The following is a 56,846-nucleotide window of genomic DNA, read 5'->3' on the forward strand; positions in this document are numbered from 1 at the left end:
CGCTCACGGAGATCGTTTGAAAGCGCTCGCGTCATCAGATGCTGGCCTCCAATCCAGCCAGCATCTTGAATCACAAACCAGCTGCTTTGGGAATCCTACGATTCTCTCAAAACAGGAACCGCTCTAGTGCACGTCTGCGGTCCGCATCGCCTCGACGCGGATATCCTCGGTCAGCCGCGCCTTCAACGCCGAGAATTCCGGACTGGTCTTCAACGTGTAATAGCGCGGATGCGGCAGGTCGATGACGACATCCGACTTGATGCGGCCGGGCCGCGCCGTCATCACGATCACGCGCGAAGCCATGAAGATCGCCTCCTCGATGTCGTGGGTGACGAACAGCACCGTCTTCTTGCGCCGTTCCCAGATGCCGAGCAGCAATTCCTGCATCAGCCCACGCGTCTGGTTGTCCAGCGCCCCGAACGGCTCGTCCAGCAACAGGATTTCCGGATCGTTGGCCAGCGCCCGGGCGATCGCCGTGCGCTGCTGCATGCCGCCGGAAAGCTGCTTCGGCCAATGGTTCTCGAACCCTTTCAGGCCGACGAGATCGACATAGGAGGCGACGATCCCGTCCCGCTCCTCTTCGGCCATGCCGCGTTCGCGCAAGCCAAAGGCGATATTTTCGGCGACCGTGAGCCAAGGAAACAGCGTGTAGGACTGGAAGACCATGCCGCGGTCCGGTCCCGGTCTCGTCACCGCCTTGCCGTCGAGCAGAACGCGGCCTTCGCTTGGCGCCTCCAGACCGGCGACGATCCTCAACAGCGTCGACTTTCCGCAACCCGACGGCCCCAGGATGGTGATGAAGTCATTGGCCGCGACCGCCAGGTCGACCGGCATCAGCGCCCTGACAGGTTCTCCGCCCCGCACGCCGGCAAAGGTGCGCGAAACACCCTCGATGAGAAGCTTGCTCACGCCAGGCTCCACGGAAAGAGCCAGCGGTTGAACGCCTTGAAAGCGAAGTCGGACAACAGCCCTATCAGGCCGATGACGATGATGCCGAAGATGATCTGCCCGGTCGCCAGCCGCGACTGGCTGTTGATGATCATATAGCCGATGCCCGACGACGAGCCGATCAGTTCGGCAACGATGACGTAGGTCCAGGCCCAGCCGAGCACCAGCCGCAGCGTCTCGGCGATTTCAGGCGCGTTGGCCGGCATGATGACCCGCCTGACGATGCCATTGTTGGTCGAGCCCAGCGTATAGGCCGCCTCGACCAGGTCGCGCCGCGTTGATCCGACCTTGACGGCGATGATCAGGATGATCTGGAACACCGAGCCGACGAAAATGACGAGCAGCTTTTCCAATTCGCCAATGCCGGCCCACAGGATGAGCAGCGGAATGAAGGCCGATGCCGGCAGATAACGGGCGAAGGAGACGAACGGCTCCAGAAATGCTTCCACCGGCTTCCAGGCGCCCATGGCGATGCCGAGCGGCACGGCGACGACCGAGGCCAGCACAAAGCCGCCGAAGACGCGCCAGATGGTGATCAGTATGTCGAGCCAGAAACGGTCCTCGACCAGCAGCCGCCAGCCATCCCGTAGCATCGACAACGGATCGGCGAGGAAGATGCGGTTGACGTGGCCGCCAAGCGTGATCCAGGCCCAGAAGACCACGAACAGCACGAAGAAGGAAATGCCGAGCACTGTTCGCAGGCCCGGCGAGACAGGATGCAAGGGGCGCATCTTCGTCCTTTGTCAGCAGGAAGGCGGCGGCGCTCTGCGCCGCCGCACGGTATCCAGGGGTTGAGCCGTCAATTCGCCACGGCGCTGGTGTCGGCCAGCGTGGCGACGTCGGGCGCCTCCTTGATCAGCCCCATCTGCAGCAGCAGGTCGCCGGCGGTCTTGGAAAAGTCCTGGAATTCCTTGGTGAAGAACTGCTTGTTGTCGGCCTTGTCGGCCCATTTCAGGTACTTCGCCGAATCCTCGAATTCCTTGGCCGACTGTTTCACGTCGGCGCCCATGATCTCGTAGGATTTCTGCGGATCTTTCTTGATCAGGTCGAGCGCATCGAAATAGCTGTCGGCAAGCGCCTTGGCGGCGTCGGGATTGGCCTTGAGGAATTCGGGCGTGCAGCCGACCGTGTCGAGAACCATCGGATAGTCGAGCGTGGTCGCCAGGATATGGCCCTGGTCGGCCTTGTCGCGCACGGCCGAGATGAAAGGCTCATAGGTAACAGCCGCGTCATTCTGGCCGGCGAGGAAGGCTTGTGCCGCCGCGTCAGGCTCGAGATTGACGACCGTCACGTCCTTGGTCGACATGCCGTTCTTGTTCAGCACCCAGGCCAGCATGAAATAGGGCGACGTTCCCGGCGCGGAGGACGCTACGTTCTTGCCCTTGAGATCGGCGACGGTCTTGATGTCGTTGCGCACCACGATGCCGTCGGCACCATAGGATTTGTCGAGCTGGAAAATCTGTTTGGTGGTCACCCCGCTGGCGTTCCAGACCAGCCAGGTCTCGACCGTGGTGGCGGCGCATTGCAGGTCGCCGCTGGCGATGGCAAGCGGCCGGCTGGCCTGTGGCACCTTCTTCAAGGTCACGTCGAGGCCGTGTTTCTCGAACAGCCCTGCCTGCTTGGCGAGTGTCAGCGGCGCGAAGCCGGTCCAGCCGCTGATGCCGATGGTGAGTGACGTGGCGGCCATCACCGGTGCGGATAAGCCCGCGGCAAGCGTCAATGTCGCGGCAAATACGGTTATCCTGTTCATATCAGTTCCCCTTTGTTTTTCTGGGGGAAATTGTTCACAGAGGCCGATGGGCTTGTCAATCAACAGGAACGTGTTCGCGCGGAAAGCAGCCGACAACCCGGTTTGGGATTGCCCTACCGGCTGTCGGGCATCCAGTTGCGGTTGCGCCACATTTTCTCGCCGATCTGGCAGTCGGCGGCGGGCTTGTCCTGCGCCAGCACCACCGGCGGGTGATCCGCCTCCTCCGCCGCCCATTGCGGTGACGCCGGGCCGGCAAGCTCCAGCACCAGCTTGCGGCGGATGGCTTCGGGAAATTGCGTCCAGTCGTTGACCGGGATCATGAAGGCGCCGGCGCCGCCGATGACGCAGTCGCTGTAGTAGCGGTCGAGATCGTTGACGTCATAGACGCCGGAAAAGCCGCCTCGGGTCATCAGCGGCAGGCCGTTGATGACGATGCCTTGCCTGACCACCCCGTCGCGGACGAGATTGACCGGCGCGCCCTGGTTGTTTGGCCCGTCACCCGAAATGTCGATGACGCGCTTGGTTCCCTGGTAGCCGCTTTCGGCGAAAAGGTCGCTGCCGAACTCCAGCGCGCCGGAGATCGAGGTGCGCCGCGCGCTGTTGGGCGGCTGGGCCGACAATTGCGCCACCACCCGCTCCGCGTCGGCCCGGGTCGCGATCACCGTCCACGGCACGATGACGCGTTGCCAGCTGGTGCCGGCCCATTCGACATAGGTGACGGCGATCTTGCCATAGGCGCCATCGGCGATCGCCTGCAGCACATTGTCATGCGTCAGCGCCGCCGCGTAACCATGGCGCTGAATCTCCAGCTCCTCCGCCGACATCGACAGCGAAACGTCCACCGCCAGCACCAGCTCGACATCGACCGGCTCGTCCGCGCGGGACGTTGGCGCCAGCCAGAGCACCAACGCCAGTGCAGCAGAGGCGGAAAGCAGATGTCTTGCGCAGGGCAAACCAGACATTGCGCAAGGGTAAGCGAGAATCGTCCACCGAAAAAGAGAAAAGCCCGGCCGTGGCCGGGCTGATCCAATCTATGCGAGCCCTACCGCTGGGCGATCAGCTCCGCGGCTTCAGATTTTCCGGGTCGTAAAGCGGCCTGTAACCGACGCCGACGACTTCGACCGGATAGGTCTCGCCGAAATACTCGACCATGAGCTTGCGGCCCTCCTGCGCATAGGCCCAGGGCAGATAGGCGAGCGCGATGTTCTTGCCGATCGTCGGGCCGTAGGCGACCGATGTGGTGAAGGAGCGACGGCCGAGTTCGTCGACCAGCGTTTCTCCGCTCTCCGGGTCAATCACCGGCATGATGCCGACGGGATAACGGGCAACACCCCTGGAATCCGTATTCTCGGTCATCACCAGCGTGCACAGCATGGCCGGCTGATGCGCGCGTTCGCGGTATTCGACATGCTTGGCCTTGCCGCAGAAATCGTTCTCCTTGACCTTCGGACGGGCGAGATCGGCCTCCAGCAGATTGTACTCGGTCAAGAGGTCGGCATTCTGCAACCGCAGGCTCTTTTCCATGCGGCGGGTGTTGGCATAGGTCTCGACACCGAACGGCATGACGCCGGTCGAGCGCAGCGCGTCCCAGACGGCGAGGCCATCCTCGTAGCGCATATGCAGTTCCCAGCCTTGCTCGCCGACATAGGATATGCGGAACGCGGTGACATCCTTGCCACCGATGCGGACCGGCTTGATGGCCGCGAATGGAAAATTCTCCGGTGAAAGCCCATCCGGGTTCTCGACCACCTTTTGCAAGGTGGTGCGGGCGTTCGGCCCCCAGATGCCGATGGTGACGTACTTCTCGGTCACATCGGTGATGGTGACATCGAACCCTTTGTCCTGAGCCGTGCGGCGCATGTACTGGAAGTCGCGCGGCCCGGCATCGGCGCCGTCGATCAGCCGGCAGCGGTCGGCCATGCGGATCACGGTGAAGTCGGCGCGCACCATGCCTTCCTCATCGAGGAAGTGGGTGTAGATGCCCTTGCCGATGTTGTTGTCGCCGCCGATCTTGGCCGCGCACAGCCATTCCAGCAGTGCGACATGGTCGGGTCCCTCGATGTCATACATCGAGAAATGCGAGAGGTTGACGATGCCGCAATCCTCGCTCATCGCCAAATGCTCTGCGTTCGAGACGCGCCAGAAGTGGCGGTTGTCCCACTCGTTCTCGCGCACGGGCACCCGGTTGCCATACTTCTCGAGCAGATGCTCGTTGGCGGCGTAACCATGCGCGCGCTCCCAGCCGCCGAGCTCCATGAAATAGCCGCCGAGTTCCTTCTCGCGCTCCCAGAACGGCGAGCGCCTGATGTTGCGACCCTTGGAGAAGGGCTCGCGCGGATGCACCGCCGGATTGTAGACCTTCATCGCCGTCTCGGTGCAACGATCCCAGATGAACTGTTCCTTCGTCTGGTGCGGATAGAAGCGCGCATAGTCGATGGCGTGATGGTCGATCTCGGTGCGACCGTCGGTCATCCAGTCGGCAATCAGCTTGCCCATGCCGGGGCCATCCTTGACCCAGATGGCGACGGCGTACCAGAGACCCCTCACCTTCTGGCTCTCGCCCATCGACGGCCCGCCATCGGCAGTCACCTGCAACAGGCCGTTGAAGGAATGGCCTTCGTTGTAGCCGAGTTCGCCCAGAATCGGCGTCAGTTCCATGGCGCGTTCCAGCGGCGCCAGGATCTGCTCCATGTCGAGATCGCGCTGCGACGGCGACAGCCGTGCCTGGTCCTTCTCAAGGAGATCGCGCGGGTGGCAGAGGCGCGGATTGGTCTCTTCGTAATAGCCCCATTCGATCTGGCCGCCCTCGGCGGTCTTGGGGTCGCCGGTGTCGCGCATATAGGCCGAGTTGCCCTGGTCGCGCAGCAGTGGCCAGCCGATCTCCTTGCCGGTGCCGGCAAACTCGGTGTAGGGCCCGAAGAAGGTCAGCGGATGGTCGATCGGCATGACCGGCAGATCCTCGCCGACCATCTCGGCGATCAGCCGTCCCCAGATGCCGGCGCAGACGATGACATAGTCGGCCTCGATCGTGCCGCGGTCGGTCACCACGGCGCTGATGCGGCCGTCCTTGACGACAAGCGACTTCGCCGGCGTGTTGGCGAAGGATTTGAGCTTGCCGGACGCTTCCGCCTGGTCGACCAGCTTGCCGGCAACGGTCTGGGAGCGCGGGATGACGAGCCCGGCGTCCGGATCCCACAGGCCGCCCTGCACCAGATCCTCTTCGATCAGCGGGAATTTTTCCTTGATCTCGGCTGGTTCGATCAGCCGGGCGCGCGTGCCGAAGGCCTTGGCCGAAGCGATCTTGCGCTTAATCTCGTCCATGCGGCTGTCGTCGCCGACGCGGGCGACCTCGAGGCCGCCGACACGCGCGTAATGGCCCATCTTCTCGTAGAAATCGATCGAATAGAGCGTCGTCCAGCAGGACAGGAAATCGTGGCTGGTGGTGTAGCAGAAGTCCGACGCATGCGCGGTCGAGCCGATATCGGTCGGGATGCCCGACTTGTCGATGCCGACAATGTCGTCCCAGCCGCGTTCGATCAGATGATGAGCGATCGATGCACCGACAATGCCGCCGAGGCCAATGATGACGACCTTCGCCTTTTTCGGAAATTCTGCCATTGCCCGCGACTCCAAGTGCTGTTGCGGGCGGCGTCGGCGCCCGTTTGATCGGCGCACAATATGCAGGCGGCGGGCACTGCGCTACCGCCTGTTTGCGACACGCCACGGATGCGGCGCGACCCGTCGTGGCTCAGGAAAAACAGCTACCGTCAGGCAAACGCCCAGACGTCCTCGGCCTGGAAGCTGACCTGGTAGCCCGCCGTCTTCAGCTTGACCACGACCTGGCCGATTTCCGGGGCGGGCAGCGCACCGACCTCGATCTTGATCATGCCGGGACGGTAGCGTTTGAGGTCGAGTTGCTCGAACACGATCCAGTCGGCGCCTTCGCAATCGACGAGGAAGGCGTCGATATGGCTGACGCCGTTGCGGTCGAGCAATGTCTGCAAGGTCTCCGACGGCACCTCGATGTCTTTCAGATGCGGCGCGAACTTGTTGAAGTTGGCGTCGGCCTCGCCCCAGGCATTCTTGCCCGACATCAAATTGGTGTCGGTCACCGAGGAGCAACCGATGAACTCGATCGGCAGCGTGCCGGCCTCCAGGGCAGCGGCATCGAAAGTGCGGACGGTGATGGTGCCCTTGGTCTCGGTGACGGCAACCGGCTCGATGATGAAGCGGTCGGTATCGGGATAGTTGGCGCGTAGCCGCTTCTGATTGTACGGGATCGGCTCGACCAGCACGGCGCGGGCCCTTGGGATGCGGTGCAGCCAGGGCGTCACGTCATCGAACAGCGCGCCATCGCAGGCGCCGACATTGACCATCTGGAATGGCCGGCCGCCAACACCGAAATGCGCCCTCAGCGCCGCCTTGACCAGGAATTTGGTGCCGCGCAGTGACGGCCCGCGATCGAGCAGGCCGGCGGGAAGGCCAAGCGACAGGGCAATGCGCGCCAGGCTGGAAACCGAACTCATGATTTGTCTCCGGGAATGACGTGCAAGTCGGCGCGATGCTGGCCACGGGCGACCGCCGCCCACAGTTCCATGAAGAGCGGCGCCAGCAGCAGGAATGGCGGGATCAGATGCGGGAAATAAATGCGCGTATCGTGGATCGGAAAGACGGTGAATTTGGCTAGCGCGCCGAGCACCAGCGCCGCGAACAGGATACCGGCGCGGCGATCGAGCTTGAAGCCGGCACGGCTCGCCGCATACCAGCCGGCCAGCGCCAGCACCGAAACGCCGATCCAACTGTTCAGGTTGACGGCGCGCAGCAGCGACGTGGCGAACGCCCTGAGATAGGCGATGACCGAGAAGGCCGGCTCGAACCCGTCCATATTGTAATGCTGCTCGATGCTGGAGAACCACAGATGCGGCCACCAGCCGGGATGATGGGCCCAGTGTGAGATGGCGAAATAAGCGGCCAGCGAGGCGCCAAAGCCTGCCAATGCGCCCCATGCCCTCTGCCGGAACACGACCAGCAGCACTGCCAAAACGGCAAGGAAAACAATGTTGTCAGGCCGCACCATGAAGGCGAGGAAGAGCAGGATCGCCGTCGCCGCCTCGCGGCCTCTGACGTAGGCGTAGAGCCCGCCGAGCAGCAGCGCCGAGGTGAGCAGATCCGGCGTCGAGGCGCGCGCCGCATCGCCGAAATCGGCCATGATCAGCACCGCGCCGACCACCGGCGCCAGGGCCAATGCGTTTTGCGAACGCAGCCAGAGCAGCGTGATCGCGCCGAACAGCAGTGCCGAAAACACCTGCACCAGACGCATCGCCTCGACCGGTGACATCACCCCGCTCAGCGTCGACAGGATTTCGGCATAGAGGAACTTGATCCGGTACATGCCGAGCAGCGAATGGAAGTCGGCGGCGTTCTGCGCCATGTGGCTGCGGAAGCCGCCGCCATCGTCGGTCAGCGCCTTGTAGTCGCCGGCCGAGACACCCGATTTGACGGTGTCGTAGGTATAGTCATGCAGCGCTTGCGCATCGGGGTAGGTGCTCTCCTCCGATATGGCGAGATAGGGCAGCATGTCCCAGTTGGCGTCGGGCATCACCCAGGCCGTGAACGCCGTCAGAAGGATATAGAGCGCGAAAGCCGCGGCGCCGATCGGAGCCGCCAGCCGCGCATAAGTTCCCTCACCCCACGCCAGGCCGGCCTCGACGAGCCGGTCGAGTGGATTCTTTGCAGAGGGCGACTTGGTCAGCATGACAGTGTTCAGCGAACCTCGTTAACGGACTTGGCTTTTGACGAAATCCTTAACGATCGCCACGATGCCGCGCGACAAAAGGCTGTCGAAGGCGTCGACGAAGCGGTCGACATGCTCGCGCTGGCAGATCAGCGGCGGCTCCAGCCGGATGACGTTGCGGTTGTATTCGGTGAAGGCGACGAGCACGTCATAGTCGCGCAACAACAGCGCGCCGACGAAGCCGGACAGCGAGCCCTTCAGCTTGTCGTCGAGCACGCTGACGATGGGGCGCAGTACCATAGGCAAGGTCTGCGAGAAGTCGTGGAACTCCAGGCCAATCATGAAACCCTTGCCGCGCACGTCCTTGATGATCTTGGGGTATTTTTCCCTGAGCGCCTGCAGGCGCTGCAGCAGGTAATCGCCGGTAACGGCGGCATTGTCGATCAGCCCCTCGTCGTAGAGCACGTTGATGCCCTCGATCGCGGTGGCGCACGCCTCGCCCATGCCACCGAAGGTGGCCATGGCATGGATCATCGCCGTCTTCGGCGTGCCATAGGCCTTCATGTAGATTTCGCGGCGCGCAATCATCGCGCCGACCGCTGCCTTGCCGGCGCCAAGCGACTTGGCCAATGCCGTCACGTCAGGCACGACGCCGTAATGCTCGAAGGCATAGAAGCGGCCCGAGCGGCCATAGCCGCACTGGACTTCGTCGGCGACCCACAGCACGCCATACTGGTCGCACAGCGCCCGCAGCTTTTGCCAGTATTCAGTCGGCGCCTGGATGATGCCGCCGCCGCCCTGGATGGTTTCCAGCACGATGACGCCGACTTCCGGATCGGAGCGGAACAGGCGCTCCACGGCTTCGATATCGGCGAAGGGAATGCGCACCGTGTTGTCGGCCATCTTGAAGTCGGCGCGATAGAGCTGGCCGTCGGTGATGCCCAGCACACCCTTGGTCTTGCCGTGGAAGGAATTCTCGGCATAGACGATCTTCGGCCGCTTCGGACCGGCGGCGCGCTCGGCGAGCTTCACCGCCGCTTCCATCGCTTCCGAGCCGGACGAGCCGAGGAACACCATATCGAGATCGCCAGGCGAGCATTTGGCGATGTTGTGCGCCAACGCGGCCGCATATTGCGACATGAAGGCGATGGCGATTTCCTGCCGCTTTTCCTCCTGGAATTTTTTGCGGACTTCCAGAATGCGCGGATGGTTGTGGCCGAAGGCCAACGAACCGAAGCCGCCGAAGAAATCGAGGATCTTGCGGCCGTTCTGGTCGATGTAGAACATGCCCTCGGCACGCTCGATCTTGATCTTGTGGAAGCCGAGCAACTTCATGAAATGCAGCTGGCCCGGGTTGAGATGCGCCTTGAACAGGTCGGTCATCCCTGCGACATCCATCGCCTTGGCCTGCTCGACGCTGATCAGGTCGGGCTTGGCGATGGTGGCGGGCGACAGCGTCGGCGCGCTGACCAGGGTGCGCGTATTCGTCTGCTCCGGCTTGGCCATGACGGTCATTTCAATCTCCTGTCAGCGCTCCGACCAGCGTCGTGCGCAATAAGCTGTGTTGGCAGGCCGCTATTCGCCGGGCACATGTTTGGTGGCGACAGCGGGACCTGCCTTCTTGGCGCGGTATTCGCTGTAGGCGGCGATCAGCATGTCCTCGTCGCGGTATTGCGGCACCCAGCCGAGCTGGCGCTCGGCCTTGGATACGTCGAGCACGCATTCCTCGTCGGCGATCAGATATTGCTCGGGATCCATGATCGGCAGGTTGATGAGATCGAGCAGGTCGAGCGTGCGCTTGACCGCCCAGCCGGGCGTAGGCAGCAGGATCGACTTCGAGCCGGCATGCCGGATCAGGTCACCGAGCAATTTTCTCACCGGCGGCGGGTTGAGCGAGCCGAGATTATAGGCCTCGTTGGGCACACCGGCCTTCCAGGCCGCGCGTGCGGCCTCGGCGCAGTCGAACACCGAGATGAATTGATAAGGGTTGCGGCCCGAACCGATCATCGGCACCGGAAAACTCCAGTCGATCAGCTTGAACAGCTTTTCCAGGATGCCGAGCCGGCCGGGTCCGATGATCAGGCGCGGACGAAACAGCGAGATCGACATGCCGCGCCTGCGCCATTCGGCGGCCAGTTCCTCGGTCTTCTGCTTCGACCAGCCATATTCGCCGAGCGGCGCGACCGGATGCTCCTCGGTCATCGGCTGGGTGACCGTGTGGCCGTAGATCATGTCGGTCGTGTAGTGGACAAGCTTCGGCGCGCCAGCCTTGTCCATGGCCTGCATGATGTGCTCGGTACCGTGGACGTTGACCGGAAAGAAGAAATCGTGCCGCTTGGCACGCACCTGGATCGGCGACAGCATCTTGGCCGACAAATTGTAGACCATGTCGTCGGCTTTCAGCCCGACCGCGGCAACCGAGCCCGGGTCGGTGACGTCGCACTTGATGAAGCGGACATTGCGGTAATGCGCAAGGTCGCTCTTGGCGATGTCGACGACGACGACTTCCTCACCATCGGCCACAAGCTTCGGCGCAAGGTGGCGGCCGACGAAGCCGTCACCGCCGAAAATCACATGTCTCATCGAACGATCTCGTTTGCCTGTATCTTGTCGGAGGTGATGGACGCGCTCTGCTCCTCATGCCCTCGCCCACTTTGCGCGATCAGCACCGTGCCGACGCAGATGCAGGCGATGCCGGCGATGCGCCAGCCGTTGAGATCCTCGCGGAACACGAAATAGGCGAAGATCGCGACGGCGACGTAAGCCAGGCTGAGAAACGGATAGGCAAAGGAGAGTTCGACTTTGGAAAGCACATAGAGGTGCGAGACCATCGAAATGACGAAGGTGCACAGGCCAAGGAAGACCCAGGGGCTGAAGACGATCTGCAACAGCTTGATCAGCGGATTGGTGCCCTCGAACGAAATCGGTCCGAGCGACATCATGCCTTGCTTCAGCATAAGCTGCGCGGCGGCATTGGTCATGACCGTAAAGAGAATGAAGACGATATATTTCATTTCAACCCGCCACCCCCGCAATATCAGGTAATACAAACCTGAAAAGATTTCGTGAACTCACGAAACTGTTTTGAGTAAATCTTGCCGTTAAGCGCTCAGAAACCATGATTAATTCCAATTTTATCTATTCGGCCGCCTCGGCGCCGCGGCGCCTGTGGTCGATGCTCCCGGCCGTACGCGCCCAGAAATCGGACATGAAGGCGGGATCGCGCAACGCTTCCAGTCTCGGCCAGTCGGGGAACGAAGCGCTGAAGGTCGCAGCCGACATGCGTGCATCCTTGTAAGGGTTGACCGCCCCGCCGGCCGCGATGGTCATGCGGTCGAGCTCGCCGAGCAGGGCAAGCGTCGCCGCTCCCCTGTTGGGGAAGTCCAGCGTCAGCGTGTAGCCCGGCCTCGGGAACGACAGCAGTGCCGGCGAGCGGACTCCGCCGAAGCGCTTCAGGACGGTGAGGAAGGACCCCTGCCTGGCCTGCCGGGCAGCCGTCAGCAATGCCGGCACGATCGCGCGGGCGGCCTCTTCCGGGACCACGCTTTGATGCTGGAACAGCCCCTTCGGGCCATAGAGCCTGGCCCAGTCGCGCACACCGTCGAGCGGGAAGAAAAAGCTCTGGTATTCAACCTGGCGCGGCACAGTAGCCGGACCTTTTTTCCACCTGTAGGCGGCGTTGAACGCGGTCAGGAACGGCCGGCTGAGCACGTTGAAAGGCGGCTGGAACGGCACCGAGAATTTCCCGTTTGCACGCGCGGCCGCGTGCGAGCCATGCTCGGCGTGGTTGCCGGTAAACAGCAAGCCCCGTCCGCTGTCGCGGCCACCGGCAAGTTGGTCGATCCAGGCGACGGCATATTCATTGGCCTGGTCCGCAGCCTCGGCAAGGTCGAAATATTCGCCGAGATCGCGAAACCGCGCCGTCTTTTCGATGATGTCGAGCGAGGGAACCCGCATCAGCCGGATCGAGGCCGACAGGATCAGGCCGGTGAGGCCCATGCCGCCGATGGTCGCCCGAAACAGGCGCGGATTGTCAGTCGCCGAGCAGCGATAGCTGCGCCCGTCCGACCGCAGCAGGGTGAAGCTTTCCACATGGCAACCGAACGTGCCGCGCCGGTGATGGTTCTTGCCATGGACATCGTTGGCAATGGCGCCGCCGAGCGTGACGAATTGTGTGCCGGGGACCGCCGCCGGAAAGAAACCGTGAGGCGCGGCATGTGCAATGACATCCGCGAGCAGCACACCGGCATCCGCTTCGAGCAGACCGCTCTCGGCGTTGAAGCCGCGAATGCGGTTCAGGGGCCGCATGTCGATGACCGTACCGGCCTGGTTCTGGCAGGAATCGCCGTAGGACCGGCCATTGCCATAGGCAAGCAGCGATGCTTGCCTGGCCTGGCCGCCTTTCAGCAGTGCAATGGCGTCATCGGCATGGATCGCCCTTGCCGCAGGCGGCGTGGCAAGGCCAAAGCTCTGGAAGCGCTCGGCCATGCCTACCAGCCCCCGATGACCAGCAGCACGGCGCCGATCGCCACCACGATCTGGCTGCGCCAGTCGCGTATGATGAAGACGACCGGGTCGTCGTGCATTTCGTCGCGGCGCGCCAGGATCCAGACGCGCATGGTGAGGTAGAGCACGATCGGCGACAGCGGCCAGATCAGCCAGGGATGCGGATAAAGTTCGCGCACCGCGACGCTGTCCATGTAGAGCGCCAGCACCAGCGCCGAGGAGAAGGCCGAAGCCATGCCGGCCTGGGCGACGATCTCCTGGTCTTCGGTGCGATAGCCGCGGCCGGCAATGCGTTCGCCTGGCGGAATGGCGGTGGTGCGCAATTCGACGAAGCGCTTCACCAGCGCCAGCGACAGGAAGAAGAAGATCGAGAAGGCGAGCAGCCAGAACGAGACGTCGACGCCTGTGGCGGCCGCGCCCGCCAGCACACGGATCGTATAGAGCCCGGCAAGCGTCAGCACGTCGACCAGAAGCATGCGCTTGAACGACAGCGAATAGGCGGTCGTAACGACCATATAGCCACCGAGCACCCCGAGGAATTCGATCGGCAGAAGGCAGCCGGTGCCGACGCCGATCGCCAGCAGCACCGCGATCGCGCCAAGGCCGAACGGGATCGAGAGCGCGCCGCTGGCGAACGGCCTGTTGCGCTTGGTGACGTGCTTGCGGTCGAGCGCAAGGTCGAAGAAGTCGTTGAGGATATAGATCGCCGAGGCAACGGCGCTGAACGAGACGAACGCCAGCAGGCATTCCCAGATCATGTTGGAGTTGAAATATTCGTGCGACAGCATCATCGGCACGGCGATCAGCGAATTCTTCAGCCATTGGTGGACGCGCAGCATCTTGATGATGGTCGGCAATGTCGGCTTCGGAGCCGGCATCGTTTCGGCGCCATGCGCCGCCTGCCAGCGTGCGGCATGACGGTCCGGCGCCACCACGATCGCGCTGCGCGCCGCGTCGAAGACCTGGAGGTCATGGCGGCTGTTGCCGGCATAGTCGAAACCGGCATCGCCATAGGCTGCGAGGAGCGAGGCGCGCTTCTTGCCCGAAGTGAGATTGTCGAGGCCGTCGGTGGCCAGCACCCGGTCGAAGATGCCGAGATGGACGGCAATGGCATCGGCGAACTTGCGCGGCGTGCCGGTGGCCAGCACGAGCTTGCGGCCTTCGGCGTGCTCGGTGCGGAGCCGGTCGAGCAGCGGCGCCCGATAGGGCAGCGTGGCGGGGTCGATGTCCACGCGCTGGGCGATCGCCTGCTTCAGCCGCGCCGGTCCCCCGGCCGCCCAGAAAGGCACCAGGAAAAGATAGAGCGGGTTCTTCTTGAGGAGGATGAACAGTCCTTCCCACAACAGGTCGGTCGCGATCAGCGTGCCGTCGAGATCGACCGCAAGCGGTATTGCGTTCCTGTCCGACCGCGCGTCCATGCCCGTCCTGCCCTGCCAGCATATGATCCGGAAACCGGAACCCCTTGAGCGCCGTATTTCGGCGTCTTGGACAGTGGTATAGCGGGGGATCGCCTAGCGAACGTTAAAACGTACGGTTGCAGGCGGCTGCCGCGGCGGTATTTCAGGCGTCACTGTTAAGCAACAGCTACCGGAAACGATAAAAGGCCGGACAAATGCCCGGCCTTTCCAACCATGCCACGGAGATTACTTGATGCGGGCGACGCCGCCGGAAATCTCGATGGTTTCCGAACCGGTCAGGGCTTCGAGGTCACCGTTCGGCAAGGTGACGAAGCAGCCGTTCTGGCAGAACTCGACGGTTTCACCGCCGGCCAGGGCAAGCTCGGTCTTGCTGCCGCCCTCGGTCACGACCAGCGTGCGGGTCTCGGCGTCCTTGTTGACCGCGCTGGCGGCATGGGCCGAGCCGCTCACGGCGAGCAAAGCCACGGCAGCGACGAGAGACTTCCACATTTGCAGTATCGGTGTTCCCACCGCCTCTGTTGCATTTCACAAGGCATTTTCGCCGTTGCATGGGAGCTTATATGAGATGAAAGCTGAACCGCAACTGAATGCCGCATTCATGCCGCAATTGGCTTTGGCTTTTGCCCACCCCGTTAATCTGGCCGCCCGGCACGAAATGAGCCGAAAGGCAGCGACGGGCGCCGCCCGGCAGGCCGGATGCCGGGCCTAGTCCGGATCGGGCTTCTTGGACTTGCGCGGCTTCGGCAGCTTTTTCGACTCCGCCTCGGCTTGCGCCTTGGCCTCTTCCTGCTCCACGAAATCGGCCTCGATCTTGTCGTCATCGGTTGGCCAAGCCTGGTGCTTCTTGGCCTCGACGACCGCGCGCGGCGTGGAAGGGATTTCGATGTGCTGGTCGTCGAACTTCTCCAGCACGGTGAAGCGGACGTCGTTCTGCACGATGTTGCCGTTCATCACATCGGCCAGGAACACACGAATCTCGAATTCGAGCGCGGCGGGTCCGAAATTGGAAAACAGCACGAAAGGCTCGGGATTCTTCAACACCAGCGGATGGCTGCGCGCGATATCCAGCAGCACGGCGTGGACCTGCTTGACGTCGCTGCCATAGGCGACGCCGACCTTGATGTCGATGCGGCCGAGCTTGTTGCGGTGCGTCCAGTTGCCGACGGCGTTGTTGATCAGGTTGGAATTGGGCAGGATCACCGACTGCCGCTGGAAGGTCTCGATCTCCGTGGCGCGCACGCTGATCTTCTTGACCGTGCCGCTGACGTCGCCGGCCACGATCCAGTCGCCGACCTTGAACGGGCGCTCGGCCAAAAGGATCAGGCCGGAGACGAAATTAGACACCACATTCTGCAGGCCGAAACCGATACCGAGGGAGAGAGCACCGGCGACCAGCGCCAGGCTGGAGAGGTCGATGCCCGCGGCCGAGATGCCGACCAGTGCGGCGAGCGCTACGCCGGCATAGCCGACCGCCAGCCGGATCGAGTTGCGCACCCCGGTATCGACCTTGCCGCGCGCCATGACGGAGCCGTCGAGCCAGCCCTGGAACCAGCGCGTCAGGAAATAGCCGATGACGAAGACAACGATGCCCGACAGGATGCCGGTGACCGAAATCGTCACCGAACCGATATTGATGCCGGTAGCGAGCTTATATGCCCACGCCTCGATATCGCCGGGCTGGAAGCCCCACATCAAAAGGATCAGCGGCAGGAAAACCAGCACGATCATCAGGTTGATGGCGATGCTGACGACAAGGCCGAGCTGGTCGAGCGCGGTATCCTCGTAGCTGGAATTGGCCGACAGCCAGCGCCCGACCGAGGTGTTGGCGAAAGCGCCCTCCTCGCCGATCGCCTGCGCCGACAGGAAGCCGATATAGGCTGTTATCAGCGCGGTGCCGGTGACCACGACCTGCAGCGATACGAACAGCGCAAGGCCGATATAACCGAGCAGCGCCGCGATGATGGTGAAAAGCCCGAGCCCGAGCGAGGTGTAGCGCAGCCATGCCGGCCACGGGCGCCAGCTTCCGTCACGCGCCTTGAAGGGCCTCAGCATCGCCATCAGGATCAGGATGACGCCGACGATGATGGTGGCGACGAAACTGCGCGCGATGGTCAGCGACAGCGGCGACCCCATCTTGTCGTTCACGATCGACAGGAAGGTGTTGAAGCTGATGACCACGGCCATGGCGGTGGTCAGGCGGACCAGCCAGCGCGCCGGCCCGGTTTCGACGGGGATGAGACGCCAGTTGGGCAAACGCGGCTCGAGTGCCGCGTTGGTCAGCCGGTTGACGCAAAACACCACGCCGATGACGGTGGCCAACGCATTGAGGAAAAGCCCAATATCGCCGCGCAAGACGTTGTAATAGTTGAAAAAGAAGATAGTCGAGCCGAGAAACGCGGCAACCGCCAGCGTCGGCAGCAAGGTCGACCAGAAGGCCACCGAAAGACGGCTGAGATAGGATGGATCCTCATTGCTGGGGTCGGCCTCGAACACCCGCCCGAACAGGCGCCGCCCGCCGACCAGAAGCACCAGCGCCAGGCCGAGCGCCACGAAGGTTGCCGCCAGGATGGCCTGGAACTTGAACTTGATGGCGAAGCTCAGCCAGGACGACACAGCCTTGTAGAAATTGCCGAACTCGTCGCGCGCATCGGAAAACACCTGCGGACTCAAGGCGTCCGAGAGTACGTAGCGCTTGGTCAAAAGATTGCGGAACAGCGCGCTGCGCATGTTGCCGATCTTGTCGATCAGCCCGCTGATGCGGATCGACAGGTTCTGTGCGCTGGCGACGACCGCGTTGATCTCGGCCTTCTCCGACGCCAGCGCCTGGCGTTCGCCGGTCACTATGTCGGGCTCCTGCGGCTGGCCTGCCGCCGGCGGCGGGCCCAGCACCTCGATGCGATTGTTGATGTCGGTGAGGCGCGAACGGAATGCCAGCGCACTGGTGAGTGCCGACCGCGACAGATCCTCCAGTTGCAGACGGATATCCACGAGCGAGGCATCGTCCTCACCGTCCTGCTGTATTTTCTTCTCGAGATCATCGGTTTTGGCTGTCAGGCCCTGGATGACCTTCTGCTGATCGGTGACCAATCCGGCGGCGCCCTGGCCGAGCGCTTGCGCCATCGCCTCGAACGAAGGCGGCGCCGAAACGACAAGCGCGAGGATCAGGATGAGGCGAAGCAATCGAAAAAGCATGATCTGTTGGCGACTCACGGAGCGCAAAGGCAATTCAAAAAAGCCTGTCCTTGATAAAGACGGCCATATCATGGGGCAAGCCGTCGCATCGAGGCGTCGGCCAGTCGAAAGGCCATGGCGCAATATTGGCTTTGCCGATGCGGCCTGCTCTATAGTCTGCCGCATCGCCCGCAACGGACACCTTACACATGGCAGAGTACTCGGCCCTTTCGCTGCTCGCGAACGCGCTCAAGGGAAACAAGGACTGGAAGCCGGCCTGGCGCAAGCCGGATCCGAAGGCATCCTACGACGTCATCATCATCGGCGGCGGCGGTCACGGCCTGGCGACCGCTTACTATCTGGCCAAGGAACACGGCATCACCAATGTCGCGGTACTGGAGAAAGGCTGGCTGGGATCCGGCAATGTCGGCCGCAACACCACGGCCGTGCGCTCGAACTATCTGCTGCCGGCCAATACCCGCTTCTACGAGCATTCGATGAAGCTTTGGGAGGGCCTGTCGCACGAGCTCAATTACAACGTCATGTTCTCGCAGCGCGGCTGCCTGAACCTGGCGCACACGCCGGCTCAGTTCGACGACTACGCGAGGCGCGGCAACGCCATGCGCCATCTCGGCGTCGACGCGGAATTGATGACGCCAGCCGAGATCAAGCGCCTGATCCCGGCGCTCGATATCTCCAATGATGCACGCTTTCCCGTGGTTGGCGGCCTGATGCAGCGGCGCGCCGGCACCGCCCGGCACGATGCGGTTGCCTGGGGCTATGCGCGCGGCGCCGACCGCCGCGGCGTCGACATCATCGAGAATTGCGAGGTCACCGGCTTTCTGCGCGACGGCGACCGCATCACCGGCGTCACCACCTCGCGCGGCGATATCAGGGCCAAGAAAGTGGCGGTCGCGGTGGCCGGCAGCACCGGCCGCGTCATGCAACTGGCCGGCGTCGAGACGATGCCGATCGAAAGCCATGTGCTGCAGGCCTTCGTCACCGAATCGCTGAAACCTTTCATCGACACCGTCGTGACCTTCGGCATGGGCCATTTCTACATGTCGCAGTCCGACAAGGGCGGCCTTGTCTATGGCGGCGACATCGACGGCTACAACAGCTACGCCCAGCGCGGCAATCTGCCCATCGTCGACGAGGTGATGAGCGAGATGCTGGCGCTTTTCCCAGGCCTTGCCCGCGTGCGCATGCTGCGCTCCTGGGGCGGCGTCTGCGACATGTCGATGGATGGCTCGCCGATCATCACCATCGGCCCCCTGCCCGGCATGTATCTCAATTGCGGCTGGTGCTATGGCGGCTTTAAGGCGACGCCGGCTTCCGGCTGGTGCTTTGCCTGGACCATCGCCAAGGACCAGCCGCACGATTTCAACGCCCCTTTCACGCTCGACCGCTTTCATCGCGGCCTGGTGATCGACGACAAGGGTCAGGGCGCGAACCCGCGGCTTCATTAGGAACATTCCGTGCTGATCATTTGCCCCTACTGCGGCCCGCGCGACGTCATCGAGTTCACCTATCAGGGCGACGGCAACCGCGAACGCCCCGACCCCGCCTCGCAGAATTTCGAGGCCTGGAACGCCTATGTCTACGACCGGCTGAACCCGGCCGGCGACCACAACGAGATCTGGCAGCATTCCGGCGGCTGCCGGGCGCACCTGAGGGTTGTGCGCAACACGCTGACGCATGAGATTTCCAGTGTCGCCTTCGTGCGCGGCGATCACAGCTCGGCCGCGCGCCGCAAGGCGGAGGACAAGCCATGAGCCCGCGCCGCACCGACACCGGCGGCCGCATCGACCGGCTGAAGACGATCCGCTTCACTTTCGATGGCGTCGCCTATACCGGGCATGGCGGCGACACGCTGGCGTCCGCGCTGCTGGCCAATGGCGTCACACTGTTCGGACGTTCCTTCAAATACCATCGGCCGCGCGGCCTGCTGAGCGCAGGCGTCGAGGAGCCCAACGCGCTGGTAACGGTGCTGAAGGGCGAAGTGCGCGAGCCCAACATCCCGGCGACCATGGTCGAGATCCATGACGGGCTGATCGCCGTCAGCCAGAACCGTTTCCCCTCGCTCACCTGGGATATCCATGCCGTCAACCAGCTCGGCGGCAAGATCCTGTCGGCCGGCTTCTACTACAAGACCTTCATGGGTCCGGTTATCGGCCCGCTGAAAGGCACGCGCTTCTGGATGTTCTGCGAGCATTTCATCCGCCGCGCCGCCGGCCTTGGCAGCGCCGGATCGGCAAAGGACCCGGCCCGCTATGAACGCATGAACGCGTTTTGCGACGTGCTTGTGGTCGGCTCCGGCCCGGCCGGGCTGATGGCCGCCAAGGCTGCCGCCGATCAAGGCGCACGCGTTGTCCTGGCCGATCTCGAGCCGCGTTTCGGCGGTTCGGGCAACTGGTCGGGCGAAACCATCGATGGCGCACCGGCGGCTGAATGGGTGCGGCGCACCGTCGCCCAGCTCGAGGCCCGCGACAATGTCCGGCTTCTGCCGCGCACCACGGTCTGGGGTTACTACGACAACAACACGCTTGCCGCGCTCGAGCGGGTCAGCGACCACAAGGCGCAGCCCGCCAAGGGTGAGCCGCGCCATCGCTACTGGGCGATCCGCGCCCGTTCCGTGGTGCTGGCCACCGGCGCCTTCGAAAGGCCACTGGTGTTTCCCGGCAATGACCGGCCCGGCGTGATGCTGGCGCACGCGGCGCAGCGCTACGCCAGCGAATTCGGCGTGCTGCCGGGGCAGCGGGTCGTGGTGTTCACCAACAATGACAGCGCCTACCGGTCGGCGCTGGCGCTGAAGCAGGCTGGTGCTGCGATCGTTGCCATCGTCGACGTGCGCCCGCAACCGTCCGCCGAGATGAGCTCCCTGGCCGGCGAAGCCGAGGCGGAATTGCTATCCGGTCATGCGGTGGTCGCCACGGAAGGTGGCAAGGCCTTGTCCGGCCTCAAGGTCCAGCGGTTCGACATGGTCGCCGGTGCGCTGAGCGGCGATGCGCGCAGCGTCCATGCCGATTGCCTGCTGATGTCGGGCGGCTGGTCGCCGACCATCCATCTGGCCAGCCAGGCCGGCGCCAAAGCGGAATGGAACGCCGCCCGGCAGGCCTTCCTGCCGCCCAAGCCGACACAAAACTGGATTGGCGCCGGCGCCTTCACCGGCAGCTTTTCGACGGTCGAGGCGATCGCCGAAGGCCGCGCCGCAGGCCTTGCCGCGGCCGGAGGAACAGGCACGCCGGCTGCGCTGCCCACTGTCGAGGCAACTCCCGGAGATCCAGATCCCGCCCCTGTGTTCGAAATCAAGGGCAGCGGCAAGAGCTTTGTCGACTTCCAGCACGACGTCACGGCGGAGGATGTCCGCCTGGCGCATCGCGAAGGCTTCGTCTCTGTCGAGCACCTGAAGCGCTACACCACGCTCGGCATGGCCACCGACCAGGGCAAGAGCTCCAACATCCCCGGCCTTGCCATCATGGCGGAAGCGCTCGGCAAGCCGATCCCGGAAGTCGGCACGACCCGCTTCCGGCCGCCCTTCGCGCCGGTGTCGATCGGCTCGCTGGCAGCCGAACGTTTCGGTGACCTCAAGCCCGAGCGGCTTACGCCGATGCATGACTGGCACCTCGCCAATGGCGCGACCATGTATTCGGCCGGCCTCTGGTACCGGCCGATGATCTACGGGCTTTCAGGCGAGACTGTCGAACAGGCCTATGTGCGAGAAGCCAAGGCGACGCGCGAAAGTGCGGGCATGGTCGATGTCTCGACACTGGGCAAGATCGCCGTGCAAGGCCCCGACGCGGCCGCGTTCCTGGACCGCGTCTACACCAACATGTTCTCGACGCTCGCCGTCGGCAAGGCACGCTACGGGCTGATGCTGCGCGAGGACGGCTTTGCCTTCGACGACGGCACCACCTGGCGGCTGGGCGAACAGGATTTCCTGATGACCACCACCACGGCCAATGCCGGCAAGGTGATGCAGCATCTGGAATATTTCCTCGACGTGATCTGGCCGGAACTCAAGGTCCATGTCACCTCGGTGACCGACGAATGGGCGGGAGCCGCGATAGGCGGCCCCAAAGCGAGGCAGATTCTCGCGGCCTGTGTCACCGGCACGGCTGTCGACAATGCGACGCTGCCCTTCATGGGCATCGTGCACGGCGAGATATCAGGTGTGCCGGTAATGATTTGCCGGCTATCCTTCTCCGGCGAAATGGCCTTCGAAGTCTATTCCGGCGCCGGCCACGGCACCCATGTCTGGGAAGCCTTGGTCGAGGCCGGCAAGCCGTTCGGGCTGGTGACCTACGGGCTCGAGGCGCTGGGCACGATGCGCATCGAGAAGGGTCATGTCACCGGCGCCGAGATCGATGGCCGCACCACGGCGCGCGACCTGCATCTCGACTGGATGCTGTCGAAGAAGAAGCCGTTCATCGGCTCCGCGATGATGGACCGGGAAGGCCTCGTCGCGTCCGAGCGGCTGGAACTGGTCGGCCTGATCGCGCTCGACAACCGGCCGCTCAATGGCGGCGCGCATATTGTCGAGGAAGTCGACGAAGCCAATCCGCACGGCTCGATCGGGCACATCACCGCCTGCTGTTATTCGCCGGCGCTCGGCAAGCATATCGCGCTGGCGCTGGTCAAGGGCGGCAAGGCCAGGCATGGCACGCGTGCCCATGTCTCCGACCCCTTGCGCAACCGCTTCGGACCCGTGGAGATCGTCTCCAACCACTTCTACGATCCGGAAGGGACCCGCATGCATGGCTGAGCGTCAATCGCCCCTCGAACCGGAATTCCATGTCGGCTCGCACGGCAATTTCGAACATGGCGTCGAGATCCTGCTCACCGAAACCAGGCCGGGCTCGATCGTGCAACTCGCGGCATGGCCTGGCGAAGAGAAGAAACTGATGGCAGCGATCCGCGCCGTCAGCGGGCTCGCTCTGCCGGACGGCGCCGGCGGCGGCTTGAGCGACGGCGCGAAGTCGGTGTTCGGTTTCGCACCGGGAAAATTCACCGTGACCGATGAGGCCGAAGGATTGGCCGCGGCCTTCGCCAAGGCGGTGACGCCGGCCATCGGCACGGTGACGGACCTGTCGCATGGCCGCACCGCCATCCGCATTGCCGGGCCGAAAGCCGAATGGGTGCTGTCGAAATTCTTTGCCATCGACTTCGTTCTGCCCGCCTTTCCGGTCGGCGCCGGCCGCTCGACAACGCATCACGATGTCTTCGCCCAGATCCAGCGCACCGGCACCGACCAGTTCGACATCTATGTCTTCCGCTCTTTCGCCCGCTCGTTCTGGAAGGCGCTCTGCCATGCCAGCGAGGAAGTCGGCTACGAGGTGCAGTAGGCAGTGCGGCCGGATGTGCCCATTGCCGCTGCTTCTGGCCTCAATACCGGCCAGTTCTGCCGCTAGAGAATCCTGCCGCGGGCGCCCATGATGCAAAACATGGCCGCCCACGGTCCAAGGGATATGAAAATCCCGTCTCAAAGTCGGCATATTTGGTTCGAACATCCCCATGACTGCTGAACTATCCGCCGGCGCCACCGATCGCGCCGATGTGCCGGCCAGAGCCTTGCTCCTGCTGCCGCTGACGGTCGCCTGCGGCGTGTTCATGACCAGCCTCGACCAGAATGTCGTGGTGACGGCGCTGCCGGGCATCAGCGAAAGCCTTGGCCGTCCGCCGAGCCAGCTCGGCCTGCTGATCACCGTCTACGTCGCCAGCCTGATCATCTCCATGCCGCTCGGCGGCTGGGCGGCCGATCGTTTCGGCCTGCGCAACGTCTATTGCTTCGCCTTGCTGGTGTTTGCCGCTTCATCGGCTCTGTGCGGGCTCTCGAACGACATCTGGATGCTGGTCGGCGCCCGCGCGCTGCAGGGTTTCGGTGGCGCACTGATGGGCACGCTCGGCCAGGTCGTCATCCTGTCGACCTTCCCGCGCAGCCGGACCTTGAAGATCAACATGTATATCTCGCTGGCCGGCCAGTCCGGGCCGCTGGTCGGTCCGCTCGTCGGCGGCGCGCTGACCACCTACATCTCCTGGCGCTGGATTTTCTTCATCAACGTGCCGTTCGCGCTCGCCGCCGCAATCCTTGCCGCCTCACTGTTCCCGACAATGACCAAGCCCGTGCGCACGCGGTTCGATTTTCCAGGCTTTGTGCTGGTCGGCAGCGGCATGGTGCTGCTGGTCTTCGGCATGGACTCCCTTGCGGCGAAAGACGCCGCCAGCGGCATGATCGCGGCCGAGCTTGCGCTGGCGCTCATCATCCTGACGGCCGCCTCCTTCTATTGCCTGCGTGTGCGCAATCCCCTGCTCGATCTCAAGCTCCTGCGCATCCGCACCTTCCGCATCTCCTTCCTTACCGGAGGCGGCCTCGACACGATCGGTCTCAGCTCCGTCGTCTTCCTGCTGCCGCTGATGTTCCAGCTCGGCTTCGGCATGAGCGCGGTGCAGGCGGGATCGCTGACCTTCGTTGCGGCGGTCGGCTCGGTGGGTATGCGTTTCTTCATGCCACGCCTTCTCAACCGTTTCGGTTTTCGCCGCGTGCTGGTCTTCAACACGCCCGTGGTTGCCGCCATGGTCGCGGGCTTCGCCTTGATCCAAGCAACGACCCCGGTCTGGATCACGCTCACCTACATCTTCGTCTTTGGCGTCTTCCGCTCGGTGCAATGGGCTTCGACCGGCAATCTAGCCTATTCCGACATCGCGCCCGAGCAGCTCGCCCGCTTCAGCGCGCTCTATTACATCCTGTGGCAGCTGGCGATCGCCATCAGCGTCGGCCTCGCGGCCGCGATGCTGTCGTTTCTCGCCGGCGGCGGGCCGGCCGTCGCCAGCGATTTCCGGATCCTGTTCGTGATCGAGGGCATCATCACGCTCTGCGCGCTGCTTGCCTATCTCAAGCTGACGCCGCAGGACGGCGCCCATGTCAGCGGCCACGGCGCGCACATGAATACGGAATAGCGGCCCTGTCCCGGTTGGCGGCCGAGACCTATTCGCTGAACGTCACCCATTCCTCGAGCGGCTCACGATCGGTGCGGAAGGCGTTCTCGGGCTTGGAAGTGTCTTCATAGCCGAGCGCCATGCCGCAGACGACGATCTCCTCGTCGGGAATGCCGAGCACCGGCCGGATCTGCCGGTGATAGGGCGCGAAGGCCGCTTGCGGACAGGTATGCAGACCCCTGCCCCGCGCCGCGACCATGATGTTTTGCAGGAACATGCCGTAATCGATCCACGAACCCTGGTTGAGCCGGCGGTCGATGGTGAAGATCATGCCGACCGGCGCGTCGAAGAAGACGAAGTTGCGGTCGTGCTGGGCGCGCATCTTGTCGACCTCCCGGCGGCCTATGCCGAGTGCGCCATAAAGGCCGAACCCGTTGGCACGGCGGCGGGTGAGATAAGGCTCGAAGAACTGGGTGGGATAATAGCGATATTCGTCCCAGTCGGCTTTTTCCGCGCGGATGCCGGAATTCATGATGGCATCCGTGATCCGCCGCTTGGTCCCGCCCTTGGTAACGTAGACTCGCCACGGCTGCATATTGGTGCCGGAGGGAGCGCGCGCCGCAACAGTCAGTATGTCACGGATCGTCTCGTCATCGATCATGTCGGGCAGAAATGCACGCACCGAACGGCGCGACATGATCGCGTCGTCGACGATCTCGGCATCAACCGTGATTCGAGCCTTCTTTTCCAGCATGGGCCGTCCCTTAGCCGTTGTGTCGATCGGACGTCCCCACTCGCCGCTCGCGGCGGAGCCTTTGCATGAACCGTCAAAATCCTGCAAGCAAATCTTGAGCATTGGTGAAAATCTACTTGATTTTTTCATGAGCTTGATTTCTCATGAAATTCGGCTGAAAATTTTCATGAAGTGAGCGATTTGGTCTCCCCTAGCGCACGAACATTACAGGGACCTGACGAGCGCGTCCTGGCCGGCGATATCAGGGCCTTGCGCCGGGTGCGCGGACTGACGCTGGCCGAGATCGCGCTGAAGCTCGGCCGTTCGGTCGGCTGGGTCAGCCAGGTCGAGCGCGGCCTGTCGACGCCATCGCTCAGTGATCTCCGGGCCTTTGCCGACCTGTTCGGCGTGCCGATCAGCCTGTTCTTCAGCCATGACGTGCCCGTGGAGAGCGAGCGCGGCGTGGTGGTGCGCGCCGGCAAGCGCCGCACGCTTGGCACCAGCGAATCCGGTCTGGTGGAGGAGCTTCTGTCACCGGACCTCGGTGGTAGCTTCGAGATGGTGCGGTCGGTCTTCGCGCCGGGAGCGGAGTTGAAGAACGAGGCCCGCCGGCCGACCGAGGAGGCCGGATACATCGCGTCCGGCCAGTTCGACATCGAAATAGCCGGGGTCTGGCACCGGCTTGGCGAAGGCGACTCCTTCCGCTTCGAAGGCAAGCCTTACCGCTGGCGCAATCCGGGTAGCGAACCGGCTGTTGTCATCTGGGTGGTTTCGCCACCGGTCTATTGATTGATGAATGCATGTCGTCCGGAACCGTGCAGCGGTTTTGCGATAGCGACACGCATAGAAACAAAAAGAAAAGCGCGGCGCGCTTGAAGATTGGGAGAAGAACATGGCGGGTTTGCCGAGCACGGCGCGCGTGGTGATCATCGGAGGTGGCGTTGTCGGCACCTCCTCGCTCTATCATCTGGCCAAGGCCGGCTGGACCGACTGCGTGCTCCTGGAAAAGAACGAGCTGACCTCCGGCTCGACCTGGCATGCCGCCGGCAATGTGCCGACCTTCTCCTCCTCCTGGTCGCTGATGAACATGCAGCGCTATTCGACCGAGCTCTATCGTGGCCTCGCCGACGCGGTCGACTATCCCATGAACTACCATGTCACCGGTTCGCTCAGGCTCGCCCACACAAAGGAGCGCATGCAGGAGTTCCAGCGCGCCAAGGGCATGGGCCGCTATCAGGGCATGGACATCGACGTGGTCGGGCTCGACGAGATCAAGCGCCGCTATCCATTCCTCGAAACGCATGAATTGAAGGGCGCGCTCTACGATCCGAGCGACGGCGACATCGACCCGGCGCAGTTGACGCAGGCGCTGGCCAAGGGCGCGCGTGACATGGGCGCGAAAATCATCCGCTTCTGCCCTGTCACCGGCGTGCGCCGTGAGAAGGACGAATGGGTGGTCGAGACGCCGCAGGGCGAGATCCGCTGCGAGATCGTCGTCAATGCTGCCGGCTACCGTGCCGCCGAAGTCGGCAGGATGTTCGGCCGCGAAGTGCCGATGATGGTGATGAGCCACCAGTACATTCTATTCGAGGAAATCCCCGAACTCGCCGCATGGTCGAAGGAACAGGGCAAGAAGTTGCCGCTGCTGCGCGACGTCGACACTTCATATTATTTGCGCCAGGAAAAGGCCGGCATGAATCTCGGCCCCTATGAGCGTAATTGCCGCGCGCATTGGGCCACCCACAACGATCCCATGCCGGACGACTTTTCGTTCCAGCTCTTCCCCGACGATCTCGATCGGCTGGAGCATTATCTGGCCGACGCGGTCGCCCGCGTGCCGATCCTGGGCACCGCCGGCCTGTCCAAGGTCATCAACGGACCGATCCCCTATGCGCCCGACGGCAATCCGCTGATCGGGCCGATGCCGGGCGTTCCCAACGCCTTCGAGGCTTGCGTCTTCACCTTCGGCATCGCCCAGGGCGGCGGCGCCGGCAAGGTGTTGGCCGAATGGGTGACGCAGGGCCAGACCGAATGGGACATGTGGTCGTGCGATCCGCGCCGCTTCACCTCCTTTGCTTCCGCGCCGGACTATTGCGTGGCCAAGGGCATGGAAATCTACGGCAACGAATACGCCATCCAGTTCCCGCGTCACGCCTGGCCGGAAGGCCGCGACAGGAAACTGTCGCCGATCCACGATCGCATCAAGGCGCTGGGCGCCCGCTTCGATGCCTATAATGGCTGGGAACGCGCCACCTGGTACGCGCAGGACGGCGACGACATCTCCGAGGAAGCCACGCTGACCTTCCGCCGCGAGGGGCCCTGGCAGCAACGAGTCCGCGAAGAGTGTCTCGCGGTCCGCGACGCCGCCGGCATCCTCGACCTGCCCGGCTTCTCGCGCTTCAATCTCGAAGGCCCTGGCGCCGCCGAATGGCTGAGCCGGCAGGTAACCGGCCTGGTGCCGAAGCCCGGTCGCATCGGCCTGGTCTATTTCTCCGACGACAAGGGCCGCATCGTCACCGAAATGTCGGTGGTGCGCCATGGCGAGGAGTCCATGACGCTGATCACCGCGGCGGTGGCGCAGTGGCACGACTTCGAATGGCTGAAGTCGCACATGCCCAGGGATGCCGCGTTCAAGCTGATCGACCGGACAGAGGAATTCTCCACGCAGATCCTGGCCGGCCCCAATTCGCGAAAAATCCTTGCCGATGTCTGTGAGGCCGACCTGACCTTGCCATGGCTGACGCATCAGGAAACCAGGATCGCCGGCCGCTGGGCCAAGCTGGTTCGCGTCTCCTTCGCGGGCGAGCTCGGCTGGGAGATCCACACCAGGGTCGACGACACCGCCGCCATCTTCGATGCGATCTGTGCCGCCGGGCAGCACCACGGGCTGAAGCCGTTCGGCATGTACGCGCTGGATTCGCTGCGCCTGGAAAAGGGCTACCGCACTTGGAAGGGCGACCTGTCGACCGACTATTCGATCCTGCAGGGCGGGCTCGAGCGCTTCGTCAAATGGGAAAAGCCCGACTTCCGCGGCAAGGCGGCACTCCAGAACGAGAAACAGCAAGGCGTGAAGAAGCGCTTCGTCACGCTAGTGGTCGAAAACCCCGGCGACTGCGACGCGCCTTACATGTCGACGCTCTGGCATGACGGCCAGATCGTCGGTGAGACGACATCGGGCGGCTGGGGCCATCGTGTCGACAAATCGATCGCGCTCGGCATGCTGCGCGCCGATCTGAGCGAACCCGGCACCTCTGTCGAGGTCGAGATCTTCGGCGACCGTTTCAAGGCGGTCGTGCAGCAGGACGAGCCGTTGTGGGATCCGAAGAACGAAAGGCTGCGCGCATGAGGCCGGTTATCCTCACCGATGGCGGCATGGGCCAGGAGCTGGTGCGGCGCAGCAAGTCCGAGCCGACGCCGCTGTGGTCGGCCAGGGTGCTGATCGACGAACCGGACCTCGTGCGCGGCCTGCATGCCGAATTCATCCGCGCCGGCGCCCGGGTCATCACCATCAACACCTATTCGGCGACGCCCGAACGCCTGGCGCGCGAGGGCGCGGAAGACCTGTTCAAGCCGTTGCAGAAGCGTGGCATCGACCTCGCCAGGCAAGCCCGCGACGAGGCCGGCGACGCGGCGATCGCCGGCTGCCTGTCACCGCTTTTCGGCAGCTACGCGCCGGCGCTGACGATCTCCTACCGGGATACGCTCGACATCTACCGCCGCATCGTCGCCGAACAGGCTGATGGCGTCGACCTGTTCCTGTGCGAGACCATGGCCTCTGCCGAAGAGGCACGCGCGGCGGTCACCGCCGCATCGGAAAGCGGCAAGCCCGTCTGGGTGTCATGGACGCTGGCCGATCACGGCACGCCACGCTTGCGCAGCGGCGAGACGATTGCGTCGGCAGCGGACGCGCTCGGAAATCTGCCGGTGGCGGCGCGGCTGCTCAACTGCTGTCGCCCGGAAGCCATCGCGGCGGCCTTGCCGGAACTGGTCGAGCTCGGCGGCCCGGTCGGCGCCTATGCCAATGGCTTCACCTCCACCGAAGCACTCAAGCATGGCGGCACCGTGGACGTGCTGCATGCCCGCCACGACCTCGGTCCGGATGCTTACGCCGATCAGGCTGTCGGCTGGGTGGAAGCTGGAGCGGACATCGTCGGCGGTTGCTGCGAGGTCGGTCCCGCCCATATCGCCGCCTTGCGCGACCGGCTGCAACAGAACGGTTACGCGATCACGGGAGTCTTACATGCCTAAACCATCATCGCGCATTACCGGCATCGTGCCATCGGGCAAGGATGGCTGGGAGGTTCATTTCGCCGCCTGGAACCGCAAGGAGGCCGGCGAGGACATCATCATGCTGTCGGTCGGCGACCACGATTTCGACACGCCGTCGCAGACGATCGAAGCTTGTGTGGCAGCGGTCCGTGGCAGCAACCATCACTACACGCCGCTGCCCGGCCTGCCGCGCCTGCGCAAGGCCATGGCGGCGGCCTCCAGCGCCTGCACCGGCGTCGAGACGATGCCGGAAGAGGTCATCGCCACGCCGGGCGGCCAGGCGGCACTTTACGCTGCCGTGCAAGCCGTGCTCGATCAGGGCGACCACGCCATCGTGGTGGCGCCCTACTATGCCACCTACCCCAACACGTTCAGTGCCGCCGGCGCCAGTTTCACCGTGGTCGAGACACCGGCCGAGGATGGCTTCCAACCCCGTACGGACAAGATCCGTGCGGCAATCAAGCCCAACACGCGCGCCATCCTGATCAACACGCCGAACAATCCGACCGGTGCGGTCTACTCGCGCGAGCGGCTGGAACAACTGGCAAAGCTCTGCCGCGAGCACGACCTCTGGCTGCTTTCCGACGAGGTTTACTGGACGCTGGGCGGCGGCGAGCATGTCTCGCCGCGCTCGCTGCCCGGCATGGCCGAGCGCACGCTGGTCATCAATTCGATGTCCAAGAGCCACGGCATGACCGGCTGGCGCATGGGCTGGCTGACGGGTCCGGAGGAGATGATCACGCTGCTGACCAACCTCAACCTGGTGACAACCTACGGCCTGCCGGCCTTCATCTCGATCGCTTGCGCCGAGGCGCTGGAGCAGCACTATGGCGTCAAGGACATCGCCGAACGCTACGCCGCACGCCGCACCGTCCTGCTCGACGCGGTGCGCGGCATGAACGATGTCACCGTGCGCGGTTCCGAAGGCGGCATGTATGTCATGCTCGACATATCGGATGTCGAACCCGACGACGAGAAGTTCGCCTTCGCCTTTCTCGACAAGGAGAAGGTCGGCGTCATGCCCGGTTCCAGCTTCGGCGAAGCCGCGGCCGGCCATATCAGAATCAGCCTGTGCCAGCCCGAACCGGTACTGCGGGAAGCAGCCGCCCGGCTGCGCCGTTTTGTTTCCAGCTACCGTCGTGAGGCCGCATGACCGTCAAGACCATTCCCACCAAGGCGCGGGCCGTCATCATCGGCGGCGGCGTCTCCGGCTGCTCGGTCGCCTACCACCTAGCCAAGCTCGGCTGGACCGACATCGTGCTTTTGGAGCGCAAGCAGCTGACCTCGGGCACGACATGGCATGCCGCCGGCCTGATCGGACAGTTGCGCGGTTCGCAGAACATGACCCGGCTGGCGAAATATTCGGCCGACCTCTACGTGAAGCTGGAGGCCGAGACCGAGGTCGGCACCGGCATGCGCCAGGTCGGCTCGATCACCGTCGCGCTGACCGAGGAGCGCAAGCACGAGATCTACCGGCAGGCATCGCTCGCCCGCGCCTTCGATGTCGATGTGCGCGAGATTTCTCCCAATGAAGTCAAGCAGATGTATCCGCATCTCAACGTCTCCGACGTGGTCGGCGCCGTGCATCTGCCGCTCGACGGTCAATGCGACCCGGCCAACATCGCCATGGCGCTGGCCAAGGGCGCGCGCCAGCGCGGCGCCACCATTGTCGAGAATGTGAAGGTGACGAAGGTCCATACAAAAAATGGCCGCGTCACCGGCGTGTCCTGGGCGCAGGGCGAAGAGCAAGGCACCATCGAGGCCGACATCGTCGTCAACTGCGCCGGCATGTGGGCGCGCGAACTCGGTGCCCAGAACGGCGTTACCATCCCGCTGCATGCCTGCGAGCATTTCTATCTCGTCACCGAGCCCATCTCAGGCCTCGGCCGCCTACCGGTGCTGCGCGTGCCCGACGAATGCGCCTACTACAAGGAAGACGCCGGCAAGATGATGCTCGGCGCCTTCGAGCCGGTGGCCAAGCCATGGGGCATGGACGGCATCCGCGAGGACTTCTGCTTCGACCAGTTGCCCGAGGACATGGACCATTTCGAGCCTATCCTCGAAATGGGCGTCAACCGCATGCCGATGCTGGCCACCGCCGGCATCCACACATTCTTCAACGGCCCGGAAAGTTTCACCCCCGACGACCGCTACTATCTCGGCGAGGCGCCGGAACTGCGCGGTTATTGGATGGCGACCGGCTACAACTCGATCGGCATCGTCTCGTCCGGCGGCGCCGGCATGGCGCTGGCGCAGTGGATCAACGATGGCGAAGCGCCGTTCGACCTGTGGGAAGTCGACATCCGCCGCACCCAGCCGTTCCAGAAGAACCGCCGCTATCTCAAGGAGCGCGTCTCCGAAACGCTCGGCCTGCTCTATGCCGACCATTTTCCCTACCGGCAGATGGCGACATCGCGTGGCGTGCGCCGCTCGCCCTTGCATGAACATCTGAAGGCGCGTGGCGCCGTGTTCGGCGAGGTTGCCGGCTGGGAGCGCGCCAACTGGTTCGCGCGCGAAGGCCAGGAGCGCGAATATCGCTATTCCTGGAAGCGGCAGAACTGGTTCGACAACCAGCGCGAGGAACATCTGGCGGTCCGCAACAAGGTCGGCCTGTTCGACATGACCTCGTTCGGCAAAATCCGTGTCGAAGGTCGCGACGCTCAGCGTTTCCTGCAAAGGCTCTGCGCCAACGACATGGATGTGGCGCCGGGCAAGATCGTCTACACGCAAATGCTCAACCAGCGCGGCGGCATCGAGAGCGACCTCACCGTCTCTCGCCTCTCAGATACGGCCTATTTCCTCGTCGTGCCAGGGGCCACGCTGCAACGCGACCTCGCCTGGCTGCGCCGGCATGTCGGTGAGGCGTTCGTCGTCATCACCGATGTCACCGCGGCCGAAAGCGTGCTCTGCCTGATGGGTCCGGATGCGCGAAAACTGATCCAGAAGGTCAGCCCCAACGACTTCTCCAACGAGAACAATCCGTTCGGCACCTTCCAGGAGATCGAGATTGGCATGGGGCTCGCCCGGGCGCACCGCGTCACCTATGTCGGCGAACTCGGCTGGGAGCTCTATGTCTCTACCGAACAGGCTGCCCATGTCTTCGAGGCGGTCGACGAGGCCGGCGCGGATGTCGGCCTGAAACTCTGCGGCCTGCACACGCTGGATTCCTGCCGCATCGAAAAGGCTTTCCGCCATTTCGGTCACGATATCACCGATGAGGACAATGTGCTGGAAGCAGGCCTTGGCTTCGCAGTGAAGACAGCCAAGGGCGATTTCATCGGCCGCGACGCCGTGCTGAAGAAGAAGGAGGCCGGGTTGAACCGCCGGCTGGTCCAGTTCCGGCTGAAGGACCCGCAGCCGCTGCTCTTCCATAACGAGGCGATCCTGCGCGACGGCAAGATCGTCGGTCCGGTCACCTCCGGCAATTACGGCCATCATCTCGGCGGCGCCATCGGCCTTGGCTATGTGCCATGCCAGGGCGAAAGCGAGGCGGATGTGCTCGCTTCATCTTATGAGATCGAGATCGCCGGCGAACGGTTTGCCGCCGAATCATCGCTGAAGCCGATGTATGATCCGAGGTCGGAACGGGTGAGGATGTAGCGCGGCGCCTCTTCCTTCTCCCCTTGTGGGAGAAGGTGGATCGGCGCGCAGCGCCGAGACGGATGAGGGGTGTTCCAGCGGAGTGAGGCGTTGGCGTTCCCTGGAGCACCCCTCATCCGACCTCGCTTCGCGAGGCCACCTTCTCCCACAAGGGGAGAAGGCAAGTGCTGCTCTCAAAAACGCTCCAGCTTCGCCCGCACCTTGACCAGAAACGCCGCTCTCGTCGCCGGCGTCGAGGCATCCATCAAATAATGCGCCAGGAAAAACGTCTTGCAGCGTCTGGCGCACAGCGCCCGCATGCCGCGCAGCAAGGTCTTGCGTCCGGGCTGGCCGACGACGACGCTCCACCAGGTTGGCGCACCACAGGTGGTGATGACGCCGACCTTGGTGACATGCGTCATCAGCGACTTGATCCCGCCCTTGCCCGCCGGCAGCTTGAAGGCGATGTCGGTCGCCCACACCCGGTCGAGCCAGCCTTTCAGCATCGCCGGCAGCCCATACCACCAGGTCGGATAGACGAATAGGATCGCCTCGGCCCAATTGAGCAGTTCGAAATGCGGCTTCAGCGCCGGATCCTGCGGCGCATGGTCGTTGAAACTGCGCCGCTCCTCGCAGCTCATCACCGGATCGAATTTCTCGGCATAGAGGTCGAGCAGCCGCACGTCCCAGCCTCGACGCGTCAGCACGTCCACGGCGGTGTCGCGGATCGCGGCGCAAAAGCTCTCCGGCACCGGATGGCAATAGACGACAAGCGCACGCATCAGAATGCATCCATGCTGGCCGCGACCTTCGTCATGAAGGACTTGCGCGTTTCGTCGGTCGACAGGTTCATCGCATAATGGGCGAGATAGGAGACGGGAGCGCCGGGCTTGATCGTCGCGCGCAGCATGCGCTTCACGACCTTGCGCGGCGGATCGCCCATCACCATGGCGCGGAACCGGCTGCCGCCATAGGTGGTGACAGCCGCCAGTTTACGGATGTTGTGCAGCGTCGGCTGCACTTTGCCATCGACCAGCTTGAACGACACGCCGGGCAGGAAGACGCGGTCGAAAAATCCTTTCAGGATCGCCGGATAGCCGTAGTTCCAGACCGGAAATGACAGCACCAGGGCCTCGGCCGCCTGCAGCCTCTGAATGTAGCCGGCAACCGCATCCCCTGGTCCACGCGGGTCGTGATAGCCAAGCCGTTCCGCCCGCGTCAGGCGCGGGTCGAAATTCTCTGCGTAGAGGTCGCAGTTGTCGACTGTATGACCCGCCGCCGTCAGCCGCTCGACGATCATCCGGTGCAGGCCGGCATTGAAGCTGGTCTCGACCGGATGGGCGTAGAGCACGAGGATGTTCATCAGCCTGCCTTTTGCAGCCCCTTGAACAGAAAAGTCCGGCCCGAACGGTAGTCGTAGTCCGGGTTTTCCCAGGCGATCATCTTGCCGGGGTTGAGCAGGCCTTCCGGATCGGTCTCGCGCTTGAAGGCCAACTGCACGGCGTCGGTCTGCTTCATGCCGCCCTCTTCCAGCGTGTAGCGGTGCGGGTTGAAGATCGGGCAGCCATTGTCCTCATGCAGGCGGATGATTTCGTCGAGCCTCGCCTCGGTGGTGAACTTGACCAGCGGCAGGCCGAAGCAGGTGATGTTGCCGTCCAGCCGGACGAATTCGAGATGCGAGAACACCTCGCCAGGGAACATTGCATCCATCTTCTCGACCAGCGCCAACTGGTCGGGAAAGGGATAGAGCGATTGCAGATAGGTAATCGACGGATCGACCCGCAGTGCCCTGAGCGTGGTGTGGTTCCAGGCCAGCTCGTAGGCCGGCGGCAGGCCCTTTTTCTCCTCCGGCGCGACAAGGGCAGCGTTGAAGATCACGTCGCCCCCGGCGCGGCGCGTAAAGGCCAGGAAGGCGTCCAGCCCGTGCCGAGCCACCATGACGACGCAGATGCTTTGCCCTTCCCTGAAAAATTTCTGGTGCCGCTTGAAGTAGAGTTGCGGCACGGGTGCCGCGATCGGCGTGATCAGCTTGGTCAGGATGCCGTCCTGGCAGGCGAGCGCGTTTCCATAACGGGCTGCTTCCATGAAGGCGTCGAAACCGACGATGACATCGATCCAGTCATAGGCTGCCGTCAGCGGCATCTCGACCTCGGATATGATGCCATTGGTGCCATAGGCGTGGGTCACCTTGTGCAGGTTCTCGCCTGTCAGTTCGAGCACCTTCGGCTCGGCCTCCATCGTCACCACGCGCAGCCGCAGCACGTTGCCGAAGTCGCGCAATCCGCCGAAATTGATCGAGCCGACACCGCCAGAACCACCGGCGATGAAGCCGCCGATGGAGGCGGTGTTGTAGGTCGAGGGCGACAGCCTCAGTTCCTGGCCGGAATGCGCCCGCGTCGCCTTGTCGATGTCGGCCAGCACCGCGCCGGGTCCGGTCACCACGCGGCCTGGGCCGATCAACTTGATCTCGTTCATCTCGGCGAGGTTGAGTACCACCCCGCCCGACAGCGGCATTGCCTGGCCGTAATTGCCGGTGCCGCTGCCGCGCGGCGTCACCGGCACGCCATGGCGGTGACAGGCGGCAAGCACGCGGATCAGTTCGGCCTCGGTCTTCGGCGTCACGATGAGGTCGCCGGTGACGTGGTCGAGCTGCCGTTTCAGCACCGGGCTGTACCAGTAGAAGTCGCGGCTCTTCTGCTGGACGATCGCCGGATTGTCGTCGAGCTTTATCCCGTCGAGATCGCGTTTGAGCGCCGAAACATCCATCATTCCACCATCAGCTCGTCGAGTTCGGCATAGTCGGGCAATTGCCGGTCGATCGCGCGTCCGGCGCGCACGACGATGCGATCCGATTCGGGCCGCGACAGCAATTCCGTCCAGCTTCGACCTTTGAACAGGATGAAGTCGGCGTCGCCGCCGGCGGCAAGCATGCCGAAGCCATCGAGCCGCATCACCTTGGCCGGTGTCGCGGTCACCGCCTGCGGCCAGTCGGCGACCGGATGATCGAAATGCAGGATGCGCGTCGCCATGCGATAGACTTCCAGCATGTCGAGATCACCATAGGCGTAGAAGGGGTCGCGCGTGTTGTCGGAAGCGACGGCCACCGGAATGCCCCTCGCCTTCATCTCGTGCAGCAGAGTCACGCCACGCCAGCGCGGCGTGGTGCCGTCGCTCCGTCGATCCTGCAAATAAAGATTGCACATCGGCAGCGACACGATGGCGAGCCCGGCCTTCGCCACCTTGTCCAGCGTGTCCAGCACCTCGAGATCGGGCTGCCGCGCCAGTGAGCAGCAATGGCCGACGAGGATCTTGCCCTCGAATCCGTTCCACAGGGCTGCCTCGGCGATCTTTTTCAGCGAGATCGCGGCGACATCGTTGGTCTCGTCGGCGTGAAAATCGAGGTCGAGCCCGTGCTTGATCGCCTGCGCGAAGACGTGGTCGAGCAGTTCCTCCAGGTCCGGCACCATATAGGTCACCACACCCAGCACGCCCTTGGCGGCGGCCACTCGTTTGGCCAGCCTGTCGAACCATTTTCTGTCGCGCACGCCCTCGATGCCAAGCAGGCAGGCGCCCTGCAATTCGATGCGGCCGCGCCAGGCCTCGCGGATCGTCTCGAACTCCGGCCAGGAGATTTCCTCCTGCGGGGCGACGCTGTCGATATGGGTTCTGAGCGCCCTGGTGCCATGCGCGTAGGCCGAGCGCAGCGAAAAATTCATGCGCCGCGCCACGTCCTCGGCGCTCCAGCGCGCCGCGCGGTCGGCGCCGGTGGCGTTCAGCGCACCCATGAAACTGCCGTCGGGATTGGGCTTTCGCGACCAGATATGGCCCTTGTCGATATGCGTGTGGCAATCGACGAAACACGGCAGCACGATACGGCCGCCAAGATCGATGGCGCCGGCCGGCACTTTCGATGCGGCATGCGCCGCGATGCTGGAAATCTTGCCATCGGCGACGGTGATGTCGGCCAGCGCAAAACCATCTCTGTCGAAGACCGAGGCAAAGCCCGGCGTCAGCGACGCGTGAAGCCGGACATTGGTTAAGTGGTAGGGACCTGAGGCTGGTATCAAGGCACTAGCGCTCCTGCTTCAACGCGCTCTCGTGCCAGCGCCGCAATATAAGATGCGAAATCAGCGACAGCACGAGGAAGATCAGAATGCCGGTGAGCGAAATCAAAAACAGCGCCGCGAACAGCCTTGGCGCATTCAGCCGGTAGCCGGCTTCGATGATGCGCGAGGCGAGCCCCGACGACTGGCCGGTGGCGCCGGCGACGAACTCGGCCACCACCGCGCCGATCAGCGACAGGCCGCCGGCAATCTTCAGCCCGCCGAGAAAATACGGCATCGCCGCCGGCAGTCTGAGATAGCGCAGCTGCTGCCAACGCGTCGCGCCATTGAGCTTGAACAGGTCGCGCAGATTGCGGTCGACGGAGTTGAGGCCGAGCGTGGTGTTGGACAGGATCGGAAAAAAGGCGACGATCCAGGCGCAGAGCAGAAGCTTGGTCGTCTGGTTGTCGACATAGATGTTGATCAGCGGAAAGATCGCCACGATCGGCGTCACCTGCAGGACGATGGCGAACGGGAAGAACGACATCTCCACCCATTTCGACTGCGCGAACAAGACCGCCAGGCCGACGCCGCCGACAACCGCGAGGAGCAGGCTGAGGAAGGTGATGCGTAAGGTGACCAGCAGTGCGGAGAACAACAGGCCAGCATCGTTGTAGAGCGTCCACAGCACCACGCCCGGCCGCGGCAGGATGTACTGCGGAATCTCGTTCCAGACGCAGATGCGGTCCCAAAGCCAGATCGCCAGGATCATGATCGCCAGCGGCAGCACCCAGCGGCCGATCCGCTCGAGTCGCTCCTGGCGCACGCGCCGCGCTTCCTCGGGGTCGAGTTTCAACGTGCCGTCAATGACCGTCATGATGCGAGCCCGCCGTTGAATTGATGGCATTGACCAGAACGTCGGAGGCCTGCCGGCACAGCGCTGCATAATCCGGCGACGTGCGGAAAGCCTCGTCGCGCGGATAGGATGCCTCGATGGCGAGTTCGTCGAACACCCTGCCCGGCCGCGCCGCCATGACGACGACGCGGTTGGACAGAAACACGCTTTCGAACACACTGTGGGTGACGAAGATGACGGTGAAGCGCTCGTCCTGCCACAGTTCCAGCAGGTCGTTGTTGAGCTTGAAGCGAGTGATCTCGTCAAGCGCGGCGAACGGCTCGTCCATCAACAGCACGCGCGGCTTGGTCACCATGGCGCGTGCGATCGAGACACGCATCTTCATCCCGCCGGACAGCTCGCGCGGCACCGCGTCCTCGAACCCGGTGAGGTGAACCCGCGCCAGCATTTCCGTTATTGCCGGTGCGGCCTTGGCGCGAGAAATGCCTTTCAGCCTGAGCGGCAGCCAGACATTGTCGAAGACGCTGGCCCAGGGCAGCAGCGTCGGCTCCTGGAAGACGAAGCCGATATTGGCACGGTCGAGCGAGCCGCCGCCGCGCCAGTCGAGCACGCCTGACGTCGGCGTCGACAGGCCGGCGATCAGCCGCAGCGCCGTCGACTTGCCGCAACCGGACGGTCCGAGCAGGCTGAGGAAGTCGCCTTCCCGGATCGTCAGGTCGACATCGCTGAGCGCCGTCACGCCATTGGAAAACACCTTGCCGACGCCACGCAGCGCCAACAAGGTCGGAGCGACGTCCAAGGCCGGCGCTTGCGCCACCTTCTCCCTCTTCATGCCGGGACCGGCCTATTTCTTCAGCTCGAGCCCGACGCCCTTGTTGACGAAGGCCAGCGTGTAGGCCTTCGTGATGTCGATGCCTGCAGGCGTGACCTTGGCCTTGACCATCTTGTCGTAGAAACTCTTGATCCGCGCATCGGTCATGGCGCCGATGCCGAGCTTCTCGGTGTCGCCGGAATCGGCAAGGCCGAACTTCTTCATCTGCTCGATCGAGAAGGCGATCTGCTCGTCGCTCATGTCAGGATTATCTTTCTTGATCATGTCGTTGGCGGCCTTGTTGTCGCCGTAGAGGTATTTGTACCAGCCCTTGGCCGAGCCATCGACGAAGCACTGGACCACCTCGGGCTTCTTGTCGATCGTGTCCTGCATCACCTCGATCGTGGTCGAATAGGTGTCCCAGCCATAGTCGGCGAGCAGGAACTGGTTCGGCACGAAGCCGCCTTCCTTCTTGACCGCGAACGGCTCCGAGGTGACGTAGCCCTGCTGGATCGACTTCTTGTTGGCGAGGAAAGGAGCGGTGTTGTAGGTGTAGGGCGCGCGCTTTGAAGCATCGAAACCGAGCTCGATGACCATCCACTGGAAGAAGGTCTGCGCACCTTCATCGCCCAGAATGTACTGCTCGGCGTTCTTCAGGTCTTCCCATTTATCGAGCCCCTCGCCGGGGTGGGACATGATGACCTGTGGATCCTTCTGGAAATCCGCCGCCACCACGCGCATCGGAATGCCTTGCTGGACGGCATCGAAGGCCGACAGCAAATTGCCGCCCATGTAGAAATCGATCTTGCCGGCGAGCAGCATCGGCCGGCCGCTGACCTGCGGGCCGCCCTGCATGATCGTGACATCGAGGCCGCAGGCGGCATAGGTGCCATCCGCCACGGCCTGGTAATAGCCGCCATGCTCCGGCTCGGCGAGCCAGTTGGTGCCGAAAGTGACTTTTTCATTCGCCGCCGCGCCCAGCGTGCTGGCCGCAAGCAGAGCCACGACAGCCACCGAAATCTTCTGTTTCACGTACATTGACACCGCCCTTTATTTGCACCGGCGCGTTGCGCGCCGTGCTTGACACCAAAGATTCAAGAAGCAAGACACATGCCACCGGCGTCGCGCGCCGGGACCCGCCCGCCTGCACCACAGCCATCTGCGAAAGCCGGAAAGGTCGTGCTGCACCGAAGGGCATCGTGCCTATTTTTTGAACGCCTGTCCACAATCGCACGGGCGACATGCACCGCCATCTTGATGGTGCAATGCATCCGGCCCTAGGCTGACGATATCCAGGAGATTGCCATGTTCAAGTTTCTCACCCCGAAGTCGATCAAGCCGCCCTTTGCCCGTTACAGCCACGGCGTCCAGGTGCCGGCCGGCAAGCGGCTGGTGCTGTGCTCGGGCCAGGTCGCCATCACGGCGGACGACCAGATACCGGAAGACGCCGGCGCGCAGGCCGAACTCTGCTTCAAGAACATCGCGGCGATCCTGGGCGAAGCCGGGCTGGGGTTGCCTGATATCGTTCGCATCAACGCTTACGTCACCGACCGTGCGCATCTGCGGCCCTATATGGGGGTCCGTGACCATATGTTCTCCAGCCCGGCGCCGGCCTCGACGCTGATGATCGTTTCCGGCTTTGCCAGGCCCGAATTCAAGGTCGAGGTCGAGGTCATCGCGGCCGGGTAAGAAGCGCCAGTGAAACCCTACGAATCGACAGTCCAATCGTCTAAAGTCACGCGAAGTTGGCGCTGCCCCTCATCCGCCTGCCGGCACCTTCTCCCCGTATAGAGACGGGGAGAAGGGAAGCGCTCCGAGGCTGGCGATCCCCTCTCCCCGTCCTTACGGGGAGAGGGTAAGGGTGAGGGGCAGCGCCGACGCCAAATCAGTTCCGTTGAGGCACAAAATGAACGAGACAAAAAAACGCGTCTGGTGGGGCGACTACCGGACATCAGAATATGCCTCGATCGATCCCGAGGCGACTATAGCGGTGTTGCCGCTGGCGGCGATCGAGCAGCATGGGCCGCATCTTCCTGTGTCGACCGACACCTCGATCATGAACGGCATGCTCGACACGGTGATCGCACGCCTGCCCGAGGACCTCGACATCCGTATCCTGCCGGTCCAGGCGGTGGGCAAGTCGAATGAGCATCTCCATGCGCCGGGCACATTGACCCTGCCGGCAACGACGCTGATCGAGGCGTGGACCGAGCTTGGGCTGTCGATCGCGCGCGCCGGCGTGCGCAAGCTCATCGTCGTCAATTCGCATGGCGGCAATGAGGAGATCATGGGCATCGTCACGCGCGAACTGCGCGTGCGCGAAAAGATGTTGGCGGTGAAGACCAGTTGGCAGCGCTTTGGCCGCCCGGCCGGCATGTACACCGAGCTCGAGGACCGTCACGGCATCCATGGCGGCGATGTCGAGACCTCTTTGATGCTGCATTTCCGGCCGGATCTCGTCGACATGGGCAAGGCCGACAATTTCATTTCCAACGTTGCCAAGGCCGAGAAGGACTTCTCGCTGCTGCGCCACACCGGCACGCATGCCTTCGCCTGGATCGCTGGGGATCTCAACCCCAACGGCGTGGTCGGCGACGCCAGCATTGCAACGGCAGAGAAAGGCCGATTGACCGCGCAATATCAGGCCGACGGCTTCATCAACCTGCTGCGGGACATGCGCAAGGCAAAGCTCGCGGAGTGGCTGAAATAGCCGCCTAAATATCGATCTTGAGCGCGAACGGCGTGCCTTCGAAGGCGTCGGCCCCTCGCCCGATCGACTCGATCGCCTCAATCATGCGGCCCTTGCGCTCGAGCAGCGTGTCGGCCACCGCGATCAGTCGCGGATTGGGCGTCGCCGAAGGAGACAGCGCGCGCAACGTCTGCGCCAGTTCCAGCTCATTGCGCTTAGGCGCCAGCGCCGCGGTGATGATGTAGGCCGAAGCCGTCGAACGGCTGATGCCGGCATAGCAGTGAACCACCATCGGCCTTGCCCGGTCCCAGCGGCGCGCGAAATCGAGCAGACTGCGCACATGCTCCTCGCCAGGCATGGTCATGCCGTCCTGCGCCATCGCAATGTCATGCATGACCAGATGCAGGTGGTTTTCCCTAGGGATCGAGGCCGGACGCACCACATCCGTCCCGGCCGCAAGCAGCGATAGCATGCGGTCGGCGCCTGTCCTGGCCACCGTTTCCTCGATCTTCGCCAGCGAGCAGACATGGATCATTGTTTCTAACCTTTCGACCGATCCTCGCGCCGCGACGCCCAATCGGCAAGCGCGGATTCGAGCCTGCGCCATTCCACCTCGCTCCCCGGCAGGCCGGCGCGCAGGACATGCGGCCGGCCGGAGAAATGCCGGAGCAGAATGCCGCTCTCGCCAAGCGCGGAAAACAGGCCGCCGGCATCGGGGAGGCTGAGATAGCGGAACAATGTGGTGCCGCCAGCGACGCGAACGCCGAAACGGCCGAACAGCGCATCGAGGCGCGCCGACGCATCCACCAGCGACGCCCGCATCGCATCCTGCCACCCAAGATCGGCGAGCGCGCGGATGCCATATTCCAACGCCGGCCCGGCGACGGCCCAAGGTCCGAATTGTGTCTCCAGCCGCTCGACCGTCGGCGCATCGGCAAGCGCGAACCCAAGCCGCAGGCCGGCCAGACCAAAGAACTTGCCGAAGGAACGCAGCACAACGATGCCGCCCTGGCCGACATCGCCGGCGAGACTGTGCTCGCGCGGGCCGACATCCATGAACGCCTCGTCGACGACCAGCAACCCGCCCCTGGCGCGCAACCTGGCGGCCAGCGCCAGCAGCCGGTCGCGCTCGATGATGCGCCCATCCGGATTGTTCGGATTGACGATGATGGCGAGGTCGGCTTCGGCCAGCGCGGCGAAATCGCCGACCCCGGCCACCTCGTGCCCGGCGATTGCCGCCGCCCTGGCGTGTTCCGCATAGGTCGGCGCCAGCACCAATGCCTTGCCGGGCCGCACCAGCGATGCCACGCGCGGCAGCAGAATCTGCGTACCAGGCGCCGCCACGACGTTGCCCGCTGAAGGCGCGCCATAGGTTTGGGCCGCAATCTCTATCAGCTCGCACCCACGCGCGGCCTCCGGCAATCGCCACAGGGCGGTGGCGGGCAGGTCGAAAAGCGGGTAGGAGTGCGGATTGATACCGGTCGAGAGGTCGACGAACGGCAGCACGGCATTGGGGAAAAGCGCCCTTGCCCGGCCAAGACTTCCACCATGGTCCACCGCTCCTTCAAGAAGCTTCATGTCAGTCCTGATCGCTTTCCTGTCATTGGTTGTCGAATTCGCCCTCGGTTATCCCGACTGGCTGTTTCGCGCCATCGGCCATCCGGTGACGTGGTTCGGAAGGCTGATATCCTTTCTCGACTTGAGGCTCAACCGCGCCACTGATCCCGACGCGCTGCGTCGCCAACGTGGTGTCCAGGCGCTTCTCGTCATCGTGCTGGTGCCGGCGGCAGCAGGTCTTTGCGTGCAGCTTGTCCTGCTCTGGTTCGTCCCCTTGGGATTGATCATTGCCGTCCTTCTGGCGACATCGCTTCTGTCGCAGAAAAGCCTTTACGAACACGTCGAAGCCGTCGCCGACGCGCTCGACAGCGGAGGCCTCGACATGGGCCGAGCCGCCGTCTCGCGAATCGTTGGCCGCGATCCCGAAACGCTGGACCGCGCCGGCGTCTGCCGGGCGGCGATCGAGAGCCTGGCGGAGAATTTCTCCGACGGCATCGTCGCCCCCGCCTTCTGGACCGGTGTCGGCGGGCTGGCCGGCGGCGCCGCCTACAAGGCCGCCAACACCGCCGATTCGATGATCGGCCACCGCACCCCACGCCATGAGGCCTTCGGCTGGGCGGCGGCACGCTTCGACGATTGGATCAACCTGCCGGCATCACGGCTGACGGCGGTGCTGATTGTGCTGGCCGCTTTCCTGGTCAAGGGCACCGACCCCGGCAATGCCTGGCAGGCGGTACGGCGCGACGCGAAAAAACACCGCTCGCCCAATGCCGGCTGGCCGGAAGCGGCCATGGCCGGCGCACTTGGCCTCGCGCTCGCCGGGCCGCGCAGCTATGGCGGCGTCGTGGTCGACGACGTCTTCATGGGCGAAGACGGACGACGCGATGTCGACAGCGGCGACATCCGGCGGGCGCTCCAACTTTATCGTGTCGCCGACTATTTGCTGATTGGCCTGTTTGGGCTGATCGCGGTGATCGCAATCCTGGTGTTCTAGAACTCGATGCCCTGCTGCGCTTTTACGCCGGCGGAAAAATGGTGCTTCGTCAGCCCCATCTCGGTGACCAGGTCCGCCGCCTCGACCAGCGCCGGCTTCGCGTTGCGACCGGTGACGACAACGTGCAGGCCCTCGCGGCGAGCCTTGAGCGCGGCAACCACCTTGTCGAGATCGAGATAATCGTAGCGCAGCGCGATGTTGAGTTCATCGAGCACGACAAGGCTGATCGAGGGGTCGCCAATCAATTCCACGGCCTTGGCCCAGGCGGCTTCGGCGGCCGCGATGTCGCGCTTCAGATCCTGCGTTTCCCAGGTGAACCCCTCGCCCATCGCATGCCAGACGATCCGGTCGCCGAAGGCGGCGAAAGCGTCCTTCTCGCCGGTGTGCCATTTGCCCTTGATGAACTGGACGACGCCGACGCGCTTGCCGTAGCCGAGCATCCGCAGTGCGAGACCGAAGGCGGCCGTGGTCTTGCCCTTGCCGGGGCCGGTGTTGACGATCAGCAACCCCTTCTCGATCGTCTTGCCCGCGACCTCGGCGTCCTGCACCGCCTTGCGCTTGGCCATCTTGGCGCGATGGCGTTCTTCATCCCGGTCTTTGGAGCCCTTGTCTTCGGTCATTTCATTTCACCTTGAGCGGTAGCCCCGCCACCATCAGGAGCACCGTATCGGCGACCGCGGCGACCCGCTGGTTGAGCCGACCGGCGTCGTCGCGAAAACGCCGCCCCAGCGCATTGTCGGGCACGATGCCTTGCCCGACCTCGTTCGACACCACGAACCACGGCCCGCGCGGCCGCGACAGAACGTCCGCCAGCCGTCGGCACGCGGCCTCGACGTCGTGATCCGCCAGCATGTGATTGGTCAGCCACAGCGTCAGGCAGTCGACAAGCACCGGCTGATCATCCGGCAACGCCTCCAGGGCTTCGGCAAGGTCGAGTGGCGCGTCGATGGTCGACCAGCCCTCGCCGCGCCGCGAGCGGTGCAGCGCGATGCGTTCATGCATCTCGTCGTCATAGGCTTGCGCCGTGGCGATATAGGCCCATGGCGAGGGCAACGCCGCCACCAGGGTTTCTGCGTGCGCGCTCTTGCCGGAGCGCGCACCACCGATGATGAAGGTCAGCTTGCCCAGATCAGGCAAAGCTGTCGCGCAGGCTGGTCGCCGTGCCGGTGAAGCGCCCGCGAACCACGCCAACGACCGCGCCGAGCACCAGCCAGAACACCAGATTTGTCACCGTCACCGCCACCACGAACTGATGGTGCAGGCCTTCCGGGATCGGTGTCTCGAAGCTGTCGGGCTGCGGCGCGCCGACAATGTGCGGCGCGACGATCAGCAAGACCGCGAGGATGGTCAACGGCAGCGATCTGCGAAACACGATCAGGCCAAGGCCGATAGCGGTTGCCGCCACCGTTGCCGACCACCAGATCTGGCGCGGCAGGAGATCGGCCGCCGGCATTGCAGGCAGCTCCGGCTGCAGGCCGAGGCCAGGCGCCAGTGTGAACACGGCAAAGCCGGCCAGACCCCAGAAAACGCCCTGGCGCCAGTTGCCGACGCCGCCTGCGAATTCCGAAACCGCGACCAGGACCAATGCGAAGCCGATGCCGGTGACGATATTGGCAAGCACGCTGAAGGCGAAACGCTCTAAGCCGTCGGCCGGCGCCCAGCCTTCATCCTCCGCTACCGGAGCAGCTGCTTCCGCTGCCGGCGCGGCGGAACTCATGGCATTGCCTGCCGGAGCGGCCGTGCTCACGGCGCCGGTATCGGTTGCCGCGGGTGCCGCGCCATGGTCGTGATGATGGCCGCCGCCTGCCTTTTCGTAGACTTCCGCTTTCAGGATCAGCGGAACGGTCGCATAGGCCTGCATGCAGGCAAGAACGACACCGGCCACGAGCCCCGCGATCGCCGCGACGAACACGACGTTGCGAAAAAGGTTCATGATGTCAGATCCCAGTTAGTGGCAGGGAAACGCCATCGAGTGGCGATAATCGTGGGCGGCGTTGTGGACCGCATCGATGTGCGAGAAGCCGACAAAGCCGACAACGAAAATGCCGAGCAGCGCGGCGAGCGCGAGCTGCATGAAGCGCGACTGCGAGGAGACGGAGGCGCCGAGGGAGACGGTAGCAGTGGTCATTTCCAGTCCTTTCGCCCTCCACCCGAGGGCATAGAAGTCAGTCTTTTCGCCGCCGGCAGGTCTCCTGGCTCGCGGATAAGCGCCCTTCCCCACCTTCCCGAAGAAAAATCTTCAGTGGCATATGGAGAGGACTACCGCACACAGTTGCGGGGGCAGCCACGGCATTGGGCGAAACCTCGCCCGCACCGCATTCCCTCTTGGCTCCCAAAAAGGAACCGACGACGTTGGTGACTATAGGGAAATTCGCCGCGCGCGGCAAACCAAATTCCGACAGCCGCCAGCGCAGGAGCGTCGTATCGGCAAAGCCGCTCCCATCCCGTCCTGATTGACAAACTTCATGGCCGGGTGTCGGCTGGCAAGCCTCACAGGAAGCCAGCCATGCAGCCCAATGCCAGCGAGCGCGATCCTTATAACGGGCTGACCCGTACCGAGCCGACGCTGCCCTCATCGGCATATTGGGACCAGGAGAGCTATAAGCGTGATCTCGACGCCATCTGGTACAGAGACTGGCTGCTCGTCTGCCGCGAGGCCGATCTGGCGCAGCCGCTAGCCTTCCGCCGATTCCGCATCGGCACGCAGGACATCCTCGTGCTGCGCGACGACACAGGTGAGCTGCGCGCCTTCCACAACACCTGCCGCCATCGCGGCTCGCAGCTTTGCCAGGAGAGCGAGGGCCGCCTGAAAGCGCGGCTGATAACCTGCCCGTATCACGCCTGGTCCTACTCGCTGCGCGGCGAGCTGGTGCGCGTGCCGTCGAAATCGCTGCCTGACGGCTTCGACAAGGCCGATCACCCGCTTTATCGCGTCGCGCTCTCGGTGTGGCGCGGCTTCGTCTTCGTCAATCTTGCTGAAGATGCCGCCGGCTCGGCGCAATCCTCCTTCGATCCCGCGTCCGGCAACCTCGGCAACTGGCCGCTCGAAACGCTGGTCTCAGGCCATGTGCTGCGCAAGGTCATGAACTGCAACTGGAAGATCTTTTGGGAAAACTTCAACGAGTGCCTGCACTGTCCGGGCGTCCACAAGGACCTGTCGCGGCTGGTGCCGATCTATGGCCGCGGCCTGATGAGCCGGCATGACGATCCCGAATGGCTCCGCCACGCCGACAATGACGCGCCGGAATTTTCCGGCGGCTTGCGCGCAGGCGCCCAGACCTGGTCGCGCGACGGCCAGACGCACGGGCCGGTCTTCTCAGGGCTGAAGCCGGCGGAACGCAGCGCCGGCCAGACCTATGCCACCAGCCTGCCCTCGATGTTCATCGTCGGCCATGTCGACTATGTCAGGACCGTGCGCCTGGTGCCGCTCGGTCCCGAACAGACGGAGCTTGTCGCGGAGTGGCTGTTCGCGCCCGAGGCCCTCGCCGAGACCGATATCGACAACATCATCACCTTTGGCACACAGGTGCTGGAGGAGGACGCCGCCATCTGCGAGGTCAACCAGAAGGGCTTGCGCTCGATGCGCCACACAGCCGGCGTGCTGATGCCCGAGGAATATGATCTGCACCGCTTCCACAATTGGGTGCGCGAGCGCCATGCGGCGGTGACATGAGGGTATGTCGAGATTCAGGTCAGGCCGGCATCACCTGAATATCGACATACCTACAGGGACTTCGGCAGGTAGCGCCAGGTCATGAAGCCGCAAAACGCCGCCAGCAGGCTGAGGGTGACGAACACCGATCCCAGGCCGAAGAACGCCAGCACCACCGAATAGACCAGCGGCGGCGTCAGTTCGGAAAAATCGAGATAGGTGCGGTAGACCGCCGCCATCTGCGCCCGCTCATAGGAGCGTACCGAGCGCATGAAGGCGGTCGAACCCAGGGCGTCGAGCGCGATGGTGAAGAAGGCGCCGCACAACAGGAAGGCGCCGGTCAGCAACGGTGCTGTCGCTCCGATCGTGCCGGCGGCCAGCAGCGATGCCGACATGGCGAAATAGGCAAACGTCATGGTGCGCCGGCCGCCAAAGCGCTTTCCTGCCTTGCCCCAGAAGATAGCCATGAACAAAAGCGCGTTGCCGGCCGAGACCAGCAGGCCGCCAGCGATATCGCCCTGCCCGGTGATGACCATGAACAGCGGCCCATAGACGAAGAATGTCGTCCAGAAGCAGGAGCGGCCGAAGGCGATCAGCCAGGCGAGTCTGAGCCTCGGCTGCGCCACGAAGCGGCCGATATTGGCGAGCGGATTGGCCGGCCGCGTCTTACCCGGGCGGATCGACGGGTTGTCACCCAGCCGGTAGGTCCAGAACAGCGCCAGCAAGGCCAGGGCGAACACCGCCACCGCACCATGCGCGGCATAGATGCCGAAATGCGCGTAAAGAAAGATGCCGAGCGTCGGCCCACAGGTCCAGGCAACCATCGACCACGCCATGCGCAGCGATTCGGCCTGCATGAAGTCGGTCTTGCGGATGTGGTCCATGATGTAGAGGTTGAGCGTGATCGACAGCGCGCTGGCGCCCATGACGCGGCACAGCATGCCGGCCAGTTGCCCGGCGAGCGTATGGGAAACGAAGAACAGCGAGCCTATGGCAAGCAGGCAGGCGCCGGCGGTGTACACCCACCGCCGCGCGAAGCGGCGGATCAGCATCGGCATGAACAGGGTCACCGACAGGCCGAGCAGCGACACGACGGTGTAGAGGATCGAGACGACCTGCTCGTTGTGCAGGATTTCGTAGGCCTGGATCGGGATGACGCTCGACACCATGGCGCGGGCGAAGGATTCGACCGCGTAGAGCGAGGCGAAGGTGCGCGCGTCCGCGGCCTTGAGGGCCGGAAGCCAGATCGGATGGCGCACATGGGTGGACATTGCTTCCCCAAACAGAATCGCGGCGCCAAATCTGGCGCGGACATTTCAGGCCCATTAAGAGGAAACCGACGCACACCCGGCAAAAAGCGAAGCCGGTCAAAGGCTTTCCCGCGCTGGCCCAAACCCGGCGGCTGGCGCGGGCTCCGCCGCGCGGTCCGGGCCAGGGCGACCGGTCTTCTTCTATCCGGTGCAACCGTGATAGTCGTCTTGGAGGGGCTGAATCAGATCACGAGACCATGAGCATCAACACGCCGACCGCACCCGTTCCGGAGCCATCGAAGCGAATCGTCGCCATCGACATCGTGCGCGGCATCGCGTTGATCGCGATGGCGAGCTACCACTTCACCTGGGACCTGGAATTCTTCGGTTACACCGACCCTGGTCTCACCGCCTTCGGCTGGTGGAAGATCTACGCCCGCTGCATCGCTTCGACCTTCCTGTTCCTGGTGGGCGTCAGCCTCTATCTCGCCCATGGCCGACAGATCCGCTGGAACGGTTTCTGGAAGCGGGCCGCCATGGTCGCCGGCGCGGCGGTCGCCATCTCGGTCGTCACCCGCATCGCCACGCCCGACGGGTTCATCTTCTTCGGCATCCTGCACGAGATCGCGCTGGCGAGCCTGCTTGGCCTCGCCTTCCTGCGCCTGCCGGCGCTGCTGACGCTTGTCGTCGCCGCGCTCGTCATCGCGGCGCCAGCCTACCTGCGCTTCGAGGCCCTCGATCATCCGTGGCTGTGGTGGATCGGCCTGTCGGCGATCAATCCGCGCTCCAACGACTATGTGCCGCTGTTTCCATGGTTCGGCGCCGTGCTTCTCGGCCTCGGGGCGGCGAAACTCGCTTCCGCTTCCGGTATACGGGCACGTCTGGCGAGCCGCGTGCCAGGCCGCTGGGCCAATCCTCTGGTCTTCATCGGCCGCCACAGCCTGGCCTTCTACCTGATCCACCAGCCGCTGCTGATCGGTTGCGTCTGGCTGTTCTCGCAAGTGATGCCCGCGCAGGTCGACCCCCCGCGGGTCAATTTCCTGAAAACCTGCCAGCGCTCGTGCGAGCAGATGCGCAACGCAACCTTCTGTTCGAGCTATTGCGGCTGTATGCTCGAGACTCTCGAAGGTGAAGGCTCTCTTGATCGGCTCTACAACAACGACCAGACTGCGGACTTCAGGGCGCATCTGTCCGATCTTGCCGCAACGTGTACCGCCAAGACCGAGGACAAGATGACGGAGGGAGGGACGCAATGACGGAGCCGAAGCCTGGGCTGATACCGTGGCCGCCGGTGATCTACGTCGCCGCAATCGCCCTCAGCATCATCCTCGGCCTGCTCTATCCCCTGCCCTGGATCGGCGACCTGCTGGGCGATATCCTGTTCGCCGCCGGTTGGGTGGCTTTGTTCGCTGTCGCCGTCCTCTGGTTCACCGCGATCCGCACCATGATACGGGCCAGGACAACGCTCAATCCCAACGCCGTGCCCGATCATCTCGTCACGACCGGTCCCTTCGGCGTCACCCGCAATCCGATGTACCTGGCCAACACGCTGATGCTGATCGGCGTTGCCTTCGTCTCGGGCATCGCCTGGTTCTTCCTGCTTGCCTTCGTCGCCGCCTTCGTCACCCAGAAGGTCGCGATCGAGCGCGAGGAAAAGATGTTGGCGGCGAAATTCGGCAAGAAATATCGCGACTATGCAAAAAGAGTGCGGCGCTGGATCTGAGGTCCGGCGGGATCAGTCAGAAGCCTTGCCTGGAGCGCCTGCCGTGTCCGGAAGCAGTTTCCGGCCGACATAAAACAGCACCGGGAGCAGAAGCACGATGGCCAGGACAATGGCGGGCGCCGTCAAGGCGAAGCCGGTCGCCGAAATATATCCCTCGCGAAATGCCTGATGCAGCAGAGCCGCGGTGACCGGCAGGTTCAATGCGAGAGCGGTCGCGGTCCCCGGCATATAGCGGCGCGTGACCATTGTGACGAGGAGATGTGGAAAAGCCACGTTGAGCAGCATCGCAAGCGCATAGCCCGACAGGACGTAGGCGCCGAAACTCTCCCGTCCCTGCACGGTGGCGAGCAAAGCCGCAACGCCAGCAAGAACAACCAGCACGAACACCGCGAACCGGAATTCGTTGGCCGCGAGGGGACGGTGCCAGCGCCCCGCCTGCTCGGACCAGGCAGGCAGGAAAACCGCCTCCTCCAGATTGTGGACGGTGACAGCGGCGACAAACAGCCAAGCGAGAGTGATGAACATGACGTGATCGACCGCCGGTTCAGCCTTCACAGTTCCTGGCGGCGAGGCATCGGAGCAACCGCACAGGTCAGGTATTGACGCCGAGCTCGACCAGCCGCTCGACGCAGGACTCTTCGGCCTGGTCGAGTTCGGCCAGCGTCTCCTCGAGGTCGCGGCGCTTCTGCCTGAGATCCTCGCGCTTTTCCTCGATGCGCTTGATCATCAGCTTGAGCTGCCCGACCTCGCCCGGCGGCTCCTTGTACATCTGGATGATCTCGCGGATCTCGTTGATCGAGAAGCCGAGCCGTTTTCCACGCATGATCTGCCGGATGAGATGGCGATCGGAAGGGCGAAACAGACGCGTGCGGCCGCGACGCACCGGCTGCACCAGCCCCTCGTCTTCGTAGAAACGCAGCGTCCGCGTCGACACGTCGAATTCGCGGGTCAGTTCGGTGATCGAATAATATTCCCGCATTGTCACTCCATGCCAGAATTCCGGGTGATCGCCATGCGGCGTCGCCCATCTGTCCCGAACCAAACCCTTGCCCGCCGGAATCGAACCCGGCACCCCCGCACGAGCCTCGCACGGCATTTACGTAAAAGTCAATTGAGACACTTACCGGACGCCGAACCACCAGGTCGCGAGGCCGAGGAAGGCAAAGAATCCAATGACATCGGTGACCGTGGTGACGAAAACCGCCGAAGCGACCGCGGGATCGACCTTGAAGCGGTCGAGCAGCAGCGGGATCAGGATGCCGGCAAGGGCCGCCACGAACATGTTGATGATCATCGCCGCGGCGATGATGCCGCCCAGATTAGGATCGCGAAACCACGCCGCCGCGACGATGCCGATCAGGATGGCGAAGACGATGCCGTTGATGAAGCCGACGCCCATTTCACGGCGGATGATGCGGCCGGCATTGTAGATGTCGAGATCCCTGGTCGCCAGCGCCCGCACGGTGACGGTCATGGTCTGCGACCCGGCATTGCCGCCCATGCCGGCCACGATCGGCATCAGCACGGCGAGCGCCACGATCCGTTCGATCGTGTGGTCGAACAGGCCGATCACCGATGCCGCCAGAAATGCGGTCAAGAGATTGACGAGCAGCCAGGGAACGCGCGAGCGCGAGGTCGCCAGAATGCTGTCGGAGAGCTCTTCGTCACCGACGCCGCCCATGCGCAGCAGGTCTTCCTCCGCTTCCTGCTGGATGACGTCGACGACGTCGTCGATGGTCAGCACGCCGACCAGCCGCTCGTTCTCGTCGACCACGGCGGCCGACAAAAGGTCGTATTGTTCGAATTCCCGCGCCGCCTCTTCCTGGTCCATGGTGGCCGGGATGGCGTGCCGCGTCTCATGCATGACTTCCTCGACCTTGACCGCGCGCTTGGTGCGCAGGATCTGGTCGAGATCGATGGCGCCCAGCAGCTTGAAGGTCGGATCGATGACGAAGATCTGGCTGAAGCGCTCGGGAAGGTTCTTGTCCTCGCGCATGTAGTCGATGGTCTGGCCGATGGTCCAGAAGGGCGGCACCGCGACGAACTCGGTCTGCATGCGCCTTCCGGCGGTCTCTTCCGGGTAGTCGAGCGAACGGCGCAGCCTGATCCGCTCGGTGAACGGCAGTTGCGACAGGATCTCGTCCTGGTCTTCCGGCTCGAGGTCTTCGAGGATGTAGACCGCATCGTCGGAATCGAGCTCCTGCACGGCCTGCGCGATCTGCGCATTGGGCAGATTGTCGACGATATCCATGCGGATCGCCTCGTCGACTTCGGTCAAAGCGGAGAAGTCGAAGTCGGCGCCCAGCAGATCGACCAAGGCAAGCCGTTGTTCGGGGTGCAGCGCCTCGATGAGGTCGCCAAGTTCCGACTGATGCAGGTCGTCGACTTCACGCTTGAGGGTCAGCGTGTCGCGGTCGGCGATCGCCGCACCAATCCGGGCGAGGAAGGACGAAAGGACGGCACCGTCCTCGCCATAGATGTCGGCGTGGTGCTCGTCGGCGGCCCTGGCGCCCGTCGTCCGTTCGTCCTGGCCTTCCACCAGCGCCTCCCGCCATCAGAATCCCGGAAAAGGTGCAAATCAGGTCTAGACCATGAGTCCGCAAAGTGGAAACCGGTTTTTCGGCCCGGTGCCTGTGCAAAAGCGAAGTCGGCCCAACACGCTTCAACTTCGCAACATGGCCTTCTAACGCTCGGGAATCTCAGGTCAAACGCATGCTTGCCCGCTCACGTCGGGCTTCCCCGATGCCGTGTTGTCATGCGCGCGCGGACTATCGATTTCATCAAAAGAAGGGCGCCCTTCGGCTTCCGGCGGCGCGACAGCTGATGTCGCTGGGGAAAGAGCACCCTCGCGCCATTGGGGCAGAATTACCATGACGCAGGTCCAGGCATCGCCAGGACCCGCCAGGCCGCAACAAAAAAGCCGGAAGCCCTTGAAGATCAGGTCACGGACAGAGAACAAGGCAATCGAAGAGCGGCGCGTTCGCGTGGTCGTCGCCGAACGCAATCCGCTCGTCATATCGGCTCTGCGCGAAATGCTGGAATGCGACGGGCGGTTCGAACTTTTGGCCTCGGTACGAAGCGGCAGGCATTTCCTGGAGCTTGCCACGGCACAGGAGTTCGATGTCGCCGTGATCGGTTGGAAGCTCTCTGACATGGACGGCGCGGACGTCCTGGCCGAGGTCCAGGGCAGCAAGCTCAACGTTCGCATCGCCGTCTTTTCAAACGACCATGACATCGGCATCCTGAAACAGTGCGTGCGCCTGGGGGCGCAGGGCTACTGCTTCCAGTTCGACGATCCCGCCATCATCTTCGACACGATCCTGGCGGTCGCGCACGGCCGCATCTGCATCCCCTATATCGACATCAACAAGGTCAACGACACGCCTCTGTCTCGACTGACCGTGCGCGAGCGTGAACTGCTGGCGGTGCTGTCCGACGGCTGGACCAATTTGCAGATCGCGACCCGGACCGGCATCTCCGAGAATACGGTGAAATATCACCTCAAGAATCTCTACGACAAGCTGGATGTCCGCAACCGCGCCATGGCGGTAGCGCTCTATTCGAGCGAGAAGCGCCGAAGCCCCAAGTCACCTATCGGGTAGGCCAACCGGGTAGGAGCACCCCACCCGCGCGGGCCAACTACTTACCCGGCAAGGTGTTGTTGGCCGGCCGCATCGACGCGACACTCCCTCCACAATCCAAAAAGATCGGAGGAGTTCGTACATGGCTGGGTTCACTCATCTCTTCATCCCAGGACCCACAAACATTCCCGAGCAGGTGCGGCAGGCGATGAACCTGCCCATGGAGGACATGCGCGCCGCCTCCTTCCCCAATCTCACCCTGCCGCTGTTCGAGGACATCAAGGCGGTGTTCAAGAACGAGACCGGCCGCGTCTTCATCTATCCGTCCTCCGGCACCGGCGCCTGGGAAGCGGCGATGACCAATGTGCTCAGCCCCGGCGACCGCGTGCTGATGTCGCGCTTCGGCCAGTTCTCGCATCTGTGGGTCGACATGGCCGAGCGGCTCGGCTTCGAGGTCGACGTGATCGACTGCGAATGGGGAACCGGCGTTCCGCTCGAGCTCTATGCGGAGCGGCTGAAGGCGGACAAGACGCACCGCATCAAGGCCATCTTCTGCACGCAGAACGAGACCGCGACCGGCGTCACCAGCGACGTCGCCGGCTGCCGCGCGGCGCTCGACGATGCGAACCACCCAGCGCTCCTCTTCGTCGACGGCGTCTCGTCGATCGGCTCCATCGACTTCCGCCAGGAGGAATGGGGCGTCGACTGCGCCGTCAGTGGTTCGCAGAAAGGCTTCATGCTGCCGGCCGGCCTCGGCTTCCTGTCGGTCAGCAAGAAGGCTCTCATCGCTTCGAGAACCGCCACTCACCGGCGCTGCTTCTTCTCCTTCGAGGACATGATCCGCGCCAACGATGCCGGCTATTTTCCCTACACGCCGGCAACGCAGCTGCTGCGCGGCCTGCGTGCCTCGCTCGACCTGATCGCCGATGAAGGGCTTGAGAATATCTTTGCGCGCCACCATCGCCTCAGCGAAGGCGTGCGCAAGGCGGTCGACGCCTGGGGCCTGAAGCTCTGCGCCAAGGCGCCGAAATGGCACTCCGACACGGTCAGCGCCATCCTGGTGCCCGAAGGCATCGACAGCGCTGAAATCGTCAAAAAGGCCTACCAGAAGTACCAGACGTCGCTTGGCGGCGGCCTCAACAAGGTGGCTGGCAAGGTCTTCCGTATCGGCCATCTCGGCTGGCTGAACGAGGTGATGGTGCTGGCCTCGCTGTCGGCGGCCGAAATGGCGTTGCTCGATTGCGGCGTGCGGCTGGCGCCGGGTTCCGGAGTCGGCGCCGCCATCCAGCATTTCCGCGCCTCGGCCGCGGTGCCGGTCGCCGAAGCCGCTTGAGGATGAGAAGATGAGCCACACCATCAACCATCTCAAGAAGCTCAGGCTGCAGCGCAGCGAGCTGGCGGTTCCCGGCTCCAGCCCGGAGATGATCGACAAGGCGGCCAACAGTGCCGCCGACTTCGTCTTCCTCGACATCGAGGACGCGGTCGCGCCGCCCGACAAGGAGCGCGCCCGCAAGAACATCATCCAGGCGCTGAACGACATCGACTGGCGCGCCAAGGGCAAGACCGTCTCGGTGCGCATCAACGGGCTCGACACCCATTACATGTATCGCGACGTGGTCGATGTCATGGAACAGGCCGGCGACCGGCTGGACACCATCCTGGTGCCGAAGGTCGGCGTGCCCGCCGACCTCTACATGGTCGAGGCCATGGTCAACCAGATCGAGATGGCCAAGGGCTACAAGACCCGGGTCGGTCTCGAAGCGCTGATCGAGACCGCGCTCGGCATGGCCAATGTCGAGGCCATCGCCGCGACGCCCGGCCGGCTGGAAGCCATGCATTTTGGCGTCGCCGACTATGCCGCCAGCAACAAGGCGCGGACCGTCAACATTGGCGGCCTCAACCCCGATTATCCCGGCGACCAGTGGCATTTCGCCCTGTCGCGCATGACCGTCGCCTGCCGCGCCTATGGCCTGCGCGCCATTGACGGGCCGTTCGGCGATTTCTCCGATCCGGAAGGCTACAAGGCGGCCGCCCGGCGCGCCGCCGCACTCGGCATCGAAGGCAAATGGGCGATCCATCCCTCGCAGATTGCTTTGGCCAACGACGTGTTCTCGCCGCCGGAGAAGGAAGTCACGCGCGCCCGCCGCATCCTGGAGGTGCTGAAGGAAGCCGAGGCGCAGGGCAAAGGCGCCGCCGCACTCGACGGCAAGATGATCGACGCCGCTTCGGAACGCATGGCGCGCAACGTGCTGGTGGTCAACGACGCCATCGAACGCGCCGGCCAGCTTAATTAGCCAACAGGGGCCGCGTCGCGGCACTTTGACGATTTGCGGAGGAGAAAAAATGGACATCCACGAATATCAGGCCAAGGAGCTGCTCGCCCGGCATGGAGTGCATGTGCCGCGCGGCGGCCTGGCTTACAGCCCCGAGCAGGCCACCTACCGGGCGCGCGAAATCGGCGGCGGCAAATGGGTGCTGAAAGCGCAGGTTCATTCCGGCGCGCGCGGCAAGGCCGGCGGCATCAAGCTCTGCGCCAATGATGAGGAGATTTCCAGCGCCGCCGAAGCCATGCTCGGGCGCAAGCTGGTGACCCACCAGACCGGCCCGCGCGGCAAGCTGATCTCGCGCCTCTACCTTGAGGAAGCC

At 63.7% G+C, this 56,846-nt stretch carries 53 protein-coding genes and 1 riboswitch (1 of these 54 running past the window's edge); of the genes, 21 read left to right on the forward strand and 32 right to left on the reverse strand.

What is annotated here, in order from left to right; translation table 11 throughout:
* Positions 1-123: 123 nt before the first annotated feature.
* The 13 genes from EN804_RS08665 to EN804_RS08725 form a co-directional block, all read right to left on the reverse strand.
* Positions 124-909 (reverse strand): ABC transporter ATP-binding protein, encoded by a 786-nt coding sequence (locus EN804_RS08665; RefSeq protein WP_135919187.1) that lies wholly within the window; start codon positions 907-909, stop codon positions 124-126.
* Entirely contained in the window at positions 906-1,679 is a 774-nt protein-coding gene (locus EN804_RS08670; RefSeq protein ID WP_135919188.1) for an ABC transporter permease, read from the reverse strand. The genes EN804_RS08665 and EN804_RS08670 overlap by 4 nt, the downstream gene beginning before the upstream one ends.
* A gap of 68 nt (positions 1,680-1,747) precedes the next feature.
* Positions 1,748-2,698 carry an ABC transporter substrate-binding protein gene (locus EN804_RS08675; protein ID WP_127279860.1) on the reverse strand — a complete coding sequence of 317 codons (951 nt, stop codon included), beginning with the start codon at positions 2,696-2,698 and terminating at the stop codon, positions 1,748-1,750.
* Between the two features lie 113 nt (positions 2,699-2,811).
* Positions 2,812-3,660 carry a DUF1194 domain-containing protein gene (locus EN804_RS08680; protein ID WP_189524474.1) on the reverse strand — a complete coding sequence of 283 codons (849 nt, stop codon included), beginning with the start codon at positions 3,658-3,660 and terminating at the stop codon, positions 2,812-2,814.
* A 94-nt stretch (positions 3,661-3,754) separates the two neighbouring features.
* The gene (locus EN804_RS08685) at positions 3,755-6,316 is read right to left on the reverse strand and encodes an FAD-dependent oxidoreductase (protein ID WP_135919190.1); all 2,562 of its coding nucleotides are present in this window, start codon (positions 6,314-6,316) and stop codon (positions 3,755-3,757) included.
* 149 nt (positions 6,317-6,465) lie between these two features.
* A complete protein-coding gene (locus EN804_RS08690) occupies positions 6,466-7,224 on the reverse strand; it encodes an FkbM family methyltransferase (RefSeq protein WP_135919191.1) in 759 nt (252 codons plus the stop codon).
* Positions 7,221-8,453 carry a hypothetical protein gene (locus EN804_RS08695; RefSeq protein WP_135919192.1) on the reverse strand — a complete coding sequence of 411 codons (1,233 nt, stop codon included), beginning with the start codon at positions 8,451-8,453 and terminating at the stop codon, positions 7,221-7,223. Before EN804_RS08695 ends, EN804_RS08690 begins: the two co-directional genes overlap by 4 nt.
* 21 nt (positions 8,454-8,474) lie before the next feature.
* Complete coding sequence (locus tag EN804_RS08700) at positions 8,475-9,938, reverse strand: aspartate aminotransferase family protein (protein ID WP_189522139.1); 1,464 nt, start codon at positions 9,936-9,938, stop codon at positions 8,475-8,477.
* 69 nt (positions 9,939-10,007) lie between these two features.
* On the reverse strand, positions 10,008-11,015 hold the full coding sequence (locus tag EN804_RS08705) for an NAD(P)-dependent oxidoreductase (protein ID WP_127277685.1): 1,008 nt from the start codon (positions 11,013-11,015) through the stop codon (positions 10,008-10,010).
* Positions 11,012-11,446, reverse strand: coding sequence for an EamA family transporter (locus EN804_RS08710; protein ID WP_127277684.1), 435 nt, complete (start codon positions 11,444-11,446; stop codon positions 11,012-11,014). The genes EN804_RS08705 and EN804_RS08710 overlap by 4 nt, the downstream gene beginning before the upstream one ends.
* A gap of 124 nt (positions 11,447-11,570) precedes the next feature.
* Entirely contained in the window at positions 11,571-12,920 is a 1,350-nt protein-coding gene (locus EN804_RS08715; RefSeq protein WP_135919193.1) for an FAD-binding oxidoreductase, read from the reverse strand.
* Positions 12,921-12,922: 2 nt separating this feature from the next.
* Positions 12,923-14,356 (reverse strand): UbiA family prenyltransferase, encoded by a 1,434-nt coding sequence (locus EN804_RS08720; RefSeq protein ID WP_135919194.1) that lies wholly within the window; start codon positions 14,354-14,356, stop codon positions 12,923-12,925.
* A 225-nt stretch (positions 14,357-14,581) separates the two neighbouring features.
* Positions 14,582-14,845 carry a hypothetical protein gene (locus tag EN804_RS08725; protein ID WP_127277681.1) on the reverse strand — a complete coding sequence of 88 codons (264 nt, stop codon included), beginning with the start codon at positions 14,843-14,845 and terminating at the stop codon, positions 14,582-14,584.
* 76 nt (positions 14,846-14,921) lie between these two features.
* Here EN804_RS08725 and EN804_RS37180 point away from each other — a divergent pair, with 76 nt between their 5' ends.
* Complete coding sequence (locus EN804_RS37180) at positions 14,922-15,065, forward strand: hypothetical protein (protein ID WP_167531377.1); 144 nt, start codon at positions 14,922-14,924, stop codon at positions 15,063-15,065.
* Here the strand turns inward: EN804_RS37180 and EN804_RS08730 are convergent.
* Positions 15,062-17,548: a mechanosensitive ion channel family protein gene (locus EN804_RS08730; protein WP_135919195.1), complete on the reverse strand. Its 2,487-nt coding sequence runs from the start codon at positions 17,546-17,548 to the stop codon at positions 15,062-15,064. The genes EN804_RS37180 and EN804_RS08730 overlap by 4 nt on opposite strands.
* 188 nt (positions 17,549-17,736) lie before the next feature.
* On the opposite strand from EN804_RS08730, the gene EN804_RS08735 reads away from it, so the two are divergent.
* From EN804_RS08735 to EN804_RS08755, 5 genes are all read left to right on the forward strand, one after another.
* The gene (locus EN804_RS08735) at positions 17,737-18,996 is read left to right on the forward strand and encodes a sarcosine oxidase subunit beta (protein WP_135880628.1); all 1,260 of its coding nucleotides are present in this window, start codon (positions 17,737-17,739) and stop codon (positions 18,994-18,996) included.
* A gap of 9 nt (positions 18,997-19,005) precedes the next feature.
* Positions 19,006-19,302, forward strand: a complete 297-nt coding sequence (locus EN804_RS08740; protein WP_135919196.1) for a sarcosine oxidase subunit delta — start codon at positions 19,006-19,008, stop codon at positions 19,300-19,302.
* The gene (locus EN804_RS08745; protein WP_135919197.1) at positions 19,299-22,292 is read left to right on the forward strand and encodes a sarcosine oxidase subunit alpha; all 2,994 of its coding nucleotides are present in this window, start codon (positions 19,299-19,301) and stop codon (positions 22,290-22,292) included. Before EN804_RS08740 ends, EN804_RS08745 begins: the two co-directional genes overlap by 4 nt.
* Positions 22,285-22,872 carry a sarcosine oxidase subunit gamma gene (locus tag EN804_RS08750; protein ID WP_135866646.1) on the forward strand — a complete coding sequence of 196 codons (588 nt, stop codon included), beginning with the start codon at positions 22,285-22,287 and terminating at the stop codon, positions 22,870-22,872. Before EN804_RS08745 ends, EN804_RS08750 begins: the two co-directional genes overlap by 8 nt.
* 169 nt (positions 22,873-23,041) lie before the next feature.
* Positions 23,042-24,484, forward strand: coding sequence for an MFS transporter (locus tag EN804_RS08755; RefSeq protein ID WP_135919198.1), 1,443 nt, complete (start codon positions 23,042-23,044; stop codon positions 24,482-24,484).
* A 28-nt stretch (positions 24,485-24,512) separates the two neighbouring features.
* Here the strand turns inward: EN804_RS08755 and EN804_RS08760 are convergent, their stop codons facing one another.
* Complete coding sequence (locus EN804_RS08760) at positions 24,513-25,217, reverse strand: nitroreductase (RefSeq protein ID WP_189524475.1); 705 nt, start codon at positions 25,215-25,217, stop codon at positions 24,513-24,515.
* A gap of 171 nt (positions 25,218-25,388) precedes the next feature.
* On the opposite strand from EN804_RS08760, the gene EN804_RS08765 reads away from it, so the two are divergent.
* From EN804_RS08765 to EN804_RS08785, 5 genes are all read left to right on the forward strand, one after another.
* Positions 25,389-25,985, forward strand: a complete 597-nt coding sequence (locus EN804_RS08765; RefSeq protein WP_189521743.1) for an XRE family transcriptional regulator — start codon at positions 25,389-25,391, stop codon at positions 25,983-25,985.
* A 103-nt stretch (positions 25,986-26,088) separates the two neighbouring features.
* A complete protein-coding gene (locus EN804_RS08770) occupies positions 26,089-28,542 on the forward strand; it encodes an FAD-dependent oxidoreductase (RefSeq protein ID WP_135919200.1) in 2,454 nt (817 codons plus the stop codon).
* Positions 28,539-29,444, forward strand: a complete 906-nt coding sequence (locus EN804_RS08775) for a homocysteine S-methyltransferase family protein (protein WP_135919201.1) — start codon at positions 28,539-28,541, stop codon at positions 29,442-29,444. Before EN804_RS08770 ends, EN804_RS08775 begins: the two co-directional genes overlap by 4 nt.
* On the forward strand, positions 29,437-30,618 hold the full coding sequence (locus tag EN804_RS08780) for a pyridoxal phosphate-dependent aminotransferase (protein ID WP_135919202.1): 1,182 nt from the start codon (positions 29,437-29,439) through the stop codon (positions 30,616-30,618). The genes EN804_RS08775 and EN804_RS08780 overlap by 8 nt, the downstream gene beginning before the upstream one ends.
* Complete coding sequence (locus tag EN804_RS08785; RefSeq protein ID WP_135919203.1) at positions 30,615-33,065, forward strand: FAD-dependent oxidoreductase; 2,451 nt, start codon at positions 30,615-30,617, stop codon at positions 33,063-33,065. Before EN804_RS08780 ends, EN804_RS08785 begins: the two co-directional genes overlap by 4 nt.
* Positions 33,066-33,238: 173 nt before the next feature.
* Here EN804_RS08785 and EN804_RS08795 read toward each other — a convergent pair whose 3' ends face one another.
* The 7 genes from EN804_RS08795 to EN804_RS08825 are packed head-to-tail and all read right to left on the reverse strand — an operon-like array spanning position 33,239 to position 39,792.
* Positions 33,239-33,826: an NAD(P)H-dependent oxidoreductase gene (locus tag EN804_RS08795; protein WP_135919204.1), complete on the reverse strand. Its 588-nt coding sequence runs from the start codon at positions 33,824-33,826 to the stop codon at positions 33,239-33,241.
* Positions 33,826-34,407 carry an NAD(P)H-dependent oxidoreductase gene (locus EN804_RS08800; protein ID WP_167531380.1) on the reverse strand — a complete coding sequence of 194 codons (582 nt, stop codon included), beginning with the start codon at positions 34,405-34,407 and terminating at the stop codon, positions 33,826-33,828. The genes EN804_RS08795 and EN804_RS08800 overlap by 1 nt, the downstream gene beginning before the upstream one ends.
* Positions 34,407-35,810, reverse strand: coding sequence for an FAD-binding oxidoreductase (locus EN804_RS08805; protein WP_127871735.1), 1,404 nt, complete (start codon positions 35,808-35,810; stop codon positions 34,407-34,409). Before EN804_RS08805 ends, EN804_RS08800 begins: the two co-directional genes overlap by 1 nt.
* Complete coding sequence (locus EN804_RS08810) at positions 35,810-37,111, reverse strand: cytosine deaminase (RefSeq protein ID WP_135919205.1); 1,302 nt, start codon at positions 37,109-37,111, stop codon at positions 35,810-35,812. Before EN804_RS08810 ends, EN804_RS08805 begins: the two co-directional genes overlap by 1 nt.
* A gap of 4 nt (positions 37,112-37,115) precedes the next feature.
* Positions 37,116-37,964, reverse strand: coding sequence for an ABC transporter permease (locus EN804_RS08815; protein WP_127871556.1), 849 nt, complete (start codon positions 37,962-37,964; stop codon positions 37,116-37,118).
* Complete coding sequence (locus EN804_RS08820) at positions 37,951-38,775, reverse strand: ABC transporter ATP-binding protein (RefSeq protein ID WP_135919206.1); 825 nt, start codon at positions 38,773-38,775, stop codon at positions 37,951-37,953. The genes EN804_RS08815 and EN804_RS08820 overlap by 14 nt, the downstream gene beginning before the upstream one ends.
* 12 nt (positions 38,776-38,787) lie before the next feature.
* Positions 38,788-39,792, reverse strand: coding sequence for an ABC transporter substrate-binding protein (locus EN804_RS08825; protein WP_127277990.1), 1,005 nt, complete (start codon positions 39,790-39,792; stop codon positions 38,788-38,790).
* Between the two features lie 267 nt (positions 39,793-40,059).
* On the opposite strand from EN804_RS08825, the gene EN804_RS08830 reads away from it, so the two are divergent.
* A complete protein-coding gene (locus EN804_RS08830; RefSeq protein WP_135919207.1) occupies positions 40,060-40,443 on the forward strand; it encodes a RidA family protein in 384 nt (127 codons plus the stop codon).
* Positions 40,444-40,660: 217 nt separating this feature from the next.
* Positions 40,661-41,464 (forward strand): creatininase family protein, encoded by an 804-nt coding sequence (locus EN804_RS08835; RefSeq protein WP_127871559.1) that lies wholly within the window; start codon positions 40,661-40,663, stop codon positions 41,462-41,464.
* Positions 41,465-41,468: 4 nt separating this feature from the next.
* On the opposite strand, the gene EN804_RS08840 is transcribed toward EN804_RS08835, so the two are convergent.
* Together EN804_RS08840 and cobD are read right to left on the reverse strand one after the other, a co-directional pair.
* On the reverse strand, positions 41,469-41,978 hold the full coding sequence (locus EN804_RS08840) for a tyrosine phosphatase family protein (RefSeq protein ID WP_127871560.1): 510 nt from the start codon (positions 41,976-41,978) through the stop codon (positions 41,469-41,471).
* A 5-nt stretch (positions 41,979-41,983) separates the two neighbouring features.
* Positions 41,984-43,021 carry a threonine-phosphate decarboxylase CobD gene (cobD, locus tag EN804_RS08845; RefSeq protein ID WP_127871561.1) on the reverse strand — a complete coding sequence of 346 codons (1,038 nt, stop codon included), beginning with the start codon at positions 43,019-43,021 and terminating at the stop codon, positions 41,984-41,986.
* Between cobD and cbiB the strand changes: the two genes are divergently transcribed.
* Positions 43,020-43,994 (forward strand): adenosylcobinamide-phosphate synthase CbiB, encoded by a 975-nt coding sequence (gene cbiB / locus EN804_RS08850; protein ID WP_127280780.1) that lies wholly within the window; start codon positions 43,020-43,022, stop codon positions 43,992-43,994. The two genes, cobD and cbiB, sit on opposite strands and share 2 nt — an antisense overlap.
* Here cbiB and cobO read toward each other — a convergent pair.
* Genes cobO through EN804_RS08870 form a run of 4 tightly spaced genes read right to left on the reverse strand, consistent with a single transcriptional unit; the run spans position 43,991 to position 46,122 of the window.
* A complete protein-coding gene (cobO, locus tag EN804_RS08855; protein ID WP_127280781.1) occupies positions 43,991-44,614 on the reverse strand; it encodes a cob(I)yrinic acid a,c-diamide adenosyltransferase in 624 nt (207 codons plus the stop codon). The two genes, cbiB and cobO, sit on opposite strands and share 4 nt — an antisense overlap.
* A gap of 1 nt (position 44,615) precedes the next feature.
* Positions 44,616-45,131, reverse strand: a complete 516-nt coding sequence (gene cobU, locus EN804_RS08860) for a bifunctional adenosylcobinamide kinase/adenosylcobinamide-phosphate guanylyltransferase (RefSeq protein WP_127280782.1) — start codon at positions 45,129-45,131, stop codon at positions 44,616-44,618.
* Positions 45,124-45,927, reverse strand: coding sequence for a CbtA family protein (locus EN804_RS08865; protein WP_135915683.1), 804 nt, complete (start codon positions 45,925-45,927; stop codon positions 45,124-45,126). Before EN804_RS08865 ends, cobU begins: the two co-directional genes overlap by 8 nt.
* A 15-nt stretch (positions 45,928-45,942) precedes the next feature.
* Positions 45,943-46,122 carry a CbtB domain-containing protein gene (locus tag EN804_RS08870; RefSeq protein ID WP_127280551.1) on the reverse strand — a complete coding sequence of 60 codons (180 nt, stop codon included), beginning with the start codon at positions 46,120-46,122 and terminating at the stop codon, positions 45,943-45,945.
* Between the two features lie 36 nt (positions 46,123-46,158).
* A riboswitch (cobalamin riboswitch) is annotated at positions 46,159-46,357 on the reverse strand.
* A 143-nt stretch (positions 46,358-46,500) separates the two neighbouring features.
* On the opposite strand from EN804_RS08870, the gene EN804_RS08875 reads away from it, so the two are divergent.
* Positions 46,501-47,667: an aromatic ring-hydroxylating dioxygenase subunit alpha gene (locus EN804_RS08875; RefSeq protein WP_127871565.1), complete on the forward strand. Its 1,167-nt coding sequence runs from the start codon at positions 46,501-46,503 to the stop codon at positions 47,665-47,667.
* Positions 47,668-47,717: 50 nt separating this feature from the next.
* On the opposite strand, the gene EN804_RS08880 is transcribed toward EN804_RS08875, so the two are convergent.
* The gene (locus tag EN804_RS08880; protein ID WP_135866609.1) at positions 47,718-48,917 is read right to left on the reverse strand and encodes an MFS transporter; all 1,200 of its coding nucleotides are present in this window, start codon (positions 48,915-48,917) and stop codon (positions 47,718-47,720) included.
* A gap of 236 nt (positions 48,918-49,153) precedes the next feature.
* Between EN804_RS08880 and EN804_RS08885 the strand changes: the two genes are divergently transcribed.
* Both EN804_RS08885 and EN804_RS08890 read left to right on the forward strand, forming a co-directional pair.
* Positions 49,154-50,152, forward strand: a complete 999-nt coding sequence (locus EN804_RS08885; protein WP_135881823.1) for a DUF1624 domain-containing protein — start codon at positions 49,154-49,156, stop codon at positions 50,150-50,152.
* The gene (locus EN804_RS08890) at positions 50,149-50,619 is read left to right on the forward strand and encodes an isoprenylcysteine carboxylmethyltransferase family protein (protein WP_127280835.1); all 471 of its coding nucleotides are present in this window, start codon (positions 50,149-50,151) and stop codon (positions 50,617-50,619) included. The genes EN804_RS08885 and EN804_RS08890 overlap by 4 nt, the downstream gene beginning before the upstream one ends.
* 12 nt (positions 50,620-50,631) lie before the next feature.
* Here EN804_RS08890 and EN804_RS08895 read toward each other — a convergent pair whose 3' ends face one another.
* The 3 genes from EN804_RS08895 to mgtE all read right to left on the reverse strand — a co-directional run bounded on the left by EN804_RS08895 (position 50,632) and on the right by mgtE (position 53,158).
* The gene (locus EN804_RS08895) at positions 50,632-51,144 is read right to left on the reverse strand and encodes an HXXEE domain-containing protein (RefSeq protein ID WP_127280836.1); all 513 of its coding nucleotides are present in this window, start codon (positions 51,142-51,144) and stop codon (positions 50,632-50,634) included.
* Between the two features lie 67 nt (positions 51,145-51,211).
* Positions 51,212-51,598: a MerR family DNA-binding transcriptional regulator gene (locus tag EN804_RS08900; RefSeq protein WP_006203215.1), complete on the reverse strand. Its 387-nt coding sequence runs from the start codon at positions 51,596-51,598 to the stop codon at positions 51,212-51,214.
* 141 nt (positions 51,599-51,739) lie between these two features.
* Positions 51,740-53,158 (reverse strand): magnesium transporter, encoded by a 1,419-nt coding sequence (gene mgtE / locus EN804_RS08905; RefSeq protein WP_135919208.1) that lies wholly within the window; start codon positions 53,156-53,158, stop codon positions 51,740-51,742.
* Between the two features lie 391 nt (positions 53,159-53,549).
* On the opposite strand from mgtE, the gene EN804_RS08910 reads away from it, so the two are divergent.
* The 4 genes from EN804_RS08910 to EN804_RS08925 all read left to right on the forward strand — a co-directional run.
* Positions 53,550-54,221, forward strand: coding sequence for a response regulator transcription factor (locus EN804_RS08910; protein ID WP_135866598.1), 672 nt, complete (start codon positions 53,550-53,552; stop codon positions 54,219-54,221).
* 121 nt (positions 54,222-54,342) lie between these two features.
* Entirely contained in the window at positions 54,343-55,533 is a 1,191-nt protein-coding gene (locus EN804_RS08915) for an aminotransferase class V-fold PLP-dependent enzyme (protein ID WP_135919209.1), read from the forward strand.
* 10 nt (positions 55,534-55,543) lie between these two features.
* Positions 55,544-56,494 (forward strand): CoA ester lyase, encoded by a 951-nt coding sequence (locus EN804_RS08920; protein ID WP_127871571.1) that lies wholly within the window; start codon positions 55,544-55,546, stop codon positions 56,492-56,494.
* Positions 56,495-56,543: 49 nt separating this feature from the next.
* Positions 56,544-56,846: the 5' end (the start) of a malate--CoA ligase subunit beta gene (locus EN804_RS08925; RefSeq protein WP_127871572.1), read on the forward strand. 882 nt of this gene lie beyond the right edge of the window; 303 of the gene's 1,185 nt are visible here — the first part of the coding sequence; it begins with the start codon at positions 56,544-56,546; its stop codon lies beyond the right edge, outside the window.

This window comes from Mesorhizobium sp. M8A.F.Ca.ET.161.01.1.1 (assembly GCF_004792105.1).
In the GTDB taxonomy this organism is placed as follows: Bacteria; Pseudomonadota; Alphaproteobacteria; order Rhizobiales; family Rhizobiaceae; genus Mesorhizobium.

Coding starts and splice junctions, on each gene's coding strand:
- EN804_RS08670 (WP_135919188.1), bottom strand. CDS start 1,679: ATGCGCCCCTTGCATCCTGTCTCGCCGGGCCTGCGAACAGTGCTCGGC.
- EN804_RS08675 (WP_127279860.1), bottom strand. CDS start 2,698: ATGAACAGGATAACCGTATTTGCCGCGACATTGACGCTTGCCGCGGGC.
- EN804_RS08680 (WP_189524474.1), bottom strand. CDS start 3,660: ATGTCTGGTTTGCCCTGCGCAAGACATCTGCTTTCCGCCTCTGCTGCA.
- EN804_RS08685 (WP_135919190.1), bottom strand. CDS start 6,316: ATGGCAGAATTTCCGAAAAAGGCGAAGGTCGTCATCATTGGCCTCGGC.
- EN804_RS08690 (WP_135919191.1), bottom strand. CDS start 7,224: ATGAGTTCGGTTTCCAGCCTGGCGCGCATTGCCCTGTCGCTTGGCCTT.
- EN804_RS08695 (WP_135919192.1), bottom strand. CDS start 8,453: ATGCTGACCAAGTCGCCCTCTGCAAAGAATCCACTCGACCGGCTCGTC.
- EN804_RS08700 (WP_189522139.1), bottom strand. CDS start 9,938: ATGGCCAAGCCGGAGCAGACGAATACGCGCACCCTGGTCAGCGCGCCG.
- EN804_RS08705 (WP_127277685.1), bottom strand. CDS start 11,015: ATGAGACATGTGATTTTCGGCGGTGACGGCTTCGTCGGCCGCCACCTT.
- EN804_RS08710 (WP_127277684.1), bottom strand. CDS start 11,446: ATGAAATATATCGTCTTCATTCTCTTTACGGTCATGACCAATGCCGCC.
- EN804_RS08715 (WP_135919193.1), bottom strand. CDS start 12,920: ATGGCCGAGCGCTTCCAGAGCTTTGGCCTTGCCACGCCGCCTGCGGCA.
- EN804_RS08720 (WP_135919194.1), bottom strand. CDS start 14,356: ATGGACGCGCGGTCGGACAGGAACGCAATACCGCTTGCGGTCGATCTC.
- EN804_RS08725 (WP_127277681.1), bottom strand. CDS start 14,845: ATGTGGAAGTCTCTCGTCGCTGCCGTGGCTTTGCTCGCCGTGAGCGGC.
- EN804_RS37180 (WP_167531377.1), top strand. CDS start 14,922: ATGAAAGCTGAACCGCAACTGAATGCCGCATTCATGCCGCAATTGGCT.
- EN804_RS08730 (WP_135919195.1), bottom strand. CDS start 17,548: ATGCTTTTTCGATTGCTTCGCCTCATCCTGATCCTCGCGCTTGTCGTT.
- EN804_RS08735 (WP_135880628.1), top strand. CDS start 17,737: ATGGCAGAGTACTCGGCCCTTTCGCTGCTCGCGAACGCGCTCAAGGGA.
- EN804_RS08745 (WP_135919197.1), top strand. CDS start 19,299: ATGAGCCCGCGCCGCACCGACACCGGCGGCCGCATCGACCGGCTGAAG.
- EN804_RS08750 (WP_135866646.1), top strand. CDS start 22,285: ATGGCTGAGCGTCAATCGCCCCTCGAACCGGAATTCCATGTCGGCTCG.
- EN804_RS08755 (WP_135919198.1), top strand. CDS start 23,042: ATGACTGCTGAACTATCCGCCGGCGCCACCGATCGCGCCGATGTGCCG.
- EN804_RS08760 (WP_189524475.1), bottom strand. CDS start 25,217: ATGCTGGAAAAGAAGGCTCGAATCACGGTTGATGCCGAGATCGTCGAC.
- EN804_RS08770 (WP_135919200.1), top strand. CDS start 26,089: ATGGCGGGTTTGCCGAGCACGGCGCGCGTGGTGATCATCGGAGGTGGC.
- EN804_RS08775 (WP_135919201.1), top strand. CDS start 28,539: ATGAGGCCGGTTATCCTCACCGATGGCGGCATGGGCCAGGAGCTGGTG.
- EN804_RS08780 (WP_135919202.1), top strand. CDS start 29,437: ATGCCTAAACCATCATCGCGCATTACCGGCATCGTGCCATCGGGCAAG.
- EN804_RS08785 (WP_135919203.1), top strand. CDS start 30,615: ATGACCGTCAAGACCATTCCCACCAAGGCGCGGGCCGTCATCATCGGC.
- EN804_RS08795 (WP_135919204.1), bottom strand. CDS start 33,826: ATGCGTGCGCTTGTCGTCTATTGCCATCCGGTGCCGGAGAGCTTTTGC.
- EN804_RS08800 (WP_167531380.1), bottom strand. CDS start 34,407: ATGAACATCCTCGTGCTCTACGCCCATCCGGTCGAGACCAGCTTCAAT.
- EN804_RS08805 (WP_127871735.1), bottom strand. CDS start 35,810: ATGGATGTTTCGGCGCTCAAACGCGATCTCGACGGGATAAAGCTCGAC.
- EN804_RS08815 (WP_127871556.1), bottom strand. CDS start 37,964: ATGACGGTCATTGACGGCACGTTGAAACTCGACCCCGAGGAAGCGCGG.
- EN804_RS08820 (WP_135919206.1), bottom strand. CDS start 38,775: ATGAAGAGGGAGAAGGTGGCGCAAGCGCCGGCCTTGGACGTCGCTCCG.
- EN804_RS08825 (WP_127277990.1), bottom strand. CDS start 39,792: ATGTACGTGAAACAGAAGATTTCGGTGGCTGTCGTGGCTCTGCTTGCG.
- EN804_RS08830 (WP_135919207.1), top strand. CDS start 40,060: ATGTTCAAGTTTCTCACCCCGAAGTCGATCAAGCCGCCCTTTGCCCGT.
- EN804_RS08835 (WP_127871559.1), top strand. CDS start 40,661: ATGAACGAGACAAAAAAACGCGTCTGGTGGGGCGACTACCGGACATCA.
- EN804_RS08840 (WP_127871560.1), bottom strand. CDS start 41,978: ATGATCCATGTCTGCTCGCTGGCGAAGATCGAGGAAACGGTGGCCAGG.
- cbiB (WP_127280780.1), top strand. CDS start 43,020: ATGTCAGTCCTGATCGCTTTCCTGTCATTGGTTGTCGAATTCGCCCTC.
- cobD (WP_127871561.1), bottom strand. CDS start 43,021: ATGAAGCTTCTTGAAGGAGCGGTGGACCATGGTGGAAGTCTTGGCCGG.
- cobO (WP_127280781.1), bottom strand. CDS start 44,614: ATGACCGAAGACAAGGGCTCCAAAGACCGGGATGAAGAACGCCATCGC.
- EN804_RS08865 (WP_135915683.1), bottom strand. CDS start 45,927: ATGAACCTTTTTCGCAACGTCGTGTTCGTCGCGGCGATCGCGGGGCTC.
- EN804_RS08870 (WP_127280551.1), bottom strand. CDS start 46,122: ATGACCACTGCTACCGTCTCCCTCGGCGCCTCCGTCTCCTCGCAGTCG.
- EN804_RS08875 (WP_127871565.1), top strand. CDS start 46,501: ATGCAGCCCAATGCCAGCGAGCGCGATCCTTATAACGGGCTGACCCGT.
- EN804_RS08880 (WP_135866609.1), bottom strand. CDS start 48,917: ATGTCCACCCATGTGCGCCATCCGATCTGGCTTCCGGCCCTCAAGGCC.
- EN804_RS08885 (WP_135881823.1), top strand. CDS start 49,154: ATGAGCATCAACACGCCGACCGCACCCGTTCCGGAGCCATCGAAGCGA.
- EN804_RS08890 (WP_127280835.1), top strand. CDS start 50,149: ATGACGGAGCCGAAGCCTGGGCTGATACCGTGGCCGCCGGTGATCTAC.
- EN804_RS08895 (WP_127280836.1), bottom strand. CDS start 51,144: ATGTTCATCACTCTCGCTTGGCTGTTTGTCGCCGCTGTCACCGTCCAC.
- EN804_RS08900 (WP_006203215.1), bottom strand. CDS start 51,598: ATGCGGGAATATTATTCGATCACCGAACTGACCCGCGAATTCGACGTG.
- EN804_RS08915 (WP_135919209.1), top strand. CDS start 54,343: ATGGCTGGGTTCACTCATCTCTTCATCCCAGGACCCACAAACATTCCC.
- EN804_RS08920 (WP_127871571.1), top strand. CDS start 55,544: ATGAGCCACACCATCAACCATCTCAAGAAGCTCAGGCTGCAGCGCAGC.